54 protein-coding genes and 1 pseudogene (1 of these 55 cut by a window edge) are annotated in these 57,671 nt (G+C 68.1%); 34 read left to right on the top strand and 21 right to left on the bottom strand.

Annotated elements, in window-relative coordinates; all coding sequences use genetic code 11:
* The 6 genes from metH to hisG form a co-directional block, all read left to right on the top strand.
* Positions 1–953: the 3' end of a methionine synthase gene (gene metH / locus J2X34_RS05645; RefSeq protein WP_429516346.1), read on the top strand. 2,617 nt of this gene lie to the left of the window's left edge; only the last 953 of its 3,570 coding nucleotides appear in the window; its start codon lies off the left edge, out of view; the stop codon is at positions 951–953.
* The gene (locus tag J2X34_RS05640) at positions 946–1,644 is read left to right on the top strand and encodes an HAD family hydrolase (protein ID WP_429516345.1); all 699 of its coding nucleotides are present in this window, start codon (positions 946–948) and stop codon (positions 1,642–1,644) included. The genes metH and J2X34_RS05640 overlap by 8 nt, the downstream gene beginning before the upstream one ends.
* A gap of 2 nt (positions 1,645–1,646) precedes the next feature.
* Entirely contained in the window at positions 1,647–2,498 is an 852-nt protein-coding gene (locus J2X34_RS05635) for a rhodanese-related sulfurtransferase (protein ID WP_429516344.1), read from the top strand.
* A 13-nt stretch (positions 2,499–2,511) separates the two neighbouring features.
* The gene (locus J2X34_RS05630; RefSeq protein ID WP_429516343.1) at positions 2,512–3,399 is read left to right on the top strand and encodes a pseudouridine synthase; all 888 of its coding nucleotides are present in this window, start codon (positions 2,512–2,514) and stop codon (positions 3,397–3,399) included.
* A 21-nt stretch (positions 3,400–3,420) separates the two neighbouring features.
* Positions 3,421–3,702 carry a phosphoribosyl-ATP diphosphatase gene (locus J2X34_RS05625; protein ID WP_174910124.1) on the top strand — a complete coding sequence of 94 codons (282 nt, stop codon included), beginning with the start codon at positions 3,421–3,423 and terminating at the stop codon, positions 3,700–3,702.
* 94 nt (positions 3,703–3,796) lie between these two features.
* Entirely contained in the window at positions 3,797–4,648 is an 852-nt protein-coding gene (gene hisG, locus J2X34_RS05620) for an ATP phosphoribosyltransferase (RefSeq protein ID WP_114723083.1), read from the top strand.
* Between the two features lie 67 nt (positions 4,649–4,715).
* Here hisG and J2X34_RS05615 read toward each other — a convergent pair whose 3' ends face one another.
* Together J2X34_RS05615 and J2X34_RS05610 are read right to left on the bottom strand one after the other, a co-directional pair.
* Complete coding sequence (locus J2X34_RS05615; protein WP_114723084.1) at positions 4,716–5,525, bottom strand: thioesterase family protein; 810 nt, start codon at positions 5,523–5,525, stop codon at positions 4,716–4,718.
* Entirely contained in the window at positions 5,522–6,337 is an 816-nt protein-coding gene (locus J2X34_RS05610; protein ID WP_429516429.1) for a RecB family exonuclease, read from the bottom strand. Before J2X34_RS05610 ends, J2X34_RS05615 begins: the two co-directional genes overlap by 4 nt.
* A gap of 153 nt (positions 6,338–6,490) precedes the next feature.
* Between J2X34_RS05610 and J2X34_RS05605 the strand changes: the two genes are divergently transcribed.
* Positions 6,491–7,342, top strand: a complete 852-nt coding sequence (locus tag J2X34_RS05605; RefSeq protein WP_429516342.1) for a tRNA (adenine-N1)-methyltransferase — start codon at positions 6,491–6,493, stop codon at positions 7,340–7,342.
* A gap of 76 nt (positions 7,343–7,418) precedes the next feature.
* Here J2X34_RS05605 and J2X34_RS05600 read toward each other — a convergent pair whose 3' ends face one another.
* A complete protein-coding gene (locus J2X34_RS05600; protein ID WP_429516341.1) occupies positions 7,419–7,901 on the bottom strand; it encodes a nuclear transport factor 2 family protein in 483 nt (160 codons plus the stop codon).
* A 189-nt stretch (positions 7,902–8,090) separates the two neighbouring features.
* Between J2X34_RS05600 and arc the strand changes: the two genes are divergently transcribed.
* Positions 8,091–9,854: a proteasome ATPase gene (gene arc, locus J2X34_RS05595; RefSeq protein WP_114723088.1), complete on the top strand. Its 1,764-nt coding sequence runs from the start codon at positions 8,091–8,093 to the stop codon at positions 9,852–9,854.
* 15 nt (positions 9,855–9,869) lie between these two features.
* On the opposite strand, the gene J2X34_RS05590 is transcribed toward arc, so the two are convergent.
* The 4 genes from J2X34_RS05590 to J2X34_RS05575 form a co-directional block, all read right to left on the bottom strand.
* Entirely contained in the window at positions 9,870–10,388 is a 519-nt protein-coding gene (locus J2X34_RS05590; RefSeq protein ID WP_429516340.1) for an NUDIX hydrolase, read from the bottom strand.
* A gap of 185 nt (positions 10,389–10,573) precedes the next feature.
* Positions 10,574–11,593: a MerR family transcriptional regulator gene (locus tag J2X34_RS05585; RefSeq protein ID WP_429516339.1), complete on the bottom strand. Its 1,020-nt coding sequence runs from the start codon at positions 11,591–11,593 to the stop codon at positions 10,574–10,576.
* 12 nt (positions 11,594–11,605) lie between these two features.
* Entirely contained in the window at positions 11,606–12,271 is a 666-nt protein-coding gene (locus tag J2X34_RS05580) for a HEAT repeat domain-containing protein (RefSeq protein ID WP_429516338.1), read from the bottom strand.
* A 693-nt stretch (positions 12,272–12,964) separates the two neighbouring features.
* On the bottom strand, positions 12,965–13,606 hold the full coding sequence (locus tag J2X34_RS05575) for a dihydrofolate reductase family protein (protein WP_174910134.1): 642 nt from the start codon (positions 13,604–13,606) through the stop codon (positions 12,965–12,967).
* A 197-nt stretch (positions 13,607–13,803) separates the two neighbouring features.
* Here J2X34_RS05575 and J2X34_RS05570 point away from each other — a divergent pair, with 197 nt between their 5' ends.
* The 5 genes from J2X34_RS05570 to prcA all read left to right on the top strand — a co-directional run bounded on the left by J2X34_RS05570 (position 13,804) and on the right by prcA (position 17,752).
* The gene (locus tag J2X34_RS05570) at positions 13,804–14,187 is read left to right on the top strand and encodes a nitroreductase family deazaflavin-dependent oxidoreductase (RefSeq protein ID WP_429516337.1); all 384 of its coding nucleotides are present in this window, start codon (positions 13,804–13,806) and stop codon (positions 14,185–14,187) included.
* 50 nt (positions 14,188–14,237) lie between these two features.
* Positions 14,238–15,737 carry a depupylase/deamidase Dop gene (gene dop, locus J2X34_RS05565; RefSeq protein ID WP_114723092.1) on the top strand — a complete coding sequence of 500 codons (1,500 nt, stop codon included), beginning with the start codon at positions 14,238–14,240 and terminating at the stop codon, positions 15,735–15,737.
* A gap of 130 nt (positions 15,738–15,867) precedes the next feature.
* Positions 15,868–16,062, top strand: a complete 195-nt coding sequence (locus J2X34_RS05560) for a ubiquitin-like protein Pup (RefSeq protein WP_114723093.1) — start codon at positions 15,868–15,870, stop codon at positions 16,060–16,062.
* Between the two features lie 44 nt (positions 16,063–16,106).
* The gene (gene prcB, locus J2X34_RS05555) at positions 16,107–16,943 is read left to right on the top strand and encodes a proteasome subunit beta (protein ID WP_114723094.1); all 837 of its coding nucleotides are present in this window, start codon (positions 16,107–16,109) and stop codon (positions 16,941–16,943) included.
* A complete protein-coding gene (gene prcA, locus J2X34_RS05550; protein ID WP_254622923.1) occupies positions 16,940–17,752 on the top strand; it encodes a proteasome subunit alpha in 813 nt (270 codons plus the stop codon). Before prcB ends, prcA begins: the two co-directional genes overlap by 4 nt.
* Before the next feature lie 4 nt (positions 17,753–17,756).
* Here the strand turns inward: prcA and J2X34_RS05545 are convergent, their stop codons facing one another.
* Positions 17,757–19,175: a bifunctional phosphatase PAP2/diacylglycerol kinase family protein gene (locus J2X34_RS05545; RefSeq protein WP_429516428.1), complete on the bottom strand. Its 1,419-nt coding sequence runs from the start codon at positions 19,173–19,175 to the stop codon at positions 17,757–17,759.
* Between the two features lie 117 nt (positions 19,176–19,292).
* Here J2X34_RS05545 and pafA point away from each other — a divergent pair, with 117 nt between their 5' ends.
* The 8 genes from pafA (at position 19,293) to J2X34_RS05505 (ending at position 28,396) form a co-directional block, all read left to right on the top strand.
* Positions 19,293–20,651, top strand: a complete 1,359-nt coding sequence (gene pafA / locus J2X34_RS05540; protein WP_181818863.1) for a Pup--protein ligase — start codon at positions 19,293–19,295, stop codon at positions 20,649–20,651.
* Between the two features lie 89 nt (positions 20,652–20,740).
* The gene (locus tag J2X34_RS05535) at positions 20,741–21,748 is read left to right on the top strand and encodes a helix-turn-helix transcriptional regulator (protein ID WP_114723098.1); all 1,008 of its coding nucleotides are present in this window, start codon (positions 20,741–20,743) and stop codon (positions 21,746–21,748) included.
* Positions 21,745–22,716, top strand: a complete 972-nt coding sequence (locus tag J2X34_RS05530) for a helix-turn-helix transcriptional regulator (RefSeq protein WP_114723099.1) — start codon at positions 21,745–21,747, stop codon at positions 22,714–22,716. Before J2X34_RS05535 ends, J2X34_RS05530 begins: the two co-directional genes overlap by 4 nt.
* Before the next feature lie 213 nt (positions 22,717–22,929).
* Positions 22,930–23,196 carry a Sec-independent protein translocase subunit TatA gene (gene tatA / locus J2X34_RS05525; protein WP_114723100.1) on the top strand — a complete coding sequence of 89 codons (267 nt, stop codon included), beginning with the start codon at positions 22,930–22,932 and terminating at the stop codon, positions 23,194–23,196.
* Positions 23,197–23,267: 71 nt separating this feature from the next.
* Positions 23,268–24,224: a twin-arginine translocase subunit TatC gene (gene tatC / locus J2X34_RS05520; RefSeq protein WP_114723101.1), complete on the top strand. Its 957-nt coding sequence runs from the start codon at positions 23,268–23,270 to the stop codon at positions 24,222–24,224.
* On the top strand, positions 24,221–26,917 hold the full coding sequence (locus tag J2X34_RS05515) for a DEAD/DEAH box helicase (protein WP_429516336.1): 2,697 nt from the start codon (positions 24,221–24,223) through the stop codon (positions 26,915–26,917). Before tatC ends, J2X34_RS05515 begins: the two co-directional genes overlap by 4 nt.
* Before the next feature lie 133 nt (positions 26,918–27,050).
* Entirely contained in the window at positions 27,051–27,314 is a 264-nt protein-coding gene (locus J2X34_RS05510) for a DUF1876 domain-containing protein (protein ID WP_114723103.1), read from the top strand.
* Positions 27,315–27,589: 275 nt separating this feature from the next.
* Positions 27,590–28,396, top strand: a complete 807-nt coding sequence (locus J2X34_RS05505; RefSeq protein ID WP_429516335.1) for a DUF4333 domain-containing protein — start codon at positions 27,590–27,592, stop codon at positions 28,394–28,396.
* An 18-nt stretch (positions 28,397–28,414) separates the two neighbouring features.
* On the opposite strand, the gene J2X34_RS05500 is transcribed toward J2X34_RS05505, so the two are convergent.
* The 6 genes and pseudogenes from J2X34_RS05500 to J2X34_RS05475 all read right to left on the bottom strand — a co-directional run bounded on the left by J2X34_RS05500 (position 28,415) and on the right by J2X34_RS05475 (position 39,179).
* A complete protein-coding gene (locus J2X34_RS05500; protein ID WP_114723105.1) occupies positions 28,415–29,377 on the bottom strand; it encodes a 5'-3' exonuclease in 963 nt (320 codons plus the stop codon).
* Between the two features lie 45 nt (positions 29,378–29,422).
* Positions 29,423–31,363 carry a hypothetical protein gene (locus tag J2X34_RS05495; RefSeq protein ID WP_429516334.1) on the bottom strand — a complete coding sequence of 647 codons (1,941 nt, stop codon included), beginning with the start codon at positions 31,361–31,363 and terminating at the stop codon, positions 29,423–29,425.
* A gap of 13 nt (positions 31,364–31,376) precedes the next feature.
* Positions 31,377–32,495, bottom strand: a pseudogene (locus J2X34_RS05490) (VWA domain-containing protein).
* The gene (locus J2X34_RS05485) at positions 32,492–34,630 is read right to left on the bottom strand and encodes a DUF5682 family protein (protein ID WP_429516333.1); all 2,139 of its coding nucleotides are present in this window, start codon (positions 34,628–34,630) and stop codon (positions 32,492–32,494) included. The pseudogene J2X34_RS05490 and the gene J2X34_RS05485 overlap by 4 nt, the downstream one beginning before the upstream one ends.
* Positions 34,631–34,710: 80 nt before the next feature.
* Entirely contained in the window at positions 34,711–35,799 is a 1,089-nt protein-coding gene (locus J2X34_RS05480) for an ATP-binding protein (RefSeq protein WP_429516332.1), read from the bottom strand.
* Positions 35,796–39,179 (bottom strand): DUF4132 domain-containing protein, encoded by a 3,384-nt coding sequence (locus J2X34_RS05475; protein WP_429516331.1) that lies wholly within the window; start codon positions 39,177–39,179, stop codon positions 35,796–35,798. Before J2X34_RS05475 ends, J2X34_RS05480 begins: the two co-directional genes overlap by 4 nt.
* A gap of 184 nt (positions 39,180–39,363) precedes the next feature.
* On the opposite strand from J2X34_RS05475, the gene J2X34_RS05470 reads away from it, so the two are divergent.
* Positions 39,364–40,524, top strand: coding sequence for a M24 family metallopeptidase (locus tag J2X34_RS05470; RefSeq protein ID WP_429516330.1), 1,161 nt, complete (start codon positions 39,364–39,366; stop codon positions 40,522–40,524).
* A 22-nt stretch (positions 40,525–40,546) separates the two neighbouring features.
* On the opposite strand, the gene J2X34_RS05465 is transcribed toward J2X34_RS05470, so the two are convergent.
* A complete protein-coding gene (locus J2X34_RS05465; protein ID WP_258558029.1) occupies positions 40,547–41,038 on the bottom strand; it encodes a hypothetical protein in 492 nt (163 codons plus the stop codon).
* 135 nt (positions 41,039–41,173) lie between these two features.
* Positions 41,174–41,587 carry a PPOX class F420-dependent oxidoreductase gene (locus tag J2X34_RS05460; RefSeq protein ID WP_114723107.1) on the bottom strand — a complete coding sequence of 138 codons (414 nt, stop codon included), beginning with the start codon at positions 41,585–41,587 and terminating at the stop codon, positions 41,174–41,176.
* Positions 41,588–41,631: 44 nt separating this feature from the next.
* Here J2X34_RS05460 and J2X34_RS05455 point away from each other — a divergent pair, with 44 nt between their 5' ends.
* From J2X34_RS05455 to J2X34_RS05440, 4 genes are read left to right on the top strand one after another with little or no spacing between them, the layout of a single operon-like run.
* Positions 41,632–42,387, top strand: a complete 756-nt coding sequence (locus tag J2X34_RS05455) for an SDR family NAD(P)-dependent oxidoreductase (protein WP_114723108.1) — start codon at positions 41,632–41,634, stop codon at positions 42,385–42,387.
* Positions 42,384–43,628, top strand: coding sequence for a precorrin-6y C5,15-methyltransferase (decarboxylating) subunit CbiE (cbiE, locus tag J2X34_RS05450; protein ID WP_114723109.1), 1,245 nt, complete (start codon positions 42,384–42,386; stop codon positions 43,626–43,628). The genes J2X34_RS05455 and cbiE overlap by 4 nt, the downstream gene beginning before the upstream one ends.
* Entirely contained in the window at positions 43,625–44,374 is a 750-nt protein-coding gene (cobM, locus tag J2X34_RS05445; protein ID WP_114723110.1) for a precorrin-4 C(11)-methyltransferase, read from the top strand. Before cbiE ends, cobM begins: the two co-directional genes overlap by 4 nt.
* On the top strand, positions 44,374–45,132 hold the full coding sequence (locus J2X34_RS05440; protein WP_429516329.1) for a cobalt-precorrin-6A reductase: 759 nt from the start codon (positions 44,374–44,376) through the stop codon (positions 45,130–45,132). The genes cobM and J2X34_RS05440 overlap by 1 nt, the downstream gene beginning before the upstream one ends.
* An 80-nt stretch (positions 45,133–45,212) precedes the next feature.
* Here J2X34_RS05440 and J2X34_RS05435 read toward each other — a convergent pair whose 3' ends face one another.
* A complete protein-coding gene (locus J2X34_RS05435; RefSeq protein WP_429516328.1) occupies positions 45,213–45,428 on the bottom strand; it encodes a hypothetical protein in 216 nt (71 codons plus the stop codon).
* A 671-nt stretch (positions 45,429–46,099) separates the two neighbouring features.
* Here J2X34_RS05435 and J2X34_RS05430 point away from each other — a divergent pair.
* From J2X34_RS05430 to J2X34_RS05415, 4 genes are read left to right on the top strand one after another with little or no spacing between them, the layout of a single operon-like run.
* Positions 46,100–47,425: a flavin-containing monooxygenase gene (locus J2X34_RS05430; RefSeq protein WP_429516327.1), complete on the top strand. Its 1,326-nt coding sequence runs from the start codon at positions 46,100–46,102 to the stop codon at positions 47,423–47,425.
* Positions 47,422–48,228, top strand: coding sequence for an SDR family NAD(P)-dependent oxidoreductase (locus J2X34_RS05425; protein WP_429516326.1), 807 nt, complete (start codon positions 47,422–47,424; stop codon positions 48,226–48,228). The genes J2X34_RS05430 and J2X34_RS05425 overlap by 4 nt, the downstream gene beginning before the upstream one ends.
* Before the next feature lie 37 nt (positions 48,229–48,265).
* Entirely contained in the window at positions 48,266–48,955 is a 690-nt protein-coding gene (locus J2X34_RS05420; protein ID WP_429516325.1) for a rhomboid-like protein, read from the top strand.
* Between the two features lie 10 nt (positions 48,956–48,965).
* A complete protein-coding gene (locus J2X34_RS05415) occupies positions 48,966–49,178 on the top strand; it encodes a DUF4287 domain-containing protein (RefSeq protein ID WP_429516324.1) in 213 nt (70 codons plus the stop codon).
* 792 nt (positions 49,179–49,970) lie between these two features.
* Here the strand turns inward: J2X34_RS05415 and J2X34_RS05410 are convergent.
* On the bottom strand, positions 49,971–50,306 hold the full coding sequence (locus J2X34_RS05410; protein ID WP_429516323.1) for a hypothetical protein: 336 nt from the start codon (positions 50,304–50,306) through the stop codon (positions 49,971–49,973).
* Between the two features lie 223 nt (positions 50,307–50,529).
* Between J2X34_RS05410 and J2X34_RS05405 the strand changes: the two genes are divergently transcribed.
* From J2X34_RS05405 to J2X34_RS05395, 3 genes are all read left to right on the top strand, one after another.
* Positions 50,530–50,751 (top strand): hypothetical protein, encoded by a 222-nt coding sequence (locus J2X34_RS05405; RefSeq protein WP_147283545.1) that lies wholly within the window; start codon positions 50,530–50,532, stop codon positions 50,749–50,751.
* Positions 50,752–51,239: 488 nt separating this feature from the next.
* Positions 51,240–51,602: a hypothetical protein gene (locus J2X34_RS05400; RefSeq protein ID WP_429516322.1), complete on the top strand. Its 363-nt coding sequence runs from the start codon at positions 51,240–51,242 to the stop codon at positions 51,600–51,602.
* A gap of 172 nt (positions 51,603–51,774) precedes the next feature.
* Complete coding sequence (locus J2X34_RS05395; RefSeq protein WP_114723119.1) at positions 51,775–52,269, top strand: hypothetical protein; 495 nt, start codon at positions 51,775–51,777, stop codon at positions 52,267–52,269.
* 775 nt (positions 52,270–53,044) lie between these two features.
* Here J2X34_RS05395 and J2X34_RS05390 read toward each other — a convergent pair.
* Positions 53,045–53,812: an SDR family NAD(P)-dependent oxidoreductase gene (locus J2X34_RS05390; protein ID WP_429516321.1), complete on the bottom strand. Its 768-nt coding sequence runs from the start codon at positions 53,810–53,812 to the stop codon at positions 53,045–53,047.
* 279 nt (positions 53,813–54,091) lie between these two features.
* Between J2X34_RS05390 and J2X34_RS05385 the strand changes: the two genes are divergently transcribed.
* Positions 54,092–55,333 (top strand): IS256 family transposase, encoded by a 1,242-nt coding sequence (locus J2X34_RS05385; RefSeq protein ID WP_429516320.1) that lies wholly within the window; start codon positions 54,092–54,094, stop codon positions 55,331–55,333.
* Between the two features lie 559 nt (positions 55,334–55,892).
* Here J2X34_RS05385 and J2X34_RS05380 read toward each other — a convergent pair.
* Together J2X34_RS05380 and J2X34_RS05375 are read right to left on the bottom strand one after the other, a co-directional pair.
* The gene (locus J2X34_RS05380; protein ID WP_429516319.1) at positions 55,893–56,783 is read right to left on the bottom strand and encodes an alpha/beta fold hydrolase; all 891 of its coding nucleotides are present in this window, start codon (positions 56,781–56,783) and stop codon (positions 55,893–55,895) included.
* 49 nt (positions 56,784–56,832) lie between these two features.
* Positions 56,833–57,396, bottom strand: a complete 564-nt coding sequence (locus J2X34_RS05375; protein ID WP_254622927.1) for a TetR/AcrR family transcriptional regulator — start codon at positions 57,394–57,396, stop codon at positions 56,833–56,835.
* Positions 57,397–57,671: the final 275 nt, after the last annotated feature.

Genomic DNA, 57,671 nt, shown 5'->3' with positions numbered 1-57,671 from the left:
CGAAAGCGGCCGAGCGCAAGGAGCGCCACGAGCGTTCCAAGCGGATCGCGGAGAAGCGCAAGGCGTCCGAGACTCCGGTGGAGGTGCCGGAGCGTTCCGACGTCGCCGACGACATCGTGGTCCCCGTACCGCCGTTCTGGGGCACCCGGATCGTCAAGGGCATCTCGCTGTCCGAGTACTCGGGACTGCTCGACGAGCGCGCACTGTTCCTCGGCCAGTGGGGTCTGCGCGGGCAGCGCGCCGGCGACGGACCGACCTACGAGGAGCTGGTCGAGACCGAGGGGCGTCCGCGCCTTCGCTACTGGCTGGACCGGCTCACCGCCGAGGGCGTTCTCGCGCATGCCGCGGTCGTGTACGGGTACTTCCCGGCGGTCTCCGAGGGCGACGACGTGGTCGTGCTCGAGTCGCCCGACCCCGATGCACCCGAACGCTTCCGGTTCACGTTCCCACGTCAGCAGCGCGACCGGTTCCTGTGCATCGCCGACTTCGTGCGCTCGCGTGAGGACGCGCGTAAGGACGGGCAGGTCGACGTGCTGCCGATGAACCTGGTGACGATGGGCCAGCCCATCGCGGACTTCGCGAACGAGTTGTTCGCGGCCAACGCCTACCGCGACTACCTCGAGGTGCACGGCATCGGCGTCCAGCTCACCGAGGCGCTCGCCGAGTACTGGCACCGCCGGGTCCGCGAGGAGCTGATCCTGCCGGGCGGACACAACATCGCCGAGCAGGACCCGTCGAACGTCGAGGACTTCTTCAAGCTCGAATACCGCGGCGCGCGTTACTCGTTCGGCTACGGCGCCTGCCCCGACCTCGAGGACCGCCGCAAGCTCGTGGCGATGCTCGAGCCGGAGCGCATCGGCGTCGAGCTGTCCGAGGAGGTCCAGCTGCATCCCGAGCAGTCCACCGACGCGTTCGTGCTGCACCACCCGGAGGCCAAGTACTTCAATGTTTGATCGGTCAGGATCGGTATCGGTCGGGACCCTGCGGGCGGTCCTGTGGGACATGGACGGCACACTGCTCGAGTCCGAGAACCTGTGGGACATCGGGGTCAAGGAGTTGTCGCTGCACCTCGGTGGCCCGATGTCGGAGGAGACCCGGCTCGCGACCATCGGGGCGTCCAGCCTGAACGCGCTCACCACGGTGTTCGCGTCGCTCGACCTCGACCCGCACCCGGAGGCGCTCGCCGACGCCAAGGCATGGCTGTACAGCCGGATGGGCGAGTTGTTCGCTGCCGGTCTGCCGTGGCGTCCCGGTGCGCAGCAGGCGCTGCGCACCGTCCGGTCGGCTGGGCTGGGGTCGGCGCTGGTCACCAACACCGACCGGGAACTGTGCGAGTTCGCGCTCGACACCCTCGGCCGCGGGCACTTCGACCACTCGGTGTGCGGCGACGAGGTGCCGGCCGGCAAGCCGGACCCCGCGCCGTACCTGCGAGCGGCCGAGCTGCTGGGTGTCGAGCCCGCCGACTGCCTCGCGGTGGAGGATTCGCCCACCGGTGCCGCCGCCGCCGACGCGGCCGGCTGCACCGTCCTGGTGATCCCGTCGCTCACGACGGTCCCGGAATCGCCCCGGCGCATCTTCCGGACCACCCTCGAGGGGCTCACCGAGTCGGACCTGCACGCGCTGCACCGGCAGGAGATCGGGTAGCCGTGGCGACGCCGAAGATCGTTCTGTTCTACCGGTTCACGCCGCTCGCCGACCCGGAGGCGATTCGGTTGTGGCAGCACACGCTCGCCGCGTCGAACAACCTCACGGGCCGGATCCTCATCTCGGAGCACGGGATCAACGCCACCGTCGGCGGCGACATCGCCGACGTCAAGCGGTACGTGCGCGGCACCCGGTCGTATGCGCCTTTCTCCGGCGCCGACATCAAGTGGTCCGACGGCACCGGTGACGACTTCCCGCGGCTGTCGGTGAAGGTCCGACCCGAGATCGTCACCTTCGGGGCGCCCGACGAACTGAAGGTCGACGCCGACGGTGTCGTGGGCGGCGGTACCCATCTGTCGCCGAACGAGCTGCACGAGTTGGTCGGCAGTCGCGGCGAGGACGTCGTCTTCTTCGACGGCCGCAACGCGTTCGAGGCGGAGATCGGGCGGTTCCGCAACGCGGTGGTTCCCGACGTCGCGACCACCCGCGACTTCGTCGCCGAACTCGACAGCGGGCGTTACGACCACCTCAAGTCCAAGCCGGTCGTCACGTACTGCACGGGCGGCGTGCGCTGCGAGGTCCTGTCGGCGCTGATGCGCAACCGGGGCTTCGAGGAGGTCTACCAACTCGACGGCGGGATCGTCCGCTACGGCGAGGCCTACGGCGACGAGGGCCTATGGGACGGATCGCTGTACGTCTTCGACAAGCGGATGAACCTCGACTTCACCGATCGCGCTGTGACACTCGGGAAGTGCACGGTCTGCGACGCACCGACGTCGCGGTTCCGCAACCACCCGGACGTCAACGGTCGTCAGCTGACGCTCGTCTGCGAGACGTGCGTTCCCGACGCGTGAGACGTCGCTGACGATGGCACGCGCGCCGCTCCCGATCCGTGACGGTCTCGGACCCGACCGGATCCGCATGCCGGCCGGGCAGCCGTCGGTGACGGTCGTCGACTACCTGCTCGGGCAGCATCCAGGCGAGGACTGGGACACCCGTCTCGGGGCGGGCGAGGTGGTGGACGAGCACGGGCGCGTCGTCGACCACACGACCCCGTACCAGCCGACGCGGTTCGTGTACTTCTATCGTGAGCCGGCGCCCGAGGTCCCGGTGCCATTCGCGGTGGACGTCCTGCACCGCGACGCCGGGCTGGTCGTCGTCGACAAGCCGCACTTCCTCGCGACCATCCCGCGCGGCGCGCACATCCGGGAGACCGTCGTGGTGCGGCTGCGCCGGGACCTGGGGCTGCCCGACCTGGTGCCGGTGCACCGGCTGGACCGGATGACGGCGGGTGTCCTGCTGTGCACCGCCGATCCGGCGCTGCGCCGGCCCTACCAGGAGATGTTCGAGAAGCAGCGGGTGCGCAAGACGTACGAGGCCATCGCCCCCGCCCTCGCCGACGGGGAGTTCCCACGCACCGTGCGCAGCCGAATCCGCAAGGTGCACGGCGAACTCACCGCGTCCGAGGAGCCGGGGGAGCCCAACTCCGAGACACTGATCGAGTTGGGCGAGCGTCGCGGCGCCCTCGCACGCTACCGGCTGCGGCCGCGCACCGGCCGCACCCACCAACTGCGCCTGCACCTCAACTCGCTGGGCGCTCCGATCGTCGGCGACAACTTCTATCCCGAGTTCCGGCGCCGCGACCCGAACGACTTCACCGACCCCCTGCGGTTGCTGGCGCGCCGCCTCGAGTTCGACGATCCGCTGACCGGGGAGCCCAGACGTTTCGAGAGCCCGCGCACGCTGGAGTACTGAGTGCGGGGCGTTCGATGTCACGTGAGACAATCGATACCCGTGAAGACCTTCGAATCCCTGTTCGCCGAGCTGACCGAGCGCGCCGCCTCCCGCCCTGAGGGATCCGGCACCGTTGCTGCGCTGGACGCTGGTGTCCATGCGCAGGGCAAGAAGGTGCTCGAGGAGGCCGGCGAGGTCTGGATCGCCGCCGAACACGAGAGCGACGAAGCCCTCGCTGAAGAAATCTCCCAGCTTCTCTACTGGGTCCAGGTCCTGATGGTGGGCAAGGGTCTGAAGCTCGAAGACGTGTACCGACATCTGTGACGGCTCGCCGTCGTCATCTGTGACGGCTCGCCGTCGTCATCTCTGAATTCGGCCTCGTCTCCTTGCACCCATCCTCTCGGAAGGACCACCACACATGCTGCGCGTAGCAGTGCCCAACAAGGGATCGCTCTCGGAATCCGCCAGCCAGATTCTGGCCGAGGCCGGATACCGTCGCCGTACCGATTCGCGTGACCTGACGGTCCTCGATCCCACCAACAACGTCGAGTTCTTCTTCCTGCGTCCCAAGGACATCGCGATCTATGTCGGATCCGGTGAACTCGATCTCGGCATCACCGGCCGCGACCTCGCACTCGATTCGGGCGCACCCGTCCACGAGCGGCTCGCGCTCGGCTTCGGCCGCTCCAGCTTCCGCTATGCCGCCCCGGCCGGAAAGGACTGGGCCGTTGAGGATCTCGCCGGACTGCGGATCGCGACGTCGTATCCGAACCTGGTGCGCTCCGACCTCGCCGCCCGCGGCCTCGACGCCACCGTCATCCGCCTCGACGGCGCCGTGGAGATCTCGATCCAGCTCGGTGTCGCCGATGCGATCGCCGACGTCGTCGGCTCCGGCCGCACCCTGCGCCAGCACAACCTGGTCGCGTTCGGTGAGTCGCTGTGCGACTCCGAGGGTGTCCTGATCGAACGTGAGGGCTCCGACGGCAACGACAAGGCCCGTAACCAGCTGATCGCGCGCGTGCAGGGCGTCGTGTTCGCCCAGCAGTACCTGATGCTCGACTACGACTGCCCCAAGGCTGTGCTCGAGCAGGCGGTCAAGGTCACTCCCGGTCTCGAGTCGCCGACCCTCTCGCCGCTCGCCGACGAGAACTGGGTGGCGGTGCGTGCGATGGTCTCCCGCAAGGTTCACAATGCGGTCATGGACGAGCTGGCCGACCTCGGCGCGAAGGCGATCCTGGCGTCCGACATCCGGTCCTGCCGCGCCTTCTGACGCTGCTCCGAACGCCGACGGCGGTGGCCCCCGTTTCCGGGAGCCACCGCCGTCGGCGTGTCCGGGTCTAGCGGGCGCGGATCTGCAGGGTCTGGTTGATGCGGCCGACCGCACCGGTCTCGTCGTGGATGACGCCGGCGCACATGCCGACACCGTCGGGCCCGTACGACGTCTCCGACGACAGCCCGATCCACTCACCCTCGGGGACGCGGAACAGGTGCACCGTCAGGTCGGTGTTGAGGAATGTCCACTCCGCGGGGTCGATCTTGGCGCCGGCACCGTTGGAGACGTCGGCGACCGTGAACAGCCGCTGGATCGGGGTGAGCGACTCACCCTCGACCAGAACGGGAATCGGGCGCGCCCACATCTGACCGGGTCCCTCGCAGCCGATCTCGGCGAGCCAGCGCCACTCCAGGCTCTTGACGAATCCGGTGCCCCAGAACGGGCCACCCAGCTCGACCTCGTGCGCCTCCGACACCGGGCGCAGGGGAGCGTCCGCGGTGTGCACGACGGCGGTGGTGGCCACCGTCTCCATGCGCCAGCCGGTGCCGCGTGCGACGGCGCGGGACGTACCGTCCGGTCCCGCCGCCCACAGTTCCGCGACGACGAGTTCGACGCGCTTGCCGGGACGCTCGATCCACGAGCGGACCTCGATGTCGGTGATCGGGATCGGTCCCAGGATCTCGACGACAACGCGGGTCAGGCGGGTGTCGGGCCGGTCGCCGCAGCGCTCGAGTGCCCGCACGAGCAGCGCCGAAGGCGGCGCACCGTGCTGCATCGTGTCGGCCCACGTGCTCGCCGTCAGCGGCGTCGACCCGAAGAGCTCGGCGCCGTCTCCGGTGCGTCCCAACGGGATGTAGTAGGCCTGATCACTCACTCGACTGTCTCCTCGAACTCCGAACTTTCCTCCGCGGGAACCGGCCAGCCCGGATACGGGGGCGGTGTTCCTCCGAAGGCGGGGCAACGCGTCTTATGGTTGCACCAATCACACAATCGCCCCGGATTGGGGCGGAAGTCACCGGTGGCCCCGGAGTCGAGGATGGCCCTCCAGATCGCCGACAGGGTCCGCTCGAAGCGGCGAAGCTCGTCCTCCTCCGGCTGGTACGTCAGCGCCTGACTGTCGCCCAGATACAGCAGCTGCAGCTGTGCCGGCACGATGCCGCGCGTCCTCATGAGCACCAGGGCGTAGAACTTCATCTGGAACAGCGCCTTGGACTCGCCCATCTCCCACGGCGCCCGACCCGTCTTGTAATCGACCACCCGCAGCAGACCGGTCGGTGACACGTCGATGCGATCGACGAACCCGCGCAACAGGACACCGTCGTCGAGCTCGGTCTCCACCCGGAGCTCACACGACTCGGGATCGAACCGGGTGGGATCCTCGAGCTTGTAGTACCCGGACACGAGCCGCCGTGCCTCCGTGAGGAATTGCCCGCGCTCCGCGGGGCCGACCAGATCGGCGAGTTCGGGGGAGGACTCCAGGAGGCGCTCCCACGCGGGTTCCACCAGCTCGCGGGCCCGCTCCGGCACCCGATCGGCGCGTGGCAGCGCGAACAGCGATTCGAGAGCCGCGTGCACCACGGTGCCCCTCACCTGTGCCTTCGACGGTGCCTCGGGGATGCGGTCGACCGCGCGGAAGCGGTACAGCAGCGGGCACTGCTTGAAGTCGCTCGCCCGCGACGGTGACAGCGCCGGTCGGCGAACCGCCCCTCGATCCGGCGACTGCGCGACCGCGCGGCCGTCGGGGACAGGGGGCGTCGGAACGGTGATGCTCACACCTGGCAGGCTATGCGCTGGGTCCGACACGGTGTCGGCCGGACGAACGAATGGAGTGGGCGCGAGATGGCATCAGGCGGACTGGGACGTAGCGGACCTTTTCAGGTCGGTGACCGCGTCCAACTCACCGATGCCAAGGGCCGGAAGTACACGGTGGTCCTGGAACCGGGCAAGGAGTTCCACACGCACCGCGGCGGCATCCTGCACGACAACCTCATCGGCTCCGACGAGGGCACCGTCGTCACGTCCACCAACGGCACGCCGTACCTGGCGTTGCGGCCCCTGCTCACGGACTACGTGCTGTCGATGCCGCGCGGCGCGCAGGTGATCTACCCCAAGGACGCCGCGCAGATCGTGCACGAGGGCGATGTGTTCCCGGGTGCCCGGGTCCTCGAGGCCGGGGCGGGCTCGGGCGCGCTGACGTGTTCGCTGCTGCGGGCCGTCGGGCCGACCGGCAAGGTCATCTCGTACGAGGTCCGCGAGGATCACGCCGAGCACGCCGTGCGGAACGTGGAGACCTTCTTCGGCGGACGGCCCGAGAACTGGGACCTGACCATCACCGACCTCGCGCAGTACGACGCCGACGTCGACGGCAAGGTCGACCGCGTCGTGCTGGACATGCTGGCCCCGTGGGATGTGCTGCCCGCCGTGTCGAAGGCGCTGGTTCCCGGCGGCGTGCTCGTCGTCTACGTCGCGACCACGACCCAGCTGTCGAAGGTCGTCGAGGCGATGCGTGAGCAGGAGTGCTGGACCGAGCCGCGTTCGTGGGAATCGATGGTGCGTGGGTGGCACGTCGTCGGCCTCGCGGTGCGTCCGGAACACCGGATGCAGGGCCACACCGCGTTCCTCGTCACCGCCCGCCGCCTCGCGGAGGGCACCGTGACCCCCAAGCCGCAGCGCCGCCCCAGCAAGGGCTGAACCGACCGAAGGGACCCTTCGTGCGCTGTGAGCGCACGAAGGGTCCCTCAGCGAATGCGGGGAGCCCGCCGGAAGGTCAGCTGCAGCTGACCTTGCCCATGCCGAGGATCTCGCAGGTGCTGGCGTCCGAGATCACCCACGCGCCGTCCTTCTGCGTGAAGGTCACGGGCACCGGCGCCCCGCCGTGCGGTCCGGCGATCTGGGTGACCGCGGTCGCGGTGCCGCCCTCGACGGTGACCTCCTTGACCTCGGCGGTCAGCGGGTAACCGGCGAGAACACCATTGAGCTGCTCGAGCAGTGCGGCGCGCTGCTCACCGTTCTCGACCACCGCGGCCTTCGCGGTCGCGGCGGCGTTGGGATCGAAGAACGTGGTGAGCTGCGCCTGCAGAACCTCCGTGGACGGGGCCGCGGCGGATGCAGCCGACGTCGTCGACGCGGCGGCCGACGTGGTGGCAGCGGCGCTGTCCGAGGAATCCGAGGAGTCTTCGGAGCTGCACGCCGTCATCCCGAGGGCGGCGACCAGGACGCCGGCGGCGACGAGCGATTTGCGGATGATCACGGTGGTTGGGCCTTTCGTTTTCTGGACTCGGTCGGTCGTTACCGGCCGGAACGAAGGTAAGGCTAACATGGTCGGTTCGGGTGGATCTCGGGATTCCGGGCAGTCCGGGAGGAAGCTCGGGCACGTGTCGCGTCACGCTTTGCCCCCGGTGCCGGTAGCGTTGATAGATCGGACTGGGAGGAGCGGCACATGAACCCGACAGAGAATCCGGACCCGGTTGCGGCGGTGCGCGAACTCGACGCCTTGCGGGCGGAGGCGGCGACGCTCCGTAGGCAACTCGCGGAGTCGCCCGAGCAGTTGCGGGAGTTGGAGTCACGCGTCGACTCGCTCACTATCCGCAACGGCAAACTGATGGACACCCTGAAGGAAGCCCGGCAGCAGCTCATCGCCCTGCGCGAAGAGGTGGATCGGCTGGGACAGCCTCCTAGTGGATACGGCGTGCTCCTCGGTATCCACGACGATCAGACCGTCGACGTGTTCACGTCGGGGCGCAAGATGCGTCTGACGTGTTCACCCAATGTCGACACCGAGACGCTGAACATGGGGCAGACCGTTCGCCTCAACGAGGCGCTCACGATCGTCGAGGCCACCAGGTTCGAGCGGGTCGGTGAGATCTGCGCTCTGCGTGAGGTTCTCGACGACGGAGAGCGCGCACTGGTGGTGGGTCACGCGGACGAGGAGCGGGTCGTCTGGCTCGCTGCGCCGCTCGCCGAGATCGCCGCCGAGGACGGCGTGAAGGATCCGGATTCCCCGTTGCGCCGGTTGCGGCCGGGCGATTCCCTGCTGGTCGACACCAAGGCCGGGTACGCCTTCGAGCGCATTCCCAAGGCCGAGGTCGAGGATCTCGTTCTCGAGGAGGTCCCGGACGTCGGCTACAACGACATCGGTGGCCTGGGCCGGCAGATCGAGCAGATCCGGGACGCCGTCGAACTGCCGTTCCTGCACAAGGATCTGTTCCACGAGTATGCGCTGCGACCGCCCAAGGGTGTCCTGCTGTACGGCCCGCCGGGCTGCGGCAAGACGCTCATCGCCAAGGCCGTCGCGAACTCCCTCGCGAAGAAGATCGCCGAATCCCGAGGGCAGGACAGCAAGGAAGCCAAGTCCTACTTCCTCAACATCAAGGGACCGGAGCTGCTGAACAAGTTCGTCGGTGAGACCGAACGTCACATCCGGATGATCTTCCAGCGGGCGCGGGAGAAGGCGTCCGAGGGCACCCCGGTGATCGTGTTCTTCGACGAGATGGACTCGATCTTCCGGACCCGCGGATCGGGTGTGTCGTCCGACGTCGAGACCACCGTCGTCCCGCAGCTCCTCAGCGAGATCGACGGCGTCGAGGGCCTCGAGAACGTCATCGTGATCGGTGCATCCAACCGCGAGGACATGATCGACCCCGCGATCCTGCGACCCGGCCGGCTCGACGTGAAGATCAAGATCGAACGCCCGGACGCCGAGTCCGCGCAGGACATCTTCTCGAAGTACCTGACCGAGACCCTGCCGCTGCACGCCGACGACCTCGCCGAGTTCAACGGCGACCGGCCGGCGTGCGTCAAGGCGATGATCGAGCGGGTCGTGGACCGGATGTACGCCGAGAGCGACGACAACCGTTTCCTGGAGGTCACGTACGCCAACGGGGACAAGGAGGTCCTGTACTTCAAGGACTTCAACTCCGGCGCCATGATCCAGAACATTGTGGACCGGTCCAAGAAGTACGCGATCAAGTCGGTGCTCGAGACGGGGTCGCCGGGTCTGCGGGTGCAGCACGTGTTCGATTCGATCGTCGACGAGTTCTCCGAGAACGAGGACCTGCCGAACACCACCAATCCCGACGACTGGGCCCGGATCTCCGGCAAGAAGGGCGAGCGGATCGTCTACATCCGCACACTGGTCACGGGCAAGAACGCCAGTGCCAGCCGCGCCATCGACACCGAGTCCAACACCGGTCAGTACCTCTAGGACCGCTCGGACCGTCTAGGACGCGGTTCGATCGAAGTAGTCGCCCAGCAGGTCCCGGGTGTCCGGCACGAACGGCCACTCCGGGTCCTGCAGGTGTTCGCGCAGTGTCTGCTCGCTCCACCACCAGCCGTCGGTGATCTCGCTGGGCTGGTGGTGGATCGGGCCGTCGTAGCGGGCCTCGAACGCGAACAGGTGGCAGCGTAGGGGCGCGCCGTCCCACGTTCCGTCCCACGCGATCCGGGAAACGGGTGACAGATCCACACCGGTGACGCCGAGTTCCTCGGCGAGTTCGCGCCGCGCGGTGACCTCCGGGGTCTCGCCGGGGTCGACGACGCCGCCGGCCAGGCAGTCGTGCATGCCTGCGAACACCGCCTTGTCCGCCGAGCGTCGGTGCACGTAGATGCGTTCCCCGTCGAGCGAGCGCAGCAGCACGCCCGCGCTCGCGTGCCAGAGCCCCTCGGCGTACACCCGGGTGCGTGGCGCGGCACCGATCACCGTGCCGTGCGCGTCGTAGACCGAGACCACTTCGTCCATGGAGTCATCGTCGCACCCAAGTTCGTCCGGCACGCTCGCCGGATCAGGCTGCAGGCGTCACCGTCATCGGGTGTACCCGACCGACGAATCGAAGGCGGAGCGATGCGGCCACGTCGACACGGCCTACTCGGAACTCGGTGACCTCAGGCGTCCACGTTCCGAAACCCTGTCCGTGAAGAGATGGTTCAGAAGCGGTGGTGCCTCCGTCTGCGGTCCAGCGTGTGCACGATCGCTGCCGCGGTGGCCGCGATGGTCCGGTCGGCGTCGCGGGCCAATCGGTCGAGGGCCCGGCGTGCCGCCGAGCCGGGAATCTCCGCCAGCGCCTGCGTGATCCGCAGCCGAGTGGCCGCGTCGTACGCGCTGTCGAGCTTGTCCTGCATGACCTCGACGACATCGTCGGCCATGGGAGAGACCGCCGCCAGAAAGCCCAGAACCTCCGCAGCCTCGACATCGCTGCGTCCCCCGAAGACCATGCCGAGGAGGATCGGCATCGAATCGGTACTGCCCCGGGAGCCGAGAGCGAGGGCCGCACGCTCGCGGACCGTGGCGTCCGAATCGTCGAGTGCGCGCCGCAGAAGCACGGTCGCCTCCGCGGCGCGCACTGCCGAGATCGCCGAAATTGCACGGCGCCGGACGTCCACGACCTCCGAATCCAGGCCGGCGGCCAGATCCGCCAAGCCCTGGCCGCCGGTCCTCGCCAACGACCACTGCAGGGCTCCGGCGACATTGGGGTCGTCCTCCGACAGGGCCGCCTCGACCAGCGCCTCGACGGGCAGTGTCGCCTTCCCGTCCTGCGACAGGATCGCCTGCTGCCGTCGGGCCCCGGACTCCGATTCGAGCGCGCGCAACAGGGCGACGGTGCGCAGGACGTCGTCCCACTCCGCCGGGGCCGCGGAGTCGACGTGCTCGAGTTTCGCGAGCAGTTCCTCCTCCGCGGCTATCCGTTGGCGCGTGTGCCGGATCAGGTCGCCCACCAGATCGGCCGGCGCGAAACCGGGTTCGTCGAGTGCGCGTCTGACCTCGTCCAAGGTCAGTCCGAGGGTCCGGAGGCTCTCGACGTGGAAGAGGCGCCGGATGTCGTCGGCGGAGTACTCGCGGTAGCCGCCGGACGTGCGGTCCGACGGCGTCACCAGTCCCAGTGCGTCGTAGTGGCGCAACATGCGTGTGCTGACCCCGGAACGCCGCGAGACCTCACCGATCAACAACCCAACTCCTCCTCACCTGTCCGAACCGGCAACGGCGACGCGCTTCGCCATCTCGACCGAGAGCGTGAACCCGCTGTCGGGATCGCGACGGAGCCGCTCGGTGGCCGCGGCATGGGCGCGAACGTGCGGATCGGGACTCGCCATGGCGGCATCCAGGACCGGTGCGGCGGCGTCCCCGAGTCCCGCAAGCGCACGGCTCAGGCTGAGCTGCATGTCCCGGTCGCCCCGTCCGAGTCCGGTCGCCAGATCGGCCGCGAGTTCGCCCTCGGCGTCGGACGGCACGAGCGCCACGGCCGCCCGCCACGCACTGCGCGCGACCTCGTCGTGCTCGTCGTGGAGGAGTGCCGACACCGCGGGCCAGGCGCGTCGATCCCCGATCTTCGACAGGGTGTGCAGCGCCTGGCTGCGGGCCTGCGGGGTATCGGACCCGAGCTCCGCGAGCAGCCTCGGCGCCGTGCTCTCGACCGGTAGACGGCACAGCGCCCAGGTCAGCATATCGCGAACGAAGAAGTCTGGTTCCATGGCACACCGGGCGACGAGGGTTTCCGTCAGGCGCGGATCGCGGCGTGTGCCTGCTGACATCGCGGCCCGCAGACGACTCGACGGGTCGGCTGTGGCCAGAGCCTCGACGAGGTGAGCATCCGGCCCACCATGGTTGGTTGTGTTCACGACAACCACCTCCTTCGTCGACCATTCGAGCCCTTGTCACAGTGTCAGGGTCAAGTGTCTACATCCGGCGGGCTTCGAGCGCATCCAGAATCAGGTCCGGTCCGTAGCTGAACTCGCTCGCATGGTTGTAGCCCGGCTGGAGGGCGTGGCGGATCAGCCTTACATACGTAAGTCCTGCAATCTGGAAATCGTATGGAGCTCGACGAACGTCCGGCTCGTGACGCGCCCCCACGGACCCCACGCCGCTCGATGCGTTTCCCGTCGAAGGCGGATATCTGGTCGTTCTCGCATCAGGGGAGTTCCTGCGCATGGACCTGGTTGCCGGCTGACCGGACCGGACATCGAGCCCGTGTCGGACTGCAGCGCATCGCGTTTCGCGCGATGCGCAGGGAGTCGGCTCCGGTCGGCACTCGTCGGAGGGCTCCATCCGGATCGGTGTGTGCCCCGACACGATTGGTCCTGATTGAGAGTCAGAGCACAGTCGCCACGAATCGTGGCGCTGGTGGATAAAGTCGGCGCAGTGGTGCCCGAGCCCAACCCCGACTGGGCTCGGGCACCGCTTCGCTGAAGGTCATCCCACCCCCGACGCGTGGGAACACCTGGAGAGACGGTCCCATGGTCACCGTTGCATCTCCGTTGCATCGCAGGTCGATGACGTTGAATCGAGCGAGCCCGCTCCGGAGCCCGGAGCGGCCACTCAGATCATTTCCGCCAGAACAGGTGGTGGGTCACGCCGCTCGGGCTGGGCACGATCTCCAGATGGAATCGGTCGCGGAGCTCATCGGGTGACTCCCAGAGTCGCAGTCCGGATCCGAATTTCACCGGTGAGACCGCCACGTGCATGGTGTCGACGAGATCGGCGTCGAGAAACTGCCTAATGGTGGTGACTCCGCCGCCGAGTCGGACGTCCTTGCCCTCGGCCGCCTGGCGCGCCTGCTCGAGGATCGTGGCGGGGTCGCCGTCGACGAAGTGGAACGTGGTGTCGGCGAGCGTGAAGGAAGGCCGCTCGTGGTGGGTCATGACGAATACCGGGGTGTGGAACGGTGGTTCGTCGCCCCACCAGCCGCGCCACTCATGGTCGTTCCAGGGTCCGCGGTGGGGGCTGAATTTGTTGCGCCCCATGATTTCGGCACCGATGTTGCGTGCAAAGTCTCGGGTGAAATAGTCGTCGAGACCGAGGCTGCCCCCGGGGTCGGTGCGCATGGGCCAGCTCGCTGTGGCGCCTGCCCAGGCGAGCATTTCGCCAGGATCGAGCCCGAACGGACACTCGAGGCTCTGGTCCTCACCGGCGGCGATTCCGTCGCTCGAAACGTTGAAGTTCTGGACTCTCAATAGTTGTTCCACTCGGATCTCCCGCACTCTGGATGATGGTTGCGGAGGTTCAGACTTCGCAGGCCGGAAAAACTCATCGCCGACGCGCTGGCGAACACTCTCCGGCCACTGAATCAGATGAGGCCGGTTGTCGGGCGGTCCATCCGAGAACGCGTCACGCGTCGGACCGGTCCGGCGATACGCTGCTATGGACGAGAGGTGGTGGCATCGTGCCCCTTCCACGTTCACTCGCCCGGGCCAACCGGGTCGGACTCAATCGTGTGGTGGTCCGCGTCGCCGGGTATCTGCCCGGGTTCGCGGTGGTGCACCATCGTGGTAGACGATCGGGGCGCACGTATCGGACACCGGTCAACGCGTTTCGGATCGGAAACGGGTACCGCTTCGCGTTGACGTACGGCACCGACAGCGACTGGGCGCGCAACGTCCTGGCGGCGGGGGAGTGCGACATCACGGTGCGCGGCCGCGTCCTTCATCTCGACGAGCCGCGTCTCGAGGTGGACCGCGGGGCACGGTGGGCACCGGCTCCGGTCGCTCTGGTGCTGCGGAGGATCGGTGCCGATTCGTACCTCCAAGGCCGGGTCACGGAACGGTGAGCGACGTGGTCCTCGGGGTGCGGGGGCGCGGAACGCTCTAGGCTCGTGCCATGCAGCGGATCATCGGTATCGAGGTCGAGTACGGCATCTCTTCGCCCACCGAGCCTTCGGCGAACCCGATTCTGACCTCCACCCAGGCGGTGCTCGCCTATGCGGCGGCCGCGGGGGTGCCCCGTGCGAAGCGCACCCGGTGGGACTACGAAGTGGAGTCGCCGCTGCGCGATGCCCGCGGATTCGACCTGGGCCGGCTCAGCGGTCCCGCGCCCGTGATCGACGCGGACGAGGTCGGCGCCGCGAACATGATCCTCACCAACGGGGCGCGGCTGTACGTCGACCACGCGCACCCGGAGTACTCGGCGCCCGAGGTGACCGACCCGATCGACGCGGTGATCTGGGACAAGGCCGGGGAGCGGGTGATGGAGGCGGCCGCACGGCACGCGTCCAGTGTTCCGGGGACCCCGCGCCTGCAGCTGTACAAGAACAACGTCGACGGCAAGGGCGCGTCGTACGGCACCCACGAGAACTACCTGATGTCCCGCGAGACGCCCTTCTCCGCCGTGATCACCGGGCTGTCCCCGTTCTTCGCTTCCCGCCAGGTGATCTGCGGTTCCGGACGCGTCGGCATCGGGCAGTCCGGCGACGAGGCCGGTTTCCAGCTGTCTCAGCGTGCCGACTATATCGAGGTCGAAGTGGGACTCGAGACGACTCTCAAGCGGGGAATCATCAACACGCGCGACGAGCCGCACGCCGACGCCGACAAATACCGCCGACTGCACGTGATCATCGGCGACGCCAACCTTGCGGAGATGTCGACGTACCTGAAGGTCGGTACCACCGCGCTTGTGCTCGATCTCATCGAGGCCGGCGTCGACCTGTCCGACCTGCAGCTCGCGCGCCCGGTCACCGCCGTCCACCACATCAGCCACGACCCGACCCTGCGTGCGACCGTCGCCCTCGCGGACGGTCGTGAACTCACCGGGCTTGCACTGCAGCGGATCTACCTCGATCGCGTCGCGAAGTTCGTGGACAGCGAGGGCAACGACGATCCCCGGGTCGCGGACATCATCGACAAGTGGGCCATGGTGCTCGATCTGCTCGAACGTGACCCGATGGAATGTGCACACCTGCTCGACTGGCCCGCGAAACTCCGCCTCCTCGAGGGATTCCGGAACCGCGAGGGGCTGTCGTGGTCGGCGCCTCGACTGCACATGATCGATCTGCAGTACTCCGACGTCCGGCTGGAAAAGGGGCTCTACAACCGGCTGGTGGCGCGCGGCTCGATGGAACGGCTCGTCAGCGAGCAGCAGGTGCTGGACGCGGTCCACAACCCGCCGACCGACACACGCGCCTTCTTCCGCGGCGAATGCCTGCGCAGGTTCGGTGCGGATATAGCGGCAGCGAGCTGGGATTCGGTGATCTTCGACCTCGGCGGTGAGTCGTTGGTCCGGATTCCGACCCTGGAGCCGCTGCGGGGCAGCCGCGCGCATGTCGGCGAACTCCTCGACTCGGTGGATTCGGCCGCTGAGCTGGTCGATCAGCTTACGAACTGATCACACCGGCGAGCCGCGCCGCGCGCTTGCAGCCCCGAAGCCACTGGTGATCGGTAGGGTTAGGGTCCGAGTAGGACGTCCGTCGGAGGTGTGCTCCGACGAGTCCGCGGTAACGAGGAGGTCGGTGGCCATGGCCCAGGAGCAGACCAAGCGCACTGGTGGCGGAGACGACGACGATGCCCCGATCGGTGAGGGCGCGGCCGGGCAGGAACGTCGCGAGAAGCTCGCGGAGGACACCGACGATCTGCTCGACGAGATCGACGACGTGCTCGAGGAGAACGCGGAGGACTTCGTGCGTGCCTATGTCCAGAAGGGCGGCCAGTGAGGGCGGATCGTGCAGGGGTGCCGTCGACCGTCGGCGGCCTCGGGATGAACACCGGGTTCGCCTACGGTTCGAACCTGTCCTCGTTCACCGAGCACCTGCGCATCCACGCACCGGAGCTGCTCCCCGGAAATCGAACGAACATGAGCCGCATCGGTTCTGACGGCGAGAGTGCGGACATCGCACCGCACGGGACCACGATCGTCGCGCTGACGTTCGCCGGCGGCGTCGTGATCGCCGGCGACCGGCGAGCCACGATGGGCAACCTCATCGCGAGCCGCGACGTCGAGAAGGTGTTCGTCACCGACGACTACTCCGCGGCCGGGATCGCCGGCACTGCGGGCGTCGCGATCGAACTGGTACGGCTGTTCGCCGTCGAGCTCGAGCACTACGAGAAGATCGAGGGGGTCCAGCTGACCTTCGACGGCAAGGCCAACCGCCTGTCGTCGATGGTCCGTGGCAACCTGGGCGCCGCGATGCAAGGCCTGGCGGTCGTCCCGCTGCTGGTGGGCTTCGATCTGGACGCCTCCGACACCGAACGCGCCGGGCGCATCGTCTCGTACGACGTCGTGGGCGGGCGGTACGAGGAACGCGCCGGGTACCACGCGGTCGGATCCGGATCCCTGTTCGCGAAGTCGTCGCTCAAGAAGCTCTACCGGGAAGGCGCCGACGAGGACTCGGCGCTCCGGATGGCCATCGAGGCTCTGTACGACGCGGCCGACGACGACTCGGCCACCGGCGGACCGGACCTGGTTCGGGCGATCTACCCGACGGCGGTCTCGATCACTGCCGACGGCGCAGTGAACGTGCCGGTCGAGCGCACCGCCGAACTGGCTCGCGCCGTCGTGGCAGACCGCACCGAGGAAGGACGCACCCCGCGATGACGTTGCCGTACTACGCCTCCGCCGAGCAGATCATGCGCGATCGCTCGGAGCTGGCGCGCAAGGGAATTGCGCGCGGCCGCAGCGTCATCGTGCTCACGTTCGCGGACGGCGTCCTGTTCGTGGCGGAGAATCCGTCCACCGCGCTGCACAAGGTGAGTGAGCTGTACGACCGGCTCGGTTTCGCGGCGGTCGGCAAGTACAACGAGTTCGAGAATCTGCGGCGTGCCGGCATCGTGCATGCCGACATGCGCGGGTACTCCTACGACCGGCGTGACGTGACCGGGCGTTCGCTCGCCAATGGATACGCGCAGACGCTCGGCACGATTTTCACCGAGCAGCCCAAGCCGTACGAGGTGGAGATCTGCGTGGCCGAGGTCGGCCCGCAGGAGGCCCCGCCGCAGGCGCAGCTGTACCGGATCACCTACGACGGATCGATCGTCGACGAGCAGCAGTTCGTCGTCATGGGCGGCACCACCGAGCCGATCGTCACCGCGCTGCGCGAGTCGTACCGCACGGGAATGGACCTCGCCGAGGCCGTTGCGGTCGCGGTCAAGGCACTGCAGGACGGAACGTCGTCGGGCAACGGGGATTCCGATCGCCGCACGCTCGGGGTGTCGAGCCTCGAGGTCGCGGTGCTCGACCAGTCCCGTCCGCGGCGCACCTTCCGGCGAATCTCCGGCAGCGTGCTCGAATCGCTGCTGCCGGTGCCGCCCGCCCCGCAGGGCGACAACGGCGGCCCGGCCGCCGAGACGAGCGAGAAGAAGCCGGACGCGGAAGGCGATGCCCCCGGGACCGGGGACACCGCCTAGACCGCTACAGCTTGCGGTAGAGCACCACGCGGTGCGGTTCGCTCCGGAACTGGAACAGGCGCCCGTCGGCGACCACCTCGCCGTCGGTCGCCAGGGCGACCGGATCACCGTCTATCTCGATGGTCACCGCGTCGGTGTTCTTCTGCACGTAGGTGGTGGACGCACCCAGGGTGCCCGTCAGCGCTGCCGCGACGAGTCTCAGCCGCGAGAATCGGCGGTCGGCCAGCAGGTACCGCACGTCGAGCGTGCCGCGGTGAATGTCCGGGCGTGACATCGGTACCTGATCGGCGGGGGCGTACCGGCCGTTGCCGACGAACAACATCCACACCGCATGCTCGGCGCCGTCGATGGTCACGGTCAGCGGTTCCGCCGATGCCAGGACCCGCACCATCGCGAACGCGGCGGCCGGCCACTTGCCGAGCCGAGGCTGCCAACGCTCCCGGAGTCGCACCGAGTCCGGGTACCCGCCGAGGCTTGCGGTGTTGACGAAGGTCGATTCCTGGCGGCCGTCCACCCGTACACGGCCCAGGTCCACCACCTCGGCGCTGCCCTTCGCGATCGCGTCCGCGGTGGACGCGACGTCGCCGACGCCGGCGTCTCGGGCGAAGTGATTGAGGGTTCCCCCGGGGAACACCGCCAGCGGCAGGTCGTGTCGGACGGCGGCGGAGGCCACGGTCACGACCGTCCCGTCGCCGCCGTACACCCCGAGAGCTTTGGGGAAGCGGGTCGAGATCACCTCGTCGAGTTGCTGATCGAAGTCGCGATCGGCATCGAATTCGACCACGACCGCCCTCGGCAGCAGGGACTCGAGTTCGGCGCGGACGCCGTCGTCCTCGGTTCCGGAACCCGGATTGGCGAACACCACCATGCCCTCGCCGTCGGGCAGTGCCTGGGTGCTGCGGTCGGGGCCGAGGGTCGCCGGCTCCTCGTCGCGCACCGCCCACCAGCGGCGGGTCGCGAGCGCGACCGCCCCGCCCACACCGAGGCCCACCGCGACGTCGGACGGCCAGTGCACACCCGTGTGGACCCGGGAGTACGCGACGGCCGCCGCTACCGGCGCGAGCGCCACGCCGGCGAGGGGGAACTCGAGGGCCACGCCCGTGGCGAACGCGGCCGCCGAGGCCGAGTGCCCCGACGGGAACGACGACGATCGCGGTGCCGGGAGCCCGCGGCGGGTCGCGAACCCGAGCGTTCCCTCGGGCGGGCGGCGCCGGGGGAAGATCGGTTTGAGCACGGCATTGGACAACGCACTCGCGCCGGCCACGGACAGCAGCCCGCGCACGGCTGCCCGGCGCGCGCGTCCGCCGGCCAGCCCCATCCCGGCGGCGACGCCGATCCACAGGACGCTGTGGTTGGCTGCGGTGCTCAGAGCGCGCAGGCCACCATCGAGTCTCGACGGTGGCAGTTCGGTGCTCAGGCGCATGAGGACACGGTCGGTACGTTCGGGGAAACATCTCACTTCGGCCACGTTCCCACCCTAGGGTCGCGAGCCTCGTCGCGAACGCCGTGGCAAATCCGCTCCGCGTTGTACTGTCGAAGTGTGCAGCGACGAATCATGGGAATTGAGACCGAGTTCGGTGTCACCTGCACCTTTCACGGTCATAGAAGGCTGAGTCCGGACGAGGTTGCTCGTTACCTCTTCCGGCGAGTGGTTTCGTGGGGCCGTAGTTCCAACGTGTTCCTGCGGAACGGCGCACGGCTGTACCTCGACGTCGGGTCGCATCCGGAGTACGCGACCGCCGAGTGCGACAGCCTGCTGCAACTCGTCAACCACGACCGCGCCGGTGAGCGCGTGCTCGAGGATCTGCTCGTCGACGCCGAGCAGCGGCTCGCCGAAGAGGGCATCGGCGGGGACATCTACCTGTTCAAGAACAACACCGATTCGGCGGGGAACTCGTACGGTTGCCACGAGAATTTCCTCGTGGTCCGCGCGGGGGAGTTCTCCCGCATCTCCGACGTCCTGCTCCCGTTCCTGGTGACCCGTCAGTTGATCTGCGGTGCGGGCAAGATCCTGCAGACGCCCAAGGCGGCGACGTTCTGCCTGTCGCAGCGGGCGGAGCACATCTGGGAGGGCGTCTCGTCCGCGACGACCCGGTCGCGGCCGATCATCAACACGCGCGACGAGCCCCACGCCGATGCCGAGAAGTACCGGCGTCTGCACGTGATCGTCGGCGATTCCAACATGTCCGAGACCACGACCATGCTCAAGGTCGGGACCGCGGCGTTGGTGCTCGAGATGATCGAGGCGGGCGTTCCGTTCCGTGACTTCGCTCTCGACAACCCGATCCGCGCGATCCGTGAGGTCAGCCACGACCTGACGGGTCGCCGTCCGGTCCGGCTGGCGGGTGGGCGCCAGGCCAGTGCGCTCGACATCCAGCGCGAGTACTACTCGCGGGCCGTCGAGCATCTGCAGACCCGCGAGCGGGATCCGCAGGTGGACCAGGTGGTCGACCTGTGGGGTCGGGCGCTCGACGCCGTCGAGAACCAGGATTTCGCGAAGGTCGACACCGAGATCGACTGGGTGATCAAGCGCAAGCTGTTCCAGCGCTACCAGGACAAGTACGGCATGGAGCTGGCCGATCCCAAGATCGCCCAACTCGACCTGGCGTATCACGACATCAAGCGCGGTCGGGGTGTGTTCGACCTGTTGCAGCGCAAGGGGCTGGCGAAGCGGGTCACCGAGGACGAGACCATCGAGGCCGCGGTGGAGACGCCGCCGCAGACCACCCGCGCGAAGCTGCGGGGTGAGTTCATCGCCGCCGCGCAGGATGCGGGCCGCGACTTCACGGTGGACTGGGTGCACCTCAAGCTCAACGATCAGGCGCAGCGGACGGTGCTGTGCAAGGACCCGTTCCGTTCGGTCGACGAGCGCGTGGAGCGGCTGATCGCGTCCATGTGACGCCCGTGTGATCGGTCACCCACGGCGACTGCCCGATCCGACCGTTTTGCTACCGGTCGGTCTGGTCGGGAGCCGTTAGGCTCGGCGACGTGGCGAAAGCGAAAGTCGAGCGGTTGATGAATCTCGTCATCTGCCTGCTCTCCACCCGACAGTTCCTCACCGCGGAGAAGATCCGGGAGAGCGTGGCGGGCTATGACGAGTCTGCGAGCAACGAGGCCTTCAGCCGGATGTTCGAGCGGGACAAGAACGAACTCCGCGATCTGGGCATCCCGCTCGAGACGGGACAGGCCGGCCGGTTCTCGACGGTCGAGGGCTACCGGATCGACCGGACGGCCTACGAGCTGCCGGACGTCGACCTGGACACCGCCGAGGCCGCGGCCGTCGCGGTCGCGGTGCGGTTGTGGGGTTCTCCGGAGCTGATGTCCGCGTCCCAGAGCGCGCTCATGAAGCTGCGCGCGGCGGGCGTTCAGGTCGAGGCCGATCTCGACGCCGTCCCGGTGTCGGCGATCCCGGCCCGGACCCGCGGATCCGAGACCGCGATGCGGCTACTGCTCGAGGCCGTCGATGCCGGCCGCGTGGTCGAGTTCCAGCATCGTGGCGCCCCGACGGAGCCGTTCGTCACGCGGACGGTGGAACCGTGGGGCGTGGTGACGCTGCGCGGGCGGTGGTATCTCGTCGGTCACGACGTCGATCGCGATGCGACCCGGACGTTCCGGTTGTCGCGTATCGGTGATCCGGTCCGGGCGGTGGGGCCGTCGAACGTCGTCCGCAAGCCGGCCGACGTGGACCTGCGGGCGATTGTCGACGCGGTCACCGGTGCGGGATCGGTGACGGGAACCGCGACGGTGTGGGTGGCCGCGGGGCGCGCGCACGAACTCCGGCGACTCGGAACGGCGCAGGGTCCGCGGGAACTCGGATCACGGCCCGGTACGGTCCTCGAGATTCCGGTCCGGTCGTGGGACTGGACGGCTCGACTGATCGCCGGCCACGGCGTCGACGCCCTGGTGCTGGGGCCGGAGTCGTTGCGCTCGAACGTGAAGGAGAAGTTGCGGTTCGCGGCCGGGGTCGCAGCCGAGAGCATGGAGGCGGACCGATGAGCACGAGATTGTCGCGCCTGACGCGCCTGCTCAACCTTGTGCCGTACTTCATGGCACATCCGGGCATCAGCAAGGAGCAGGCGGCCCGCGAGCTGGGCGTCACGGTGCCGAACCTGATGAAAGACCTGGATCAGCTGTGGGTCTGCGGACTGCCCGGTTACGGGCCCGGCGATCTGATCGACCTGTCGTTCGACGAGGACACGGTCTCGGTCATCTTCTCGGCCGGTATCGATCGGCCACTGCGGCTGACGTCCACCGAGGCGACGGTCCTGCTGGTGGCTCTGCGGTCCCTCGCAGAACTGCCCGGAATGGTCGATCCGTCGGCCGCGCAGGGCGCGATCGCGAAGATCGAGTCCGCCGCCGGGAGCGCCGCGCGGGGACGGTCGCTGACCGACGACGGTCCGGAGGGCGACGGTGCGACGGAGAACCCGGTGGCGGCGGTCGTCCGCACCGCGCTGCAGAACGATCACGCCCTGCACCTGACGTACTACTCGGCGTCGCGCGACGCGGTGTCCGAGCGTGTCGTCGACCCGATCCGATCGCTGCTCGTCGACGACCACACCTACCTGCAGGCGTGGTGCCGGCAGGCCGAGGGGGTGCGGCTGTTCCGATTCGACCGGATCGATGCGGCCGAGGAACTGGACGAGCCGTCGGCGGCACCCGAGCAGGCACTCGGTACCGACGAGCACCTCGAGTTGTTCAGCGACGACGCCGATCTGCCGCTGGCCGTGCTGCAGGTCTCTGCCGATCAGGGATGGATTCTGGACAACTATCCGATGGTTCCGGTGCGGACGCTCCCGGACGGTTCGGTCGAGGCGACGATGCGGTACGGGTCCCAGGAATGGATGGCGCGACTCGTTCTCGGCTTCGGTTCCGGAGCGAAGGTCCTGGAGCCGCCGCAGCTGGTCGAGGCGGTCCGCGAGCGGGCGTGGTCGGCACTGGGGATGTACGACGCGATGGAGGCGTGAAGCGCGACACGTGAGGCCGGCCGGATCGGGTGGATCCGGCACGCGCAGGGGGCCGAAGGAGTAACTTTTGATGGCGGTTGCGTGAACTGGTACGCCGGGATGTGCGCAGACCGCTCCGGTTGGTTGTTACGTCACGGTGAACAGGACATTTGCACCAAGACCGACGCAGACACGTCCGGTAGCATCGTTGGCATCTGAAACCTGGAGGTAAAAATGGGAGCCATGAGCCCCTGGCACTGGGCCATTGTGGCGCTTGTCGTCATCATCCTGTTCGGTTCGAAGAAGCTTCCCGACGCGGCCCGCGGCCTCGGTCGGTCGTTGCGCATCTTCAAGAGCGAGGTCAAGGAGATGCAGAACGACGGCAACACCGCTTCGAGTGCCGCGCCGACCGCGACTCCCGCAGCACAGCTTCCGTCGCCGACGATGGATGCCACGGTGGTCGAGACCCCACAGGCGCACACCGAGCCGAAGTCGGCCTAGTTCACGATCCACACGCGTCCGGGGTGAGTGCGTTCGCCCCGGTTCGTCGCTGACCAAGGCTAGGGCCCACTGTGCGAATTCCGTTCGACCCGCGTCGCAGCCGACGCAGGACAAATCCAGATGGCACGATGTCGCTGGTCGATCACCTGTACGAGCTGCGGACGCGACTGCTGATCTCCGTCGCGGCCATCGTGCTGACCACGATCATCGGCTTCTTCTGGTATTCCCATCAGATCCTGGGGCTGGAGAGCCTCGGCGATCTGCTGCGCGGGCCGTACTGTGAGCTTCCTACCTCCGCTCGAGCGGACCTGAGCAACGACGGTTCGTGTCGTCTGCTCGCGACGGGTCCGTTCGAGCAGTTCATGCTCCGGTTCAAGGTTGCCTTCACCGCCGGCATCGTGCTGGCCTGCCCGATCTGGCTCTACCAGATCTGGGGTTTCGTGACTCCGGGTATGTACTCGAAGGAGCGGAAGTACGCGATCAGTTTCGTCGTCGCGGCGACCGCCCTGTTCGTCGCCGGTGCGGTCCTTGCATACGTCGTCGTCGCGAAGGCCCTGCACTTCCTGTTGACGATCGGCGACAACGTCCAGATCACCGCTCTGAGCGGCGCCCAGTATTTCGGCTTCGTGATCAACCTGCTGATCATCTTCGGTGTCAGCTTCGAGATTCCGCTCCTCATCGTCGCGCTCAACGTCGTCGGCGTGCTTCCGTACTCGAAGCTGAAGGCGTGGCGTCGCGGGCTGATCATGGGGTTGTTCGTGTTCGCGGCGGTCGCCACTCCCGGCCAGGATCCGTTCTCGATGTTGGTTTTGGCCGGCGCGTTGACGGTTCTGTTCGAGGTGGCCGTGCAGGTCGCGCGACTCAACGACAAGCGCAAGGCGCGGGCTGAGTCCGAGGCCTGGGGTGCTCTGGACGACGAGGAGGCGTCGACGATCAGTGCGCCGACGGCCGTGGACGGTGTCACACCGGTGGAGCCCGCGTCGGCTGCCCCGAGGCCCGCTTCGCAGGACTACACGGACACGCTGTGAGGGCTCGGACCCAACTCGACTCGTTCACGGAACAACTGAGCTTTCCCCTCGATCCGTTCCAGGTGCAGGCCTGCGCGGCGCTCGAGGCCGGGCACGGCGTGCTGGTGTGCGCGCCTACTGGCGCGGGCAAGACCGTAGTCGGTGAGTTCGCGGTGCACCTCGCGCTCGAGGCCGGGCGCAAGTGCTTCTACACGACGCCGATCAAGGCGCTCAGCAATCAGAAGTTCGCCGAACTCTCCGAACGCCACGGCAAGGACGCCGTCGGGCTGCTGACCGGGGACACCAGCATCAACTCGGACGCTCCCGTCGTCGTCATGACGACCGAGGTACTGCGCAACATGCTCTACGCCGACTCGCCGGCGCTGCGTGGTCTCTCGCATGTCGTGATGGACGAGGTGCACTTCCTGGCCGATCGCTTCCGCGGGGCAGTCTGGGAAGAGGTGATCCTGCACCTGCCCGAGGACGTGCGCCTCGTCAGCCTGTCGGCGACGGTCAGCAACGCCGAGGAATTCGGCGCCTGGATGGAGACCGTTCGGGGCGACACGACGATCGTGGTCGACGAGACCCGCCCGATCCCGCTGTGGCAGCACATCATGGTCGGACGTCGGTTGTTCGATCTGTTCGATGCGAAGGCGACGCCGAACGGCGGGCACGACGTGGTGGTCGACCAGGACCTGGCGCGCCACGTCAAGCAACGCCTTGCGCTCGACCGGATGAACGACTGGGAGCCGCGCGGGCGTGGTCGTGGGCGGTCGAGCGACTACCGGCCGCTGCCGCGTCCGGAGGTGATCGCGCGGCTTGACGAAGAGGGTTTGCTGCCGGCGATCACCTTCATCTTCAGCCGCGCCGGTTGCGAGGCGGCGCTCGCGCAGTGCGTGCGGTCCCGCCTGCGTCTGACGACGCCGGAGCAGACCGCGCAGATCCGCGAGATCATCGACAAGCACACCCGGGACCTGCCGCGCGCCGACCTCGAGGTGCTCGGCTACTGGGGGTGGCGCGAGGCGCTCGAACGTGGCTTCGCCGCCCACCACGCCGGAATGCTGCCCGCCTTCCGGGAGACCGTGGAGGAATTGTTCGTCAACGGGCTGGTGCGCGCGGTGTTCGCGACCGAGACCCTCGCACTGGGAATCAACATGCCGGCGCGTTCGGTCGTGCTCGAGCGCCTCGTCAAATACAACGGCGACACGCACGCGGAGCTGACACCGGGGGAGTACACGCAGCTCACCGGGCGTGCGGGACGTCGCGGCATCGACGTCGAGGGCCATGCCGTGGTGCTGTGGCAGCCCGGCGTCGAGCCCACCGACGTCGCCGGACTGGCGTCTACGCGGACCTTTCCGCTGCGCAGCTCGTTCCGCCCCGCCTACAACATGTCGATCAACCTGATCGATCGGATGGGCGCGGCGGAGTCGCGTGCGCTGCTCGAGCGGTCGTTCGCGCAGTTCCAGGCCGACCGTTCTGTCGTCGGGCTCACCCGCGGGATCGAACGCAACGAGGTCGCGCTGACAGAACTGCGGGACAAGCTCGGCGGCGCGGACGGCGAGTATTTCGAGTACGTGCAGATCCGGGAGCAGCTGCGCCGCCGTGAGCGCGCGATCGAACGTCAGGGTCGGGCGGACCGGCGGGGCACGTCGGTCGAGTCGCTCGTCGGGCTCCGGCGGGGCGATGTCGTCGCGATCCCGGTGGGCAAACGCTCCGGGCTCGCGGTCGTGCTCGAGCCGGATCAGAATCACACCGATCCCCGGCCCTTGGTGCTGACGGAGGAGAAGTGGGCGGGCCGGGTCAGTGCCGCGGACTTCCCGGTGCCGGCACGTGCGCTCGGCCGGATGCGATTGCCGCGGCACGTCGATCACCGCACGGCCCGCGTGCGTCGCGATCTGGCGTCGGCGTTGCGGAGTACGGGCATCGTCGCGCCGCGGAAACCGAAACGGGCGAAGAGTGGTCGCGAGGACAGCGAGATCGTGGCGCTCCGGAAGGCGCTTCGTGAGCACCCGTGCCATTCTCGCCCGGACCGCGAACAGCTGAGCCGGATCGGCGAGCGCTACAACCGTCTGGCCCGCGAGACCGACTCCATGCGGCAGAAGGTGGCCGCGACCACGAACTCGCTGGCGCGGACCTTCGACCGGATCGTGGCCCTGCTCACCGAGCGTGGCTACATCTCCGAGGGCAAGCACCCGAAGGCCACCGAGGCCGGGCAGCGCCTGGGTCGGATCTACTGCGAAAGCGATCTCCTCGTCGCGGAGTGTCTGCGGCGCGGGGTCTGGAGCGGGCTCACCCCCGCCGAGCTGGCCGCGGTGGTGTCGGCTGTCGTGTACGAGTCCCGGCAGGATGCCGACGCGCCCGACCGGGGCCCGACGGTGCCGCTACGACAGGCGCTCGCGGAGACGGTGCGGGTGTGGGGCGAGTTGCGGGCCGACGAGGTCCGGCACAAGCTCCCGCTCACCCGGGAGCCAGACCTCGGCTTCGTGACCGCCATCTACCAGTGGGCCAGCGACGAGTCGCTGGTGGACGCGCTGATCTCGGCGGGTTCGGGCGGTAAGGAACTGTCGGCGGGCGACTTCGTGCGTTGGTGCCGGCAGGTGATCGACCTGCTCGACCAGGTGCACTCGACGGCGTCCGATCCGGCGGTGGCGAAGGCCGCCGCGCGGGCGGTCGGGGCGATCCGTCGTGGGGTCGTCGCGGTGGCCGCCACGTAGTCCGCCGCCGCGGCAGGTCGCAGTTCCGAAGACGGGTGGATCCGAACGCCCCTACCGGATCGTGTCCGATGGACGTTGACTGGATCGTGTACCCCCGGCCACCCGTCGGGGCGGTACCGAGAGGAGCGCGACCATGGACGCGAAGCAGTGGTCGATGGAGATCGTGATAGACGAACACGACCGTCAGACTCGTTCTACCGCGAGACTGCACACCGGTGACACGACGCTGGTCGGCGTCGGGGCGGCGCGAAGGAATCCGACGGATCGCAACGTGCCCGAGATCGGTGACGAACTCGCGACGGCGCGCGCGCTCGCCGATCTCGCACATCAGTTGATCGACGCGACCGTCAGCGACATCGAGGGCGTTACGCACGCACCCGCGCATCTGACCGAGTAGCGGCCGCGGACCCGGGCACAGGACGACGACCGACATCCGGCCAGCTGACACGGAAAAGCGTGGGGCAATGTTCCGTGTCCGGATGAATGCTGCGTAGGGTGTCGATGAATCGGCACCGGGGGAGGAGTACCGCTTTGTTGAAGATCCGGGTCTCGGGTAACCCGCTGCCGATCCAGAGACATTCTTCGAAACGCGTGAACATCCACGAAGTTCGGGCTCTGCTCACGCATTTCGTTGCATCGTAGGCTGCAGTACCGGAGACGAGGAGAGACGACATGAGCAGCCCGCAGGGACCGAACGAGCCCAACGAGCAGTGGGCCTCGCAGCCGGGGCACGGCGAAGGACACGCGGCACCGACCGCTCCCGAACACATCCAGCAACCGCTCCCGAACCCGTACCCCGCCGATGTGTACGGCGGCGGCGCCTACCCCCCTCCCGGGCAGGGCTATCCGGGACAGCATGGCCAGCCCCAGAATCAGGCTTGGGGTCAGCCGTATCCCGGTGCTCCCGACGCGAACCAGCAGTGGGGTGGCGGCGGTCAGGCGTGGGGTCAGCCGTCGTCCGCACAGCCGCAGTGGAACCCCCAGATGGGCGGTTCCGGCCAGTACGCCGGACAGTCCAATCCGGGGCAGCCGAACCAGGCGCAGCAGTACCCCGGCCAGCAGTGGGGCGCGCAGCCGGGATACCCGCAGGCGCAGTTCGGCACCCAGCCCCCGAACCAGTGGGCGGCGCAGCCCATGCAACCCGTACAGCCGGCAACCACCGGCGGTAAGGGGAAGCCGGTGATGTGGGCGGGAATCGGACTGGCCGTGATCGCGGTGATCGCGGTCGTCGGCCTGGCGCTCTCGGGAGTCTTCGGCGGCAAGACACTCGATCAGGCCGCCGCGCAGAAGGGCGTCGAGCAGATCGTCACCGAGTCGTACGGTGCGCGTTCGGTCTCCGACGTGAGCTGCCCGTCCGGTCAGGAAGTCTCCGAGGGTAATTCGTTCCAGTGTTCGTTGACGGTGGACGGCGCCCCGAAGAAGATCACCGTGACCTTCACCGACAACGACGGCAAGTACTCGGTCAGCCGCCCGAGCTAGTCCGGCGCCTGTGGGACGTCACGAGCGCTCGGTCGCCATTGCCGCCACGAGGCGGGCGACCGAGCGCTCGATGCCTAGTTGCGTGGCCACCTGTTCGAGTCGTTCGGGGTGGACCGGCGCGCTGGGCAACACGTCGGGGCGCGACAACTGCACGTCGGCATCGGTGACCACCTGCACCACCGGCAACGCGGCGTCGATGTAGTCGGCAGACGCGGCGAGCTTGGCGCGAACACCCTTCGCGACGTCGGTGGTCGGGTCCAGCGCCGCGGCACGTAGCTGTTCGAGCGAACCATGTCGGAGCAGGAGCGTGGACGCGGTCTTCTCGCCGACGCCCTTGACCCCGGGCAGGCCGTCCGACGAGTCGCCCCGCAGCAGGGCCAGCTCCGCGTAGGCGTCTCCGGCGCGTTCCGCGGGCACCCCGTACTTCGCGGCCACCTCGGCAGGTCCGAACAGTTCGGCCTTCGCCAGCCCACGGCCGACGTACAGCACGCGCACGGCCACCGGATCGTCGGTGACCACCTGGAGCAGATCCCGGTCGCCGCTCACGACCACGACGGAGTCTTCCTTCTCCTGCGCTGCAAGGGTTCCCAGCACATCGTCGGCTTCGAGCCCCGCAGCGCCGGCCGTCGCGATACCGGCGGCGTCCAGCACGTCCATGATCATGTCGACCTGAGGCGTCAGCGTGTCGGGCACCTCCTCGGCAGACCCCGCGGAGGTGTCGGCGCCGGCGGATTCCTGAGCCACTCGGTGCGCCTTGTACGACGGCACGGCGTCGACCCGGAACTGGGGGCGCCAGTCGAGATCCAGGCACACCGCCAGTCGTGACGGCTGGGTGCGGGTGACGAGGGCGGCGACCATGTCGGTGAACCCGCGCACGGCATTGACCGGACGGCCGTCGGGCGCAGTCATCGATTCGGGGAGGGCGTAGAACGCCCGGAACCACAGACTTGCACCGTCCAGTAGCAGCAAAGGTCCACTCATGCGCCCCATCCTGCCAAACCCTGCCTAGGCATGCGGTAGGTCGTGTCAGCGGGACTCGGTCGCGATGAGGATCCGGAGCATGGCCTGGACCCAGGCGTCGGCCAGCACGTCGAGGTCATCGTCGTGAACTGCGGCGGCGGTGCGCTCGACACTGCGGGCCGTCGAGGTCATGCCGATGCCGGCCAACCGCGCGGCGCAGCCGCGGAGCGCTGTCACGGTGGCGTCCGTCGCGGACCGCAGGCCTCGATGTGACAGGTCGGCGAGGGTGGCGAATGCACCGTCCAGGACGTCGCCGACGGGGTCTGCGCGGACTGCGGTGGCGCGGGTCAGCGGCGTGGTGCCTGCGCCGGGCGCCAGGTCGGGGACGACCACACCGAGGTCACAGGCGATCGCGAAGGGGCTGATGCACAGCGCGCCCGCGCGGACCGTCAGCCGTCCGGTGACGGCGGTGGGCTGCGACGACATCGCGCGGACCACCGCGTCGAGGGCGCCCGGAACGTGTGCGCGATGTTCGACTGCGATCCGGGCCCGATTTCCATGGCCGTCGCCGACGGTCACGGTCAGCGTCTGCTCCGCGGGCGAGTAATCGGTGCCCGCCACCGTGCCGATCTGTATCGCGGCGACGCCGTCGGTCACCACCCGGTCCCGTGTGAACGACGGTCCGCGTCGGGACAGCCGCCGGTGTGCCTCGGCGTAGTCGTCGACCACGTCCACGGACTTCTGCCAGGTGTCCTGACCGAGTGTCAGCAGTGCCGTGCGGCCGATCCCTCCGCGCGTGAGGCGGATTCGATGGTTGGCGCGTCGAACCGCGGATTCCGTGACGATCGTCGACGCCGCGAGCGCCGCGACTGTCGCGCCGGATACCCGTCGAGTCGAAATAGAATGTCCTGTCGGACGTTCACCGGACTCGCTCGCCCAGTCGTGGCGCATCAGCAACACCGCGCCCGTCCCGCTGTCGGTGAAGAACAGCTCCGCGGTGATCGAATCGCCGAACCCGGTGACGCGCGCGCCCAGCCCGACGAGCCGCGAACGGCGCAACGGTGTTTCACCGGGCGTCTCGGTTCCGAGTGCTCCCGCGGCGACCGCGGCGTCGGTCGACTCCCCGAGCCGGGTCCGGGCCTCGATCTCCGCGATCGTGGCGGCAACTCGGGTGCGGCTGTGTCGAGCGTGCCGGGCCAGGTAGGCCTCCATCTGGTCGGTCAGATCCGCACATGCGTCGGCTATCCAGACCGCTGAGCCGTTCTCGGCGGATCGGGTGGTCCTGACGGCGGTCGCGAGTTGCACGGCGGTGGTTGCCGCCATCCCGTCCAGGAGGATCGCTCGTGCCATGGTGCGCGCGGCCGCGATGTGGTCGATCTCCCGCACGAACGGATCCGCGCCCACGTGGACGCGCTCGCTGCCCGAGACGTCGGCCGCGCGGACCGCCCACACCGCGAGCGCAATCGATTCGCCGGTCACGTGATCGGCGGCCGACGAATGTGCGTGACGCAGTTGGTGCGGCACCAGGAATCGGACGGTGCAGTGGGCGAGTTCCACCCGGACGGTGCCGTCGGTGCCGGTCGGGCGATGGACGGTCGCCTGATAGCCGGTGCGGCGGATGCGTTGTGCCCGAGCGACGGCAGCCGGACCGAGGTGTGCGATCAGTGTCTCGTCGTCGAACTCGCCCGGTGTCCATTCACTCGGCAGCCCGGGTGCTTCGCGGTCGCCGCCCGAACGGAACCGTGCACGCACCGCGATCACCAAGCCGATGCGGTGTCGGCACACCGCGCTCGCGCCACACGTACACGACGCCTCGGTGAAGGACACGCCGGCCGGAAGCACCGTCTCGACGCCGTCGGCGTAGCGGGCGGTGATGCGGTCGGCGGACTGCGACAGTTCGGGAGGTTCGGCGTCGTGCGTGCGGAGGGCGCGCTTGACCAGTCCCCAGTTCGCGACCGCTGCCAGCGCCTCGTCGGTCAGGGCCACCAGATCCGGCCGGGCGGTCACCTGAGAGTCCACGTCATCGCATGCACTCGGCGACGAACTCGGCCAGTCCGCCGGGAGTCATCGCGCCGACGTGCACGCCCAGCCCGGCCAGTCGCCGGCCGATCTCGCGGTCGTAGTCGGGTTCGCCGCCCTCGTCGAGCGCGGTGAGCGCCAGTAGTCGGACCCCGTCATCGGTCAGGCGTGCGATGCTCCGGACGAAACGGTCGGCCGAGCCCTCGTACAGGTCGGAGATGATCACCACCATGGTGCGGCGCGGGGTGTCGATCAGCTGCGCGGCGTAGTCGACGGCGCGGGCGCCGTCGTTGCCGCCGCCGAGCTGAACGCCCATCAGCAACTCCACCGGATCGAGCACCTAGGAGGTGAGGTCGACGACGTTGGTGTCGTACGCGATCAGGTGTGTCGTCAGGCCGGGAATGTTCCAGAAGCACGCGGCGGTGACGGCGGAGTGGATGACGGAGTCGATCATCGACCCCGACTGATCGACGAGCAGGATCAGCGTCCAGGTGTCGGTGTGCCGACGCGTCCGCGACGTGAACACGGGGGTGTCGATCGTGATTCTGCGGGTCTGCGGCGACCAGTGTTCCAGGTTGGCGCGAACGGTCGCCGGGAAGTCGAAGTTGCGGGAATTGCGGAACGTCGTCCTGCGTCGGCTGCGTGCGCCGACGAAGGTTCGGCGGACGTCGACCGCAAGTTTCTCGATCAGCTCCCGCACCACCTTGTCGACGGCCTTCTTCGCCATCGCCAGCACTCTCGGGTCCATCAGGTGCTTCGTGCGCAGCACGGCCCGAAGCAGGGTCACGCTGGGCTCGATGCGTTCCAGTGCGGCGGGATCGGTGACCACTTCGGTGATTTGGTACTTCTCGACCGCATCGCGCTCGAGCCGGTGGACGGTCTCACGGGGAAACAGTCGATGGATGTCGTCGAGCCAGTCTACTGCGCTCACAGCTGTGTCGCCCTGCCCGCTCGGTCGCACGCGTGAGCCTCCGGCGCGCACGCCTCGGGCACTTCGATCGGGGGTGCGACGATAGAGCCATTCCAACGCCTCGTCGCGCTCGGCGGCCTCACCGGTGGCGTCGCCGAGGACCCCCGCTGCTGCGTCGCCGAGAATCAGCCGCCATCGTTCGGCGCTCATGACAGGCCGATCCGGGCGAGCGCATCGTCGACCCGATCGTCGAGTCGACGTCCCTCACGGAGGGTGTCGGCGCGGTGGTCGATCGACTCGTGCCGCGGTGAAGCAGCCACGCGTGTCGCCACGATCCTCCGCTCGCGTGGCGGAAAGAACTCGAACGCCTGTCGCAGCGCAGGCAGTGCCGTCAGGAACTCGTCCTCGGTCAGGCCGCGCACCACTCCGTCGACGGCCTCGAGCACGGCGGCGCTCGAGGCGGTGTCGAGGAACTGCTCGCGCGCGATGACGAACAGCCCACACAGCCAGTCGCCGAGCCGATCGGCGGGGATCGATCGGGCCCAGGCGGCGGCGTACTCGGGTGATGTTCGGTTCCAGGACGTTCCGAGTGCAGCGCCCCTGAGCTCGACGGCCGCGCCGCGGTCTCGTGCGAGCGCGGCGAGTTCCGCGGCCGGATCCACCGGCAGGAGGTCGCGGGCATGTTCCATCGCGTCGGCCAGGGCCGCGACCGCGAAGATGCGGGGCAGATCGGCGCCGCTCGCCGTGGCGCGGGTGCCTCGGGCCAGCGCCACGACCCGTGACGCCGCAGCGGCGACCAGGGTGCCGAGCAGCCTCGACCCGCGACTGCCGAACAGCGAATCGTGGCGCCAAAGGTCGATCGCGGTTCTGAGCAACCGTCCGACATCGGCGAGGTCACCGGCCGCGGTCAACGAGGCGACAGCCCCCGCCGCGGACCGGTCGGACGTCGAATCGAGACCGCAGAGCACCGCGTCGAACAGGACGACGGCGAGGTGCACGACGTCCGAGGCGGCGTCGCGCATCGCGGACTCCAGGGCTGCACCGGCTGCGTCGACGAGCGTGTGCCCCTGCGCCGCAGCCTCGACCAGCGAGGGGAGACGATCCCCGGCATCGGCGATCACCCACCGTTCGGTCGACAGCACCTCGGATCCGGTGCCCGGACCGGAGTGCCGCTCGAACCCGGGGACCGCCAGCACCCGCAGCTGGTGCAGCACGCGGCTGCGGGTCCGATCGCGGGCATCGGTGAGATCGAAGTCGACGGTGCCCGGTACGAGGTCGAACTCGTCGAGCAGCATCTCGACGTGGTGCACGAGAGCCGGCGCCGGCGCATCCGGGTGTAGTGCGCCGACACGGGTGCCGCGCATCGTGCTCAAACACGATGCGATCACCGGATGCGGTTCAGCCGCCGGCACGTGCGACGCGAGCGTCCACGGCAACGGTGACGCCAACGCCTCGTCGACGAGGGTGCTCGCGGCGGCGTCCAGCACGTCGATGCGGGTCGGCGACGCATGCCCCCGCATCGCGGCGAGACCGTGCAACTGGGCGCGGAATCCGATGAAGTTCGTCGCGGAGACGTGGTGTCCATGTGCGCGCAGGTCCCGGACGATCGTCTCCGCCGCGATCTCGGCGGCCGTGGCAGGTGTCTGCCAGACGGTCTGGTACCACCACGGTGTGTCGACATCCAGCCGCCGGTACGAGTAGGGGATCAGATAGCTGCCGACGTTGACGGCGGCGTCCGGGGGCGGGGTGGTGGGCCACGTTCCGTCGGTCACCGGTCCGTCCGCGAGCTCCGCGAGGATCGCCGGGCGGTGCCATCCCCCGCACACCACGACGACGCCGCTACCGTCGGCGCGGTCTCGTGCGGCACGCACCCACGCCGCCATGTGGAGCTCCCGCACCGAGACCGTGGCGTCGCCCGCTCGGATCGTGTCGAAGTACTCGTCGAGCAGCGTTGTCAGTTCGAAGGTGGGAAGCGCTGCGGCCCGCGACTCGACGACGTGATCCCACACGGCGCTCATCGTGTCGAGCCCGAGTCGTCCGGGCAACGCGGCGGCGACCGGCCCGTGGCCGTCCCGCGGGGAATCGAACTCGGGGTGCCATACCGGCAGATCGATGAAGCGGATTTCGGCCCCGACGGTCGCGGCCGCGCGGACGGCCACCAGTTCCGGCGACCACTCGGTGAACGCGGTCGTCGACATCCGAGTGCGGGAACCATCCCGTGCATGGGAGAACAGCGCAATCGGAAACACGTGATCGAGGGCCAGCTCGCCCAGCCGATCGGTGAAATCGGCCGGCCCCTCGACCAGAACGTGTGCCGGCCGCAGCCGCTCGATCGTCTCCGCCACGACGCGCGCACACGCCGGACTGTGACGACGAATCCCGAGCACGACAGCCCGGCCGGGGCCCGTCACCGCCCCAGCGGCATTCACGGTCCGGCCAGGTGTGCGTGCGCCTCACGCAGTTCGTCCCAGACCGCGCCGGATCGATACGAGGCCCGCTGCTCGATGTAGCGGTGAAGCCGAGCGGCGTCTTCGGAGTTGTCCTTGGTCGCCGTCCCGGCCAGCGACTCGGCCAGGTCGGCGACGGTGCCCGCATCGCCGCGCAGAAACCACCCGCGGACTCCGGTGGCGTGGGCGAGTGAGACCGCCTCCGCCGTGCTCATCACCGACGACAGACGCTCGACCGATGATCCGTCCGCCGCGATCCCCGTGCGCAGATCCCGGAACAGGGTGACGAGCAACTCGGACAGGGCGGGATCCTGCTCGATCGTCACCCCGGATGCCCGCAGCAATGCGGCCGACTCGGCACGGACCAACTCGACCTCGGTGTCGAAGTCCGCGATCGGGTGCACCGTCTCGAAATTGAAGCGGCGCTTGAGCGCGGCACTCATCTCGTTGACCCCGCGATCGCGGGTGTTGGCCGTGGCGATGACGTTGAACCCTTCGCGGGCGTAGACCATGGCGTCGACACCGGTGAGCTCGGGAACCGCGAGAACGCGTTCGGACAGCAGCGAGAGCAGGGTGTCCTGGACTTCCAGTGGGCACCGCGTGACCTCCTCGAAACGCACGATGCGGCCCTCTGCCATGCCGCGCAGCATCGGGGCGGGCACCATCGAGCGAGTCGACGGACCCTCGGCGACGAGCAGGGCGTAGTTCCACGAGTAGCGGATCTGGTCCTCGGTGGTGGCGGCGCCGCCCTGGATCGTGAGAGTCGAGTCGCCGCTGACCGCGGCGGCGATCAGCTCCGAGAGCAGTGATTTGGCGGTGCCCGGCTCGCCGACCAGCATCAGGCCCCGCGTCGTCGCCAGGGTGACCAGGGACCGCTCGACGAGCGACGGATTGCCGACGTACTTGGGTCGGATACCGCGCTCGGTGTCGCCCATCACGAACGTCCGCGCCGCCGGCAGCGTCAATCGCCACCCCGGAGGCCGTGGTCCGGTGTCGTCGGCGGCGAGGTGGGCGAGTTCGTCGGTGAACCGTTCTTCGGCCGGTGGACGCTGGATCCGGAGAGTCACGACGCGAACCCGGCGAGGTCCGCGAGGAGTTCGGAGACCGTGGCGCTGTCGACGTCGTCGAGGGTTCCCCCGCGAAGGTTCACGGACACCAGGGTCTGGTCGGGGTAGCCGTCGTACGGGCTTCCGGTCCCCATCCCGGGTTCGAGCCCCAGCAGCACCGACACGGTGTCGCCCAGCCGGTACAGCAGCCCCTGGCCCCACGACGCGGGGTTCTCCCACACCGGTTCCCATCCGCGGTATGTCAAGCGCAGGGCCTGACTCGGTGTCGCGGTCACCCCGGTGAAGCGGGACAACCCGACCCCGTCGACGTCAGCGGGCAGGGGGTGGTGGATGGGGCGGGCGAGTTGCGGAAACGGCTGCAGGATCTCGTAATCGGCGAAGACGTCGGACCAGGCTCCCACGGTGTCGGGGATGTGGGCGGGGTGCACGAGTCCGATCCTGCCGTCCGGCAGCGCGACGGTGTCGTCGTCGATATCGGCGAGGGTGTTGTCCTCGGCGACTCGGAATACGACCACGGGACGGGACTGCTCGTCGAACGACGCCCACAGCAGGCGGCGCGCAATGTGCACCAGCAGGGGATGACCCAGGACGTAGTCGGTGAACTCGTCTGCACTCCAGCGGCGTCCGGTGACCAGCGACCGGTTGAACCGCTTGATCTGCTCGGCTGCGACGGTTTTCGCTTCCCGTTTGAGCGTGGCGAAGCGCTTCTTCGCGTCCTCGACGAGCGTCGCGTCGTCCTGGGCGGTTGCTCGCGGGAGCCCGGCCGTCCTCTTGCCGGCCTCGTCGACGACGACGGGCACCAGCGTCTCGGTGAAGCCGACGGTGAACGCCCTGGGCCCGTAGTCGAACGTCATCGTGCCCTCGGGGGTGAGGTCGAGATCGGGGACGGTGCGGTCCGCGAGTTGTTCGCGGTCGAGCCCGAGGCGGTCCGCGACCTCCGCGACGCGTTCGGTGGCACCGTTCTTCAGCGATTTGAACTTCATCTTGCGCGAGATGCGATCGAGTTCGGTCAATGCTCGAGCCGAGCCGTGCGCGGCAAGCGCATCGAGCCCGAGTTGAGCCCGCGCGGTGCCGTTCTCGCCGGGCCAGCGGCGGATGAACGGAGCCAACCTGGTGACCGTCGCGTCGTCGCCGAGCCACCCCAGGGCGAGGACCACCCAGTTATCCTTGGACGGCGCGCCGGCGCCCCACCAGCGTTCGAACAGTTCCCAGGCCGCCGCGGCCAGCGATGTGGGATCGCAGAACGCGGTCACGGTGTCGAGTCCGGCGTACGGGGCGTCCACGGTTCCGATGGCGCACATCGTCAGGATGGTGTTCACGGCCGGTGCCGGGAGCACCGCGGATCGATCGGCCGTCAGAATCGGGGGCAGCGACTCGACATCGGCCCACGCGGGTGGCTTGGGGATCCGCTTCGGCAGTATCTCGAGCGGATCGAGGTCGACGAGCTCGCCGACGGCTTCCGCGGCAGCCTTCCCGTACTGTGCCGCTCCGCCGACAACGGTCTCCCGCGTGGTGGCGCGGGCGAGCGCGCGAAGTGCGACGGTGGCGTGGTCGCGCAGCGCCCCCGCCGGTCCCACCGCATCGGGAACCAGCAACGTGACCGCGTCCGCGGCGTGCCGAACGAGCCACGACAGCGCCGGCCTGCGGAGGTTCTTGCGAGTGGCGAACATCGTTGCGTGCAGACGCGCGACGTCGATGTCCACGTACGGCATCAGGTACGGCGCCGCGGCGCCGGGGTGGGCGCGGGCGAACCGCAGCATCAGGGGCAAGGCGTCCAGTTCGTAGCGGTCGACGACGCGGAGCGGTTCCTTGAGTGACGTTCCGGCCCAGTCCGTCAACAGCGGCCGTGCCACCTCGTCGGGGGCGATGAGGAAGATCACCCAGGCCTGCCACTCGTTCACGACCTGCGCGGTCGTGTCGGGGATGTACTGCCGATACTTTTCCCACGTCGTGTACGAGTAGTCGTGCGGGGTGTTCCGTATTTCCTCGAGTTCGCCCGGTAGCCAATCCATCCGGCGAATCAGGGGAACGGCGAGTCCGTCGATCTCCGTCAGTGCTGCCGGCTTCTTCCTGCCCTTCCACGGGGGATTCACCAGGAGCGTGGGCACATCGGTCGCGTCGTGCATCGGCGTCGTCAGTTCCTCGATCCGGCGCCGGGCACGCGTGGGAAGTGTGTCGGCCAGTTCGACGGCGAGGTCCGGATGGTCGCGGACGTGGCGGTCGAACAACCCCGAGTCGGGCCCGGCCAGGATCCGCAACGCACGTCGCGGATAGTGCTGCATCGCGTTCCGCACCGCAGGCAGCGAGTTCTTCACGTGTGCCCGATCGAGCAGCGCGGTGAAGGCGTCATCGGTGGGGATCGACGACAGTGCGTGCAGGATGCTCACTCGGATCACGTCGTCCGCCGCGCTCCGGTAGGGGAACTCGTTGTCGAACGCGGCGGTCAGTGCCGTCGTGATCTCCGGCCCGACACCGTCCACCACGGCCGCCAGGATCGACTCGTCGCCGAGCCAGGCGTGGCGTCCCTGCTCGCCGACGATCCGCTCGAACTCGGCGGTCGTGTTCGACGCCGCCAGCAGGTGGGTACGCCAGTGATAGGGGATCTGGTCCAGCCCCGAGATCAGTTCGCGCGACCATGCGCGTTCGGTCGGGAACAGGAATGAGGCGGTGAGCCGTCGAGTCGTGTTCGTGCGCAACACCGATGCCGCATCGCGTGCCGCGGCGTAGTCGGCGTCCGGCGCGGTGGCCAACAGTGCTCGCATCCGGTCGAACATGTGCTCGCGGACGGTGTACGACACCTGCTCGTGCACATCATCGGTCTGCGCGAGCTGGTCGCGCAGCATGTAGCGGGGCCCGCCGGTGTCCACCTCTGGCCGGTGCCGTCCGAACGGACCGACGCTGTCCACGATGACCATGACGAACTGGGTCTCGGAATCGTGCTCCGGGACCGGTACCCGCGTCTGGACCTGCCGCATGTCGGAGGCCTCCAGCAGTGCCTCGACCGCGAACACCAGACCGTGTCGAGCGACCCACCCGTCCACGACGTGGCTGCCTCGCTCCGGCCGTACGAACCGCGTGAGCAGGACTATCAGGGCCGCGGCCCCGACAGGGGAGGCCTGGCCGGCCCGGTAACGCCGTGCGGCAGCGGCGAGTGCGTTGGGATTCGGATCGTTCACCAGATCCCACGCGGCCCACTGCAGGAACTCCTCGTTGGTCTCGATCGATTGTGCGAGCGCCGCGTCAGCGCCCGGATCGACGGGATCGATGCGGGCGGCGAAGCCGCCTCGCCGCGGGTATTTCATGGGAAGCCACGACGCAGGCGGCGCGAATGTGGACTCGAGGTCCGGGACGTGGGCAGAGGTGGTTCGGCTGTGGTTCACGCGGCTCCTCGAGGTCCCCGACCTGTTCTGTGGACGCTTCGAGAATGGTAGCGGTACGAACGATCGGAAACCGGACATTTCCAACCAGCGATTCTGCTCGATTCCCGCTTTCGTCAAGGGCGAGTGGCGCGTGGATCAGTGGCTCTCGCCCCGACCGCAGCGACGACGGCATAGCCTGATTCCCATGAGTTCCGAGAGTTCCCCCAGTGCCGAGGATCGCACCGCATCGTCCCGTTTTCCCACCTCGGTGTACGCCGACCGACTGACCCGTGCGGCCCGGTTCGCGGAGCGAGCCGGGCTCGACGGCCTGCTCGTCACACCGGGCCCGGACCTGCGCTACCTCGTCGGTTCCCGGGCCGACTCGTTCGAGCGATTGACGTGCCTGGTCGTTCCCGCGGACGGGAATCCGCCGTCCGTCGTCCTGCCACGGCTCGAGCTTGCGTCGCTGGGGGATTCGGCGGTGGGTGATCTCGGCCTTCCCGTGCACGACTGGGTCGACGGCGTCGATCCGTACGAGCTGGTGTCGTCGCTGCTGCCGGAGTCCCCGCGCACGGCGGTCACCGATGCGATGCCCGCGCTGCACCTGGTTCCGCTGGCCCGGCGGTTCGGCACCGTGCCGGTGCTGGCGACCGGAGTGCTGCGGGAGCTGCGAATGATCAAGGACGACGCCGAGATCGAGGCTCTGCGTCGCGCCGGCGCGGCGATCGACAGGGTCCACGCGCGGATGGGCGAGTGGTTGCGGCCGGGCCGGACCGAAGCCGAGGTGGCCCGCGACATCACCGATGCGATCCTCGCCGAGGGGCACACCGAGGCCGCGTTCGTGATCGTCGGATCGGGTCCGCACGGTGCCGATCCCCACCACGAGGTGTCGGATCGTGTCGTCGAGGCCGGCGATGTCGTGGTGATCGACATCGGCGGACCGGTCGAACCCGGATACAACTCCGATTCGACCCGCACGTACGTCCTCGGCGAGCCGGAGGCCGAGGTCGCGCGGCAGTGTGCCGTCCTCGAGGCGGCACAGCGCGCCGCCGTCGATGCGGTCCGTCCCGGTGTGACCGCCGAATCGGTCGATGCCGCCGCCCGCGACGTCCTGGCGGAGGCCGGACTGGCGGAGGTGTTCGTCCACCGCACCGGTCACGGCATCGGGCTGTCGGTGCACGAGGAGCCGTACATCGTCGCCGGCAACGAGATCACGCTCGAGCCGGGAATGGCATTCAGCATCGAGCCGGGCATCTACTTCCGCGGCCGGTGGGGTGCCCGGATCGAGGACATCGTCGTGGTCACCGCCGACGGGTGCGAGCCGATGAACCGGCGCCCGCACGGATTGACCGTTCTGCCCGGCTGAGGGACGTGCCGGGCAGCCGACGTCAGACGATGAAGTTGCCGAATGTCGGGTTGGACTGACACAGCGGCAGACTGCCCAGGTCGATCGTGCCGAACACGGTGGCCCGGATATTGCCGGTACCGGTGTAGACCGTCTTCGAGTAGTACGGGTAGGTGCCCTCGAGCGCCGCGATGCCCGTCGCGCCGGTGTCCAGGTTGATCCAGGCGACGGTGACCTGTCCGGCGGCCGGGATCGGGGGTGCCGCCGGGAACGATTCGAACCGGATCTCACCCGGCCCGATCGGCGGCGTCTGCTCGGGCCCGGATTGCCCGGTGGCACCGGTCAACGACATCAGACTGCCCTGGTTGGCGCAGCCGATCGTCAGCGCCGGCGGGCCGAACGGATGTGGCGGCAGTGCGTGAGCCGCGGCAGGCGCGCACAGTCCGGCGACGGCGACACCCGCGAGGATCGACCCGCGGAAGGCCCATCGGTGATCGGAACGTCCATTCGTCGATACCGTCCGTCGAGTTGTCATGGCCATCCCCACTCGGGTTCGGTGGTGACGATGACGACCATCAGGGGCTCGCCATCGACGTCCTCACACCCTACCCCCCGTGCCTCGCCTCGGAACACCCCGTGGACGCCGAATACTGTTGCAAATCAGACGATTTCACCTGTCGATGAGGATTGCCGAGCCCATCACTCGTTCGACGTGGATCTCGATGACCACTCGGGTGGGGTTCTCCCGCGGCTGCCGGTACCGGGCCGTGTAGCGCTCGACGCCCTCGGCGACGGACGCGGGATCCGACATCACCCGCGCGGAGCCCTCGAGCGTGAGCCACCGCCCGCCGTCGACCTGACTGACCGCGGCATAGCCCCCGCGGTCGGCGTTACGGGCCTTCTGCGACGAGTCGTTGGTGATGATCCGGGCAATCCGCTTGTCCGGGTCCCAGGTGAATCCCACGGCCACGACGTGCGGAGATCCGTCCTTGCGCAGGGTGGTCAGGGTCGCCAGATGCCGTTCGGTGAGGAACTCGCCGGCCGCGGCGGTGAGGTGCGTGGGATTCGACGGGGAGCGGGCCATGCCCCGACCGTACTCGAGCGCCGCGAATCCAGGACACTGGAGTCATGAGTGACACGGATTTCGCCCCAGGATCGGTGGTGCTGCTGGGCGGTCGCAGCGAGATCGGGCTGGAGGTCGCGCAGCGACTGGCGCCCGGGCGGGCCGTCGTCCTGGCCGCGCGCCGCAGTGACGATCTGGGACAGCAACGCCGGACCCTGCTCGGTGCCGGTGCCACCGATGTCCACACCATCGAGTTCGACGCCGATCGCGTCGCGGATCACTCCGGTGTCCTGTCGGCGATCGCCGAACAGCACGGCCCCATCGGGGTCGCCGTGCTGGCGTTCGGTGTCCTGGGTGATCAGGCCCGCGCCGAGCAGGACGCCGGGCACGCGCTCGCCGTCGTCCACACCGACTACGTCGCCCAGATCAGTGTGCTCACGCATCTCGCGAACCTGATGCGGGCCCACGGCTCGGGACAGATCGTGGTGTTCTCGTCGGTCGCCGGCATGCGGGTCCGCCGCGCCAACTACGTCTACGGTTCGGCGAAGGCCGGCCTCGACGGATTCGCCTCGGGCCTGGGGGACGCGCTGCACGGCAGCGGCGTCCATCTGCTGCTTGTGCGGCCCGGATTCGTGATCGGGCGGATGACGGAGGGCATGAAGCCTGCTCCGTTCTCGAGCACCCCGCAGCAGGTGGCCGACGCGGTCGTCCACGGCCTGCGCAAGCGCACCGAACGGGTGTGGGTGCCGGCGCTGCTGCGTCCCGTGTTCTTCGGGATGCGACTGCTGCCGCAGTTCGTCTGGCGCCGGATGCCCCGATGACCGTTGCCGTATCGACCTCGCCGGTCCTGGTGGTCGGGATCGGGGCCGACGGGTGGGAAGGACTCTCACCGCGGGCACAGGCGGCGATCGGCGGTGCCGACGTGCTGATCGGCTCGCCCCGGCAACTCGACCTCGTTCCGTACTCCGCCGCGCTGCGTGTGTCGTGGCCGTCGCCGATGCTGCCGGCGTTACCCGGCCTGTTCGACGAGCACCGCGACCGCCGGGTGTGTGTGCTCGGCAGCGGGGATCCGATGTTCCACGGCATCGGTGTCACGCTGTGCCGGGTGCTGGGTCCCGAGCGGATCCGCGTGATCGCGCACCCGTCGTCGGTGTCGTTGGCGTGTGCGCGACTGGGGTGGGCGCTGCACGAGACACCCACCGTCAGCCTGGTGAATCGTCCGGTGGGCACGCTGTCGCCGGAACTGCAGACCGGCGCGCGCCTGCTGGTGCTCAGCAACGACCAACACACCCCGGCGGCTGTCGCGAAAATGCTGTGCGAGAGCGGTTTCGGTGACTCCCGACTGACCGTGCTGGAACAGCTGGGCGGGCCCGCCGAAGCAGTGGCGGACGGTACCGCCTCCGAGTGGAACCGGCCGGCGGGCGATCCGCTCAACGTGATCGCGCTCGAGGTCCGCGGTGCGGGTGCATTGCGCCTGACGCGGAACGCGGGGCTACCGGACGCCGCCTACCGCGGGGACGGTCAGATGACGAAGCACGAGGTGCGGGCGCTCACGCTCGCTGCGCTGGCTCCCGCGCCCGGTGAGCTGCTGTGGGACGTCGGCGGCGGTTCGGGGACGATCGGCATCGAGTGGATGCGCAGCGACCCCCGGTGCCGCGCGGTCGCGTTCGAGCGTGAGGACTCGCGCGTCGGACAGATCGGCGACAACGCCGTGGCCCTGGGCGTTCCTGCGCTCCGGATCCGCGGTGCGGCCCCGGCGTCGTTCGGCGAGGAGACGGCCGCGCCCGACGCCGTCTTCGTCGGCGGCGGCGTCACGCAGGACGGAATGCTCGACGCGTGCTGGGCGCGATTGCGCCCGGGTGGCCGGATGGTGGTCAACGCCGTCACCGCCGAGTCGGAGTCGCTGATTCTGCAGTGGCATTCGCGCAACGGCGGAGAGCTCCGCAAATTCCAGGTCTATCGAGGTGAGCCGCTGGGCGGCTTCACGGCGTGGCGACCGCAGTTGCCGGTGGCCCAATGGTCGGCAACGAAGCCGGACAGCACCGAAAGGGAAACGACATGACAGTCCACTTCATCGGAGCAGGCCCGGGCGCTGCCGACCTCATCACGCTCCGCGCGTCGCGCATGATCTCGCAGAGCCCGGTGTGCCTGTACGCGGGCAGCCTGGTGCCCGCCGAACTGCTCACTCTGTGCCCCGACGACGCCGAGGTTATCGACACCGCGCGCATGAGTCTGGACGAGATCGTCGAGCAGCTCATCGCCGCCGACGCGGCCGGGCTCGATGTGGCCCGCCTGCATTCGGGGGATCCGTCGATCTACTCGGCCGTCGCCGAGCAGGTTCGACGCCTCGAGGCATCGGGCGTCGCGTACGACATCGTGCCCGGGGTGCCGGCCTTCACGGCCGCGGCCGCCGCGCTGGGACGGGAGCTCACGGTGCCCGGGGTATCGCAGTCGATCGTGCTGACCCGGGTGTCGACGCTGTCGACGGCGATGCCGCCGGGCGAGGATCTGCGCTCGCTCGGGCGCAGCGGCGCCACGATGGTGGTGCACCTGGGCGCGCACCGGATCGAGCAGATCGTCGAGGAACTGTCCGAGAACTACGGGTCCGACTGCCCGGCGGCGGTCGTCGCGTTCGCGAGCCGGCCGGACGAGATCGTGCTGCGCGGCACCCTCGCGACCCTCGCCGATCAGGTGCACGCCGCGGGAATCACGAAGACGGCAGTGGTGATCGTGGGCCGAGTGTTGGCGGCGGAGGGCTTCCCCGACAGCTACCTGTACTCGGCGTCCCGGTCACGCACCACTCACTGATGCGCAGGGTCCTCGTCCTCGGCGGCACCTGGGACGCACGCGACCTCGCGGCCCGTCTGGATGCCGATCCGGCGGTGTCGGTGACGTCGTCGCTCGCCGGGCGGGTCCGCGACCCCGTGCTGCCGGTGGGGGACGTTCGGATCGGCGGATTCGGTGGCGTCGACGGGCTCGCGGAGTGGCTGCAGGTCAACGACATCGATGCCGTCGTCGACGCGACCCACCCGTTCGCGGCGCGGATCACCGCCAACGCTGCCGACGCGACGGCGCGGGTGGACGTGCCACTGCTGGTGCTGCGCCGACGCGAATGGGAGCCGGGTCCGGCGGATCGCTGGCACACCGTTCCCGACCTCGCCGCGGCCGCGGGGGCGGTGCCCGCACTGGGGGAGCGGGTCTTCCTGACGATCGGCCGGCAGGGCGTCGACGCGTTCGCCGACGGTTCCGGCTGGTTCCTCGTCCGCGCGATCGATCCCCCCGACGTCTCGATGCCCGCGCGGTCGGAGCTTCTGCTGGATCGGGGGCCCTTCTCCGTCGACGACGAGGTCTCGCTGATGCGCCGGCATCGGATCGACGTGGTGGTGACGAAGAACAGTGGGGGAGCGCTCACGTCGGCGAAGCTCGAGGCCGCCCGCCGGCTCGACATCCCGGTCGTGATGGTGTCCCGGACACCGATCCCGGTGGGGGTGGCGTCGACGTCCGACCTCGAGGTCGCCGTCCGATGGCTCACGCAACCGCACGGACAGCGTCCGCGCATCGTCTAGCCGGCCGTCAGGCACGACGACCGTGGTTGCGCGGCCGGGGTGTCCCTGCTCGATTCGCGAGTTGGCTACGTTCCCTGAGGTCAGACGGGTTCCATGGCCATGGGCACGATCGGGGTACCGGCGGGGTCGAACAGGTTCCGCCCGCACGAGTTGCACTCGCCTTCATCAGGCTTCGGTTCCGTCCTGGACAGCTGCCACACGTTCATGCCACCGCACGGGCAGTCGATGATGTAGAGCAACTTGGTAGAAGGCCGGTCCAGGCCCCATGCCTGACTCGACGCCGTCGTGCGACGCATGACGCCGACACGGTACGTGTCGTCGCCGGACGCCCTCCCCGAAGGCCTCCACTCGACGCGCTACGAACTGCGATATCTGTCCGGTCCGCTCCTCACCAGACCAGTCGACCGGCAGGAGCACCTCCGCCTGGATCAAGGAAGCCACCGCATCGTCCACATCGAGCGGGAACCCCCGCTCAGCCGCCGCAAGAAAGAACGCCAGATCGATCATGCCGCCACCTTATGCACCCGCCCGACACCTACTCGAGCCGATGCACCGGAACACATCTCGTCGATCTGGATCGGGACAACTGACGTCGGGGCTCGATGCTCGTCACGAAGCGGGAGTGCCCGCTGTTCCCTCGGTCGATCCGGCGGGGGAGTGAGCGCTTCCGGTTCGTGCTCGTCGGGAGCGAGGGCGTACGTTCCTGCCGAAGGTGAGTAGCCCCGCATCCGTCGCGTGGCCGCACCCGACCGCGGAGGTGTGCCTTTCGTCAACCACGAAGCGGGCGTTCGGCACTCGTCGCTACGGTGCGAAACTACGTATCGGACGGAACAAATGGGATTCCGGAATTCACCCGCGTCGGCCCCAGCCGCGAGACTCCACACCGGACTCGCCTCGGCTTCCACTCGATTCAGCTCCACGAGAGCAGGGGCGGGGTTGAATGTGCGGCGAGGGAAGGGGCATTCGAATGGATCGGGTGTGCATCGTCGGCGCGGGGCCGGCCGGACTGTCGGCGGCCAGGGCGTTTCGTCGGCTCGGTATCGAGTACGACCAGTTCGAACGGCACAGCGACGTGGGCGGGATCTGGGATCTCGACAACCCGGGAACGCCGATGTACGAGTCGGCGCATTTCATCTCGTCCCGCACGATGTCGGGGTTTCACGACTTCCCGATGCCCGACTCGTTCCCGGACTACCCGGGGAACCGGGCGATCCTCGACTACACCCGCAGTTTCGCGCGGGCGTTCGGCCTGTACGAGTCGATCGGCTTCGGCACCGCCGTCGAGGACGTCACCCCGGACGGCGACGGCTGGGCGGTCCGACTGTCGAGCGGTGAACGGCGCCGCTACCGCGCCGTCGTGTGCGCGACCGGTGTGACCTGGCAGCCTCGAATCCCGGCTCACCCCGGCACTTTCGACGGCGAGATCCGGCACGCGGTGACCTACCGGGGGATCGACGAGTTCCGCGGCAAGCGGGTACTGATCGTGGGTCTGGGCAACTCGGGTGCCGACATCGCCTGTGACGCGGCGGCGTCCGCGTCGGAGACGTTCGTCAGTGTCCGCCGCGGGTATCACGTGATCCCGAAACACATCTTCGGAACCCCGACCGACGTGTTCGCCGAGAAGGGTCCGCGGCTGCCGATCGCACTCGAGCGCCCGCTGCTCACCGGGATGCTGCGCCTGATCCAGGGCGATCTGACCCGGTTGGGACTGCCGCGGCCCGACCACAAGCTCCTCGAATCGCACCCGCTGCTCAACAGCCAACTGGTGCACCACCTTCAGCACGGTGACGTCGCGATCGTCCCCGACGTCGCGCGGTTCGCCGGGCCCCGGGTGGAGTTCACCGACGGGTCCAGTCGGGAGGTCGACCTGGTGCTGTACGCCACCGGCTACGACTGGACGATCCCGTACGTCGGGGAATCGTGCTTCGACTGGCATGCGGGGCGACCACGGCTCTATCTCACGGCGTTCAATCCGAAGCACCGGAATCTGTTCGGCGCCGGCTACCTGGAGACCAACTCGAGCGCATACACCCTGTTCGACCAGGTGACGAACATCCTGGCCCAGTACCTGCACGACCAGGAGCACAATCCGTCGCGTGCGGCCGTGTTCGATCGCAGGATGGCGACGGACCGGCCCGACCTGAGCGGCGGAATCTCGTTCATCGGCACCGACCGCCACAGCGCGTACGTCGATTCGCACGCCTTCCGGGACTACCTGGCCCGCGTGCGCGGCGAGTTCGGCTGGACCGATCTGACACCCGGCATGTTCGACCGTGTCCGGGTGGCGGCATGACCCGCGCCGTGGTCACCGGGGCGGCCGGTGCGATCGGGGCGTCGATCTGCCACGGACTGGCGGCTCAGGGATACGACGTCGTCGCGGTGGACGTCGACGCTCGAGGATTGACGGCGATATCCGACGGCGTAGCCGGGCAGATCACGCCACACCCCTGCGATCTGACCGTCTCGTCGGACGTGCAGGCGCTGGTGGAGTCCGCGGCGGGGGAGTGCGATCTGCTCGTCCACGTGGCGGGCGTCGTCGTCACCACGCCGTTCGAGCACGTCACTGCCGAGGAAGTAGACCGCGAGCTCGGCGTCAACCTGCTGGCACCGGTGCAGCTGACACGCGCGCTGTACCCGACATTGCAGGCATCACGCGGGCACGTCGTGGCGATCGTGTCCATCGGCGGGATGCTGCCGCTCGCCGAGAGCCCGGGGTACAGCGCATCGAAGTTCGGGCTGCGCGGCTTCCTGCTGGCGCTGGCCGCGCGGACGCGTGAGACCGGTGTCCGCGTCAGCATCGTCAACCCCGGCTCGGTCGACACCCCGATGCTGCGTCACGAGGCGGCCACCGGCGGGTCGGCACTCAACTTTCTGGGGACACCACTGCCGCCGCAACGCATCGCCGATCGCGTGCTCGCATTGGTGGACCGTCCGCGCGTCGAGACCAATCTGCCGCGATCCGACGGTTGGATGGTGAAGACCGGCATGCTGGCCCCGGGTCCGATGCTGCGCGTGCTGCCCTGGATCGCCCGGCTCGCGAGCGGCAACCTGCGGCGCTACCGGGAGCGCCACGGAATCGGGGCGATTGTCGACTGAGCCGATGTCCGGGCCGTATCGGGTCCATACTGGTCCCGTGGATGCCGTGCAGCGGTTCCGGTGGTCGCAGCTTCCGGCTGCGGCGTGGGCGTACGTGCGCCGCGCGCCCGGTACGTTCATATGGCTCGCGATTCTGTTGGTGACCACGATCGTGATGCATCAGCTTTCGCCCGAGGCATTGCATCATGTTCTCGGCAGCCGCTCGACCAATCTGCATCATCTTCGTGAGGACCCGTTCCACGTTCTCATCACCAGTGCCTTCTGGCTCGCCGGTGGTGGATGGTTCGGGTATTTCGTGCTCTTCAATCTCTTTCACGTTCCCGTCGAACGGTGGCTGGGAACGTGGCGGTGGCTGACGGTCGCGGTGGTCACTCATGTCGGCGCGACGTATCTCAGCGAGGGCGTCCTCTATCTGGCGATTCGGCACGGCGAGGCGCCGGAGTCGGCGGTGAACACCCTCGATGTGGGCGTCAGCTATGCGTTGGCCGGCGTCATGGCGGTGCTCGCCTACCGGATCGCGCCGCCGTGGCGGTATCTCTATGTGGTCGGTGTGCTGCTGGTCTACGGGCTGCCGTTGCTCGGCACACTGACGTTCACCGACATCGGACACTTCACCGCGGTCCTAATCGGTTTCGCGTGCTACCCGCTCACCCGGGCTCGGCCGGAAACCTGGGATCCGGAGGAGTGGGCGAGTTCGATCCGCGCACGTGTCGTAGCTCACCGGTAGCGTGCCGCCCATGACCGAACCGGTGAAGGGTCCCGCGTCCTACTTTCCGTCGATCGAGAAGAAGTACGGGAAGCCGATCAGCGAGTGGAAGGACCTCATTCGCGGCTCCGACCTGACCAAGCACATGGAACTGGTCAACTGGCTCAAGGCCGAACACGGGCTGGGCCACGGTCACGCCAATGCGCTTGTCGCACACACGCTGCAGGAGGGCGCCGGCAGCTGATGACGAGGCGCGCTACGCGACGCAGTTGCCCGCGTAGTGAACGGCCGGCTCGCCGTCGAGATCGCCCGCACCACCGAGGCCGTCTGACCAGGGAAGACGACACGTCCCCTTGCTCGCCGATGCGGAAGCAGAACGGGCGAAACGGCGTCAGGCCGAGTCAGACGAGCAGTGGAGCCATACGGGGGTCGGTGACCCAGCGATCGCCGAGGATGCCGTGGCCGCACCAGAGCGCGAGAGCGGGCGCAGCAGGCCCGACCAGCCTCAGCGGTGCAGCGTTCTCGAAGGCGAGAGTCAGTGACCAACGAGGTCCGGCAGTAGGTGCCGTCACCGGCCCAAAACCGCGAATACTCGGCAGTCCCTTCGACAATGGCCTGTTCTCCGCGGCCCATCACGAGGCCGTGAACAGCCAACGACGGTGGCGGTGATCCGGCCCGGACCTGTCGCCCGAACTCGACGGCGTATGTCCATCACTGATTGCTCTGCTCTGCGTGTGCGGCCTTCTGCTGCGCGAGCCCCCTCGCCTTACTCCCGATGCGGCTGAAGCTAGCAAAGATGACCGACCCGCCAACGGCCAGGTCGCTCACGACCCCACCGCGCCGTAGCGTTTGGCGTTGCCCCGAGCTTGCCGCCCGACCACCTCAGATGGTCGATCCCAACTGGCGGCCACTACCGAACCTACCCACGATCACCGAGCCTGCAACCCGCGCAAACTGGGCTCTGAACTGCACGTGTTCTGGTTTCTGGCGGGATTGCCCAGGTCCCTGGGGAGTGATGGGACCTGCCGCCGCGGCCCTACTGCACGATGAACCGGTGCCCGCCGAGCCGGCGCCTGATCGACCGTACGGCGGTCGGCCAGAGCACTCCCACGACGGCATAGACGAGAACCACTAGCCCGCCCGCGAGAAGGCCCATCGAGATCGTCGCCGCGATCGCAATGGCACAGAACGTGATCAGGATCGTCTCGCTCCTCGCACGGGTGCGGAACCAGTCTTTCTCTGCCGACTCGCTGGTGAGGTTCGATAGGCCGGCGGCGCGATGCCTCAGCTCGACCGCGCACAACTGCCAGCGCCGGGCAATGGTCACCGCGATCAGCGCCGCGGCGATGAGGATGGTGGTCGAAACGAACATGGTGTCCTCCTGTGGTGGAGTGGCCGGCCCCAGTGGACGTCGCCAAAGCGGCGATTGCCGTCGAGTACCCACCCCCGACGCCGTACGAGTGGGTCATCGCGGCCAACGCATAGCGGTGAGTGGGCTACGCGCTGATGGCCGCATCGAGTGAGTGATGATCGGTCATCCCACCGCGATAGCCTGTGCGGCGGGAAATCACGACAACTTCGAGATAGGGGCTTCGATGGCTGGTCCGTTCGGGCACATGGTGAGCAGTGATGGACAGTTCCTCGACCTCGAGGAGTTCGTCAAGACGATCGACAATCCCGGCGATGTCTACGGGATGGTGGAAGAGATGTCGGGGATGATCTGGCATCTGGCCAACCGGGTCGCTCAGGTGACCGGTGAAGATTTCGCCGCGATCGTCGAGGGCGCGCGGAAGCAGTTCGAGGACGGCTTCGAGTGAGCCCCGGTCGTTGGGGTCGCTTCGACACGGAGGTCGACGACTGACGTCACTAGGCGCGCCTGGCGCCGCAAGTGATGGCCAGGGCACTGCACCGGTACTGGGTGCGGGGCCTTTTACTGTGCTGACCTGTGGTGATGACACGTCCTGCTGTCCCCGGCTGTGGTCGAGGACAGCTGCGCGTCCGATACTCTCGTGGCAGTCGGTGGAGGTGCTCGAACACCGCTTGACACTGACCGAGGGCCGGGGCGCGGTCTTCTGTTGTGAGTAGCCGCGCGCCGTGACCCCTGTGTCTCCACGGCCCCTGCATCCTTTCCGGTGTGGGGGCTATCTTGTGCCGTGACCTGGACTGATGGCCCGTCCCGTGCGGGTTCAGGGGCCGCCGGGGGTGGGCGGGGATTCCCGGCTACGATATGAAATCGATAGGAAACTTACCGGCCGGTAATGTGGCTGGTGTGTCTGGAGGGGAATTCTTGATGTCTCGTATTCGCATGATCGCTGCTGCTCTGATTCCTGCTGCTGCGGCGGCAGGGCTGATGGTCGGTGCGGCCGGCACCGCGTCGGCCGCTTACCTGCGCTCGGGGGAGGGCTATCAGGGGATCTCGTTCGACCCGAACGAGACTCGGATTCTGCGTGATTTGGGCGCGGGCAACGCGATCGACGCTGTCGTGCCCCAGGGCCAGGTCGCCATATACCTCGGTGACGGGTCGATCTACGACACGCATCCGACGTTGGTGTTCGCCAGTACTCAGCAGTTGATCGACGAGGCTGTCGCTCGTGGGGGATACATCCAGTTCGACGTGAACGATCCCGCGATCTGGGGCGACCGCTTCGACTTCTACCAGCAGTGGTGATCAGCTGATCTGAGCTGTTCGCTGCCCCTGCATCAGGTGCGGGTGTGGGGGCTGCGGTTTGAGGTCTGAAGCGGGGGGCATTCTGCGTGGCTGGGTGCTCGTGATGAGCTGTCCTGGCGATGAGGCCCGCAGAGGGGTGGGCAGCCGTCTGGTTTCGCGGTCGGGGGTGTGAGTGTTCAAGTTTGACTATTCGGGTGGGCACCGGTCGATCTCACGCAGGATCGACGCGGTAGAGAAGTTCGCGCGTCCGCTGAGCAGGTTTGATGGGCTGACGCGTTCGACGTTGACTGTGTCGAAGGTTCCGGAGGGGCGCTACTTCGAAGATCTGTCGGCGGGGGAGAAGGCGCTGATGGACCAGGTTTACATTCAGGCGGCGGGGTCAGCGGATGCGATGTCTGTAGAGGCGCGACTCCTCGTTGGTGGCACCTACCGGCTCTACGTGATTGGTCGGCCGGGCGCTCGTGTTGGGGTCCCGACCGTCGAGATCCCGTTCCATGAAGGCCGGCACCGACTGCATGTGTATGCGGACGAGGTATTCACTGCGGATGAAGCCGCTGCGGTCTTCTTCGAGTGGTGCCAGACGGACTCCGTCGATCCAGACCGCTACCAGTTGCGCGAGTTCGATCTCAACGCGTTCTACGAGGGCAACACCACTGGACCTCGGTAGTGTGCGTCCCGGTTTCGATCCGATCTGATGCGGGTGGAGGCCCGGCCCGGAACTAGCGGGCCGGGTCTCCGCTCGTCAGTGTCGTCGATCGTGTTCGCGCGGTACATATCGGCCCCTGCACCCTTTTCGGGTGTGGGGGCCTTTTAGTGCCCTGACCAGGTAAGATGGCACGTCCCACTGAGTGTCTGTAGGGGGCGGTCGTGATTGGACTACTGCCGGATTTGTACTACATGAATCCGCTGGAGCAGGGCGTGTGGCCGGGGATGCTCGAGTGGAATCTCTTCGCCGGTTGGTGGAATCGGTTCTGAGGGTGACGTTCTGTCGGGCTGCTGGTGAGGGGCGCGCGTTGTGATCGACTGGCCGCCGATCTTCTGGCTTCTGCCCACGCACTTCGTTCCGCCAGAGGTGATCGGGTGGGTCGCGAAGAATTGGCCCTGTTGGGCTGGCGGGTATTGCCCGTAGCTGGGGGTGATGTGAGATGACCCCCCTTACGGCCTGTGGCTGGGCCCTCGGGACTGCCCCCACTCTGGGTGTCGCGCTTGACGTGCTGTTCTACTGGCTGGGCACGCGGCGGTGGCCTGATGGATTCGTGGGTCTACTCGTGCCGTTCCAGGATCAAGTGACCAGACAGCGCCGACCCGATCAATCCGGCACCGACTATTGCGATTCGGCGTGGGTGTCCGCTTGTCATTTGTGGTCGTTCCCTTCGCTTGGTAGCTGGAGGAGGCGCCATTCGGCCAGTACGATCCGCCCGACCGGCGTCCTGACTTCCCACCTATCCGAACATCCACTGGCCGCCGTTGACGTGGATGACCGCCCCGGTGATGGCGGCGGAGCGCATCGAGCACAGGAACGCGCATGCCCAAGCCAGTTCTTCGGGTGTCGGCTGGCGCCGGATAGGGATGTCCTCGAGGAACTCTTCCGTTCGCTCGTGGGTCACTTCGTGGGTTTCCTTGTCGCGGATGGTGTCGATGAAGCCGGGGGAGACATCGTTGACGGTTATGCCGTACTGGCCCAGCCCGTGGGCGAGGGACTTGGTGAGGGTGCGCAGGCCGCCCTTGCCGACCGAGTGGGGGATCCGGCTCCAGCCGCCGAGCCAGCCGTCTTCGCCGTTGATGTGCACTACCCGGCCCCAGCCGCGATCGCGCATGCCGGGGACGAACGCTTCGGCCAGGTACCACGAGGCCGTGAGCTGCTGGTTCAGGTGGGAGTGCCAGTCCTCGTCGGTGGTCTCGAAGAAGTCCTTGTAGAGCCGGCGGGCAGCGTTGCTGACGTAGATGTCCACGCCGCCGAACGTCTGTTCGGCCTGCGCCCGCATCCGTTCCACGGTTGCCTTGTCTGCGGCGTCGCCCATCACCAACGAGCGGGCGCCGAGCCCCTCGGCCTCCTTGGCCACCGCGTCGGCCTCCGCCTCGTTGCTGCGGGCGTTGACGATGACGTTCGCTCCGCGGCCGGCCAGCTCGAGCACGATCGCCCGCCCGATGTTTCGGCCTGAGCCCGTGACCAACGCGGTCTTTCCGGCAATTCCGAAATCGTCACTCACATTTGGCCCCCTGGCTAAGTCGACCCGCGTGGCCGGTCCGCCGCGGTCATCGTGGGCTGTCCGCTTGTTCCTGACTTGGTTGTCGAGCGGAGTGGTCCTGAAACCTCAAGTTGAGGGATCTTCCGTCGCTGGGTGCGATAGCTGAAACGGTTGCGTCCATGAAGATGGTGTACGAACCGGAGCCGATTGAGATGGCCGGCGTGTCGTAGCCGAACGAAAGACGGTCACCGCGTGATTCTTCGAGAGACCTACCAAGTCGACTCGAGACAGGACCACACGATGACCACTGCCCACGATATAGACCTGCGCCAGCTCGTCGAAGACCGACTCACCGGAGCAAGCCCGGACCTGCTGCGCGAGCTGCTCACAATGTTCATCCGCGCGCTGATGGGCGCCGAAGCCGACGTCCTGTGCGGCGCCAGCTACGGGCAACGCTCCGACGAACATATCAACTCGCGCAACGGATACCGGCACCGAGACTTCGACACCCGCGTCGGGACCCTCGACGTCGCGATCCCGAAACTGCGTTCGGGAAGCTACTTCCCGGATTGGCTGCTCGAGCGCCGCAAGCGCGCGGAGCGGGCCCTGACCACGGTGGTCGCGACCTGCTATCTGCTCGGGGTGTCGACCCGCCGGATGGAGAAGCTGGTCGAGACGTTGGGCATCACCTCGCTCTCGAAGTCCCAGGTCAGCATCATGGCGAAAGAGTTGGACGAGCAGGTCGAGGCGTTCCGCAGCCGCCCCCTCGACGCCGGCCCGTACACGTTCGTCGCCGCCGACGCCCTCGTGCTCAAGGTCCGCGAGAACGGGCGGGTGGTGAACGTCCACGCCCTGGTCGCGGTCGGGGTCAACGCGGACGGCTACCGCGAAATCCTGGGCATCGATGTCACCTCCGCCGAGGACGGTGCCGGCTGGCTCACGTTCTTCCGCGGGTTGGTCGCCCGCGGCCTGTCCGGGGTGAAGTTGGTGACCTCCGATGCCCACGCCGGCCTGGTCGCGGCGATCGGCGCCACCCTGCCCGGTGCTTCCTGGCAGCGTTGCCGCACCCACTACGCGACGAATTTGATGTCGGTCACCCCGAAGTCGTCGTGGCCGTGGGTGCGCACGCTGCTGCACTCGGTCTACGACCAACCCGATTCGGAATCCGTTCACGCACAATATGATCGGATCATCGAAGCCCTCACCGAGAAGCTCCCGAAGGTCGCCGACCACCTCGACGGAGCCCGGGTCGATCTACTCGCGTTCACTGCGTTCCCGAAACAGATCTGGCGACAGATCTGGTCCAACAACCCGCAAGAGCGGTTGAACAAGGAGATCCGCCGACGCACCGACGTCGTCGGGATCTTCCCCGACCGCGCCGCCCTGATCCGCCTCGTTGGCGCCGTGCTCGCCGAACAACACGACGAGTGGATCGAGGGACGCCGCTACCTCGGCCTCGACGTCCTCGCCCACGCCCGCGGAGACAAGCCCGCCGACACCACCGAACCCACCGAGGAGGTCACACCCGCCCTGACCGCATAGCCCCGCGAGGAATCACGCGGCGACCTCGTTACACCACGCCTCTGGACTTGACCCCGACCGGCGGCCGACCGAGAGTGGCCAGCATCGGTGTCGGTGGTGTCGCGGAGACAGCCATAGCCAGATTGTGCGCGCCCAACCGGTCGCGCGACGCCGAACGGTGACGACACTCTGGAGCGCCTGTGACCCGGCTCATCCGATAACGTTCTCAGTTGGTTCTTGTGAGAGGCACAGCATGCCGGAGTTGGTGCGGGTTCGTTCCTGAGTGTGACGCTCTCTTCAGTCCGTTTCAGCCGGTCGCGGTGAATCTCAGTCTGCTTGTGGGGCTACGTGGGATTCCTTCAATTTCTGGTCGTTTGACGTGTAGCTCGCGAAATCCGCATCTTCATGACGGAATCCGCTACTCGATTGCAGGCGACGCGAGTTCTCCGCGCCGCGGGGATCGTGGGGTACTCCCGCATCATCGCTGCGGGGGTGATGCCGCCACGACGTACGGCGGGATCTTCTCCAGGCGCGTGGTGATTGAGTTACGGGCTCGGAGTCCGAAGGTGCTTACCGGGACTCAGGCGGGTGGGCGTTCCAGCAAGTCCTGGATGAAGGCGGCCACTTCTTCCGGCTTCTCCTCTGCCATGAAGTGTCCAGCGTCGATCGGTTGGTACGTGGCGGCCGGTGCCCACTGCTGCCACAGGGCCAGGGCGTCGAACCCCAGCTGTGATCCCCAGTCCTGCGAGATCACGCCCACAGGCATCGCCAACTGGGCGCCGGCTTTTCGGTCGGTTCGGTCCATCTCGAGGTCGATACTGGCCGTGGCCCGGTAGTCGGCGACGATCGACGGCACGGCCCGCGAGGAGCTGGCGACGTAGTGGCTGCGCACGTCCGGCGGGAAGGTCGTCCCGTCGGTGTCCCACGCGTCGAGGAAAGTCCCGAAGAAGTCGTCGGCGACGGCCTCGATCATCCTCTCCGGCAGGCCTTTCGGCTGCGCCATCAGGTAGAGGTGCCATGCGACCGCGGCATCGACGCCGTGCAGCACGTCCCAAGTGTCCATCGTCGGCAGCACGTCCAGGATGCCCAAATGGGAGACAGTCTCCGGGTGGTCCAGAGCGGCCCGGACACCGACGAGAGCACCGCGGTCGTGACCGATCAGGCTGAACCGGTCGTGACCAATGCCGCGCACGACGCTGACGATGTCGTGCGCCATCGTTCGCTTCGAATAGGTCTCAGGGCTTGCTTCCTCGGGTTTGTCGCTCGCGCCGTAGCCCCGCAGGTCGGGCACGATCACCAGATGCCGCTCGGACAGCCGCCGGGCGACGTGACGCCACATGAGGTGTGTCTGCGGGAAGCCGTGAAGCAGGACGACGGGATCGCCGCTGCCGCCGACGGTGACGTTCAGCTCGATGCCTCCCTCACCGGAAATCCGGTGGTAGTCGAAGCCGTCGATGGTCAGGTCCGTCATGGGCACACCTTTCGGGTATGTGAATGGATGAGGGGCTCGCCGGCCTCGGTCACGAGAAGATGGCGCGGGCGGGTGGCTCTGAGTTCGTCGCGCTTGCCCGGAGGGCGGGGACGAGGATGTGGTCAACCAGGTGGGCCAGATAATCGGGGCCGGTAGGAAGCCCGTTCAGCCTGCGCAGGAGCAGCACCGATCCGGTGATCTCCTCATACGGGAACGGCTGGGCGCTCTCCGCGAGTTCGCCCCGTCCGATGGCCGCGGCGAGCACCGACGTCGGGAGCTTTGCGCCGGTCGGCCCGGTCGCCTCCTCGATGTGGCTGCACAGATCCGGATCCTCGAGGCCGGCCTGGAGCAGCATCAGACTCATCGATCCGTCCGCCGCGCGCATCGTGGCGTCGAGCCGCTCGCATAGCGCGAGCAGGTCTCCGCGGAGGGATCCCGTGTCGATCGCGGATCCGGATCCGCCGGACGCAGGGCCGGCCTTGACCGCCGCGACGACCATCTCGCGTTTCGTCTCCCAACGCCGGTACAACGTCGCCTTCGACGCCTGGGCGCGGCGTGCGACCGCCTCAAATGTCAACGCGTCGTAGCCGACCTCGCCAAGGAGCTCCAGCACGCACGCGAGGATCTCGCCCTCACGTGCGTGGTCACGCGGTCGTCCGGGGCGAACCTCCGCCTCGGTGTTCCTGCTACTCCTATTTCGATACGGCACGTTTCGTACCGTATCAGTTTGCCCCCACTACTGCAGATAGACCTCAAACCCGTCCGGAACCTGGCAGGAATCGGTCATTTCCCGTCGAACCCGTACGAGTTCAACGGGATGGAGGTCTAGGAATCGTCGAACCCGCACGATTTTGAAGATCGGCGACCGAGTTCGCATTTACCCAGGTG

Origin of the sequence: Rhodococcus sp. BE178 (genome assembly GCF_050433545.1) — a bacterium.
GTDB lineage: Bacteria > Actinomycetota > Actinomycetes > Mycobacteriales > Mycobacteriaceae > Prescottella.
This window is presented reverse-complemented; position numbering and strand designations above follow the sequence as displayed.

Bases quoted from the DNA above. Each gene is read 5' to 3' on its own strand.
- J2X34_RS05640 (WP_429516345.1), top strand. From the start codon at position 946: ATGTTTGATCGGTCAGGATCGGTATCGGTCGGGACCCTGCGGGCGGTC.
- J2X34_RS05630 (WP_429516343.1), top strand. From the start codon at position 2,512: ATGGCACGCGCGCCGCTCCCGATCCGTGACGGTCTCGGACCCGACCGG.
- hisG (WP_114723083.1), top strand. From the start codon at position 3,797: ATGCTGCGCGTAGCAGTGCCCAACAAGGGATCGCTCTCGGAATCCGCC.
- J2X34_RS05605 (WP_429516342.1), top strand. From the start codon at position 6,491: ATGGCATCAGGCGGACTGGGACGTAGCGGACCTTTTCAGGTCGGTGAC.
- arc (WP_114723088.1), top strand. From the start codon at position 8,091: ATGAACCCGACAGAGAATCCGGACCCGGTTGCGGCGGTGCGCGAACTC.
- J2X34_RS05590 (WP_429516340.1), bottom strand. From the start codon at position 10,388: ATGGACGAAGTGGTCTCGGTCTACGACGCGCACGGCACGGTGATCGGT.
- dop (WP_114723092.1), top strand. From the start codon at position 14,238: ATGCAGCGGATCATCGGTATCGAGGTCGAGTACGGCATCTCTTCGCCC.
- J2X34_RS05560 (WP_114723093.1), top strand. From the start codon at position 15,868: ATGGCCCAGGAGCAGACCAAGCGCACTGGTGGCGGAGACGACGACGAT.
- prcB (WP_114723094.1), top strand. From the start codon at position 16,107: ATGAACACCGGGTTCGCCTACGGTTCGAACCTGTCCTCGTTCACCGAG.
- prcA (WP_254622923.1), top strand. From the start codon at position 16,940: ATGACGTTGCCGTACTACGCCTCCGCCGAGCAGATCATGCGCGATCGC.
- J2X34_RS05545 (WP_429516428.1), bottom strand. From the start codon at position 19,175: ATGCGCCTGAGCACCGAACTGCCACCGTCGAGACTCGATGGTGGCCTG.
- J2X34_RS05530 (WP_114723099.1), top strand. From the start codon at position 21,745: ATGAGCACGAGATTGTCGCGCCTGACGCGCCTGCTCAACCTTGTGCCG.
- tatA (WP_114723100.1), top strand. From the start codon at position 22,930: ATGGGAGCCATGAGCCCCTGGCACTGGGCCATTGTGGCGCTTGTCGTC.
- J2X34_RS05510 (WP_114723103.1), top strand. From the start codon at position 27,051: ATGGACGCGAAGCAGTGGTCGATGGAGATCGTGATAGACGAACACGAC.
- J2X34_RS05505 (WP_429516335.1), top strand. From the start codon at position 27,590: ATGAGCAGCCCGCAGGGACCGAACGAGCCCAACGAGCAGTGGGCCTCG.
- J2X34_RS05500 (WP_114723105.1), bottom strand. From the start codon at position 29,377: ATGAGTGGACCTTTGCTGCTACTGGACGGTGCAAGTCTGTGGTTCCGG.
- J2X34_RS05470 (WP_429516330.1), top strand. From the start codon at position 39,364: ATGAGTTCCGAGAGTTCCCCCAGTGCCGAGGATCGCACCGCATCGTCC.
- J2X34_RS05465 (WP_258558029.1), bottom strand. From the start codon at position 41,038: ATGACAACTCGACGGACGGTATCGACGAATGGACGTTCCGATCACCGA.
- J2X34_RS05460 (WP_114723107.1), bottom strand. From the start codon at position 41,587: ATGGCCCGCTCCCCGTCGAATCCCACGCACCTCACCGCCGCGGCCGGC.
- J2X34_RS05455 (WP_114723108.1), top strand. From the start codon at position 41,632: ATGAGTGACACGGATTTCGCCCCAGGATCGGTGGTGCTGCTGGGCGGT.
- cbiE (WP_114723109.1), top strand. From the start codon at position 42,384: ATGACCGTTGCCGTATCGACCTCGCCGGTCCTGGTGGTCGGGATCGGG.
- cobM (WP_114723110.1), top strand. From the start codon at position 43,625: ATGACAGTCCACTTCATCGGAGCAGGCCCGGGCGCTGCCGACCTCATC.
- J2X34_RS05440 (WP_429516329.1), top strand. From the start codon at position 44,374: ATGCGCAGGGTCCTCGTCCTCGGCGGCACCTGGGACGCACGCGACCTC.
- J2X34_RS05435 (WP_429516328.1), bottom strand. From the start codon at position 45,428: ATGCGTCGCACGACGGCGTCGAGTCAGGCATGGGGCCTGGACCGGCCT.
- J2X34_RS05430 (WP_429516327.1), top strand. From the start codon at position 46,100: ATGGATCGGGTGTGCATCGTCGGCGCGGGGCCGGCCGGACTGTCGGCG.
- J2X34_RS05425 (WP_429516326.1), top strand. From the start codon at position 47,422: ATGACCCGCGCCGTGGTCACCGGGGCGGCCGGTGCGATCGGGGCGTCG.
- J2X34_RS05415 (WP_429516324.1), top strand. From the start codon at position 48,966: ATGACCGAACCGGTGAAGGGTCCCGCGTCCTACTTTCCGTCGATCGAG.
- J2X34_RS05410 (WP_429516323.1), bottom strand. From the start codon at position 50,306: ATGTTCGTTTCGACCACCATCCTCATCGCCGCGGCGCTGATCGCGGTG.
- J2X34_RS05405 (WP_147283545.1), top strand. From the start codon at position 50,530: ATGGCTGGTCCGTTCGGGCACATGGTGAGCAGTGATGGACAGTTCCTC.
- J2X34_RS05400 (WP_429516322.1), top strand. From the start codon at position 51,240: ATGATCGCTGCTGCTCTGATTCCTGCTGCTGCGGCGGCAGGGCTGATG.
- J2X34_RS05385 (WP_429516320.1), top strand. From the start codon at position 54,092: ATGACCACTGCCCACGATATAGACCTGCGCCAGCTCGTCGAAGACCGA.
- J2X34_RS05380 (WP_429516319.1), bottom strand. From the start codon at position 56,783: ATGACGGACCTGACCATCGACGGCTTCGACTACCACCGGATTTCCGGT.